Source organism: uncultured Sphingomonas sp. (assembly GCF_934560975.1).
Classification (GTDB): Bacteria; Pseudomonadota; Alphaproteobacteria; order Sphingomonadales; family Sphingomonadaceae; genus Sphingomonas_I.
Window position 1 is genome coordinate 1 of sequence record NZ_CAKTFO010000020.1, and the last position, 53,103, is coordinate 53,103.

A 53,103-nucleotide genomic window follows, 5' to 3' on the forward strand; every position below is an offset into this window, starting at 1 on the left:
GAGCAGGGGCAGGCCGCCGGCCAGCCGCGTACGGGCACGCCGCCGCCGCGCCGCTTCACGCCCGTCGTCACCAAGCGTCCGGAGCCGCCGCGCCCGGCGCAGCGCGACCGCAAGGGCGACGATCGTCGCCAGGCCGGCAAGCTGACCGTCACCCGCGCCTTGTCGGACGATGCCGGCGGCGCACGCGCCCGCAGCCTCGCCGCGCTGAAGCGTGCGCGGGAAAAGGACAAGCGCGCCCATCAGTCGGGCCCCGCCGCCAAGCAGGTGCGCGACGTGCAGGTGCCGGAGGCGATCACCGTCGCCGAACTGGCCAACCGCATGGCCGAGCGGACCGCCGACCTGGTCAAGACCCTGTTCAAGATGGGCACGCCGGTCACGTCCAACCAGACGATCGACCAGGATACGGCCGAGCTGCTGGTGACCGAGTTCGGCCACAACATCCGCCGCGTGTCCGAATCGGACGTGGATATCGTCACCGAGACCGATATCGACGCCGCCGAGACGCAGCAGGGCCGCCCCCCGGTGGTCACCATCATGGGCCACGTCGATCACGGCAAGACCAGCCTGCTGGACGCGCTGCGCGGTACGGACGTGGTCGCGGGCGAGGCCGGTGGCATCACCCAGCATATCGGCGCCTATCAGGTGACGCAGAAGGACGGGTCCAAGATCACGTTCCTCGACACGCCCGGCCACGAAGCGTTCAGTGAAATGCGCGCACGCGGCGCCGACGTGACCGACATCGTCGTGATCGTGGTCGCCGGTGACGACGGCATCCGTCCGCAGACGATCGAGGCGATCAACCACACCAAGGCGGCCGACAAGCCGATGATCGTCGCCATCAACAAGATGGACAAGCCCGGCTCCAACCCGCAGCGCGTCCGCGAAGCCCTGCTGCAATATGACGTCCAGGTCGAAAGCATGGGCGGCGACGTGCAGGAGGTCGAGGTCTCGGCCCTCGCCAAGACCGGCCTCGACGAGCTGATCGAGAAGATCCAGCTGCAGGCCGAGGTGATGGAATTGACCGCCAACCCCGATCGCGCGGCCGAGGCCGTGGTGATCGAGGCGCAGCTCGACAAGGGCCGCGGCCCGGTCGCGACCGTGATCGTGCGGCGCGGCACGCTGAAGACCGGCGACGTGTTCGTGGTCGGCGCGGAAAGCGGCAAGGTGCGTGCGCTGGTGGACGACAAGGGCAAGCAGGTGAAGACCGCCGGCCCGTCCGTGCCGGTGGAGATCCTCGGCATTTCCGGCGTTCCGTCGGCGGCCGACCAGCTGACCGTGGTGGAGAATGAGGCGCGCGCCCGCGAAGTCGCGGAATATCGTGCCGGCGTGATCCAGCAGAAGCGTACCACGGCGGCGCCCGCCAGCCTGGAATCGATGTTCTCGGCGCTGCGCGACAAGCAGGCGCAGCAATATCCGGTGGTGATCAAGGCCGATGCCCAGGGCTCGGTCGAGGCGATCATCGGTTCGCTCCAGAAGATCGGCAACGAGGACATCCAGGTCCGCATCCTGCATTCGGGCGTGGGCGGCATTACGGAGAGCGACGTGACGCTCGCGGCGGCAAGCCGTGCGCCGATCATCGGCTTCAACGTGCGCGCCAATGCCAAGGCGCGGGAAATCGCCACGCGGGACGGGGTCGCGCTCAAATATTATGACGTGATCTACGACCTGCTGGACGAGATCCGCGCGGCGATGGCGGGCCAGCTCGGTCCGGAATATTTCGAGACCGTGGTCGGCCGCGCCGAGGTTCGCGAGGTCTTCTCCGCCGGCAAGCACGGCAAGGCGGCGGGCCTGCTCGTCACCGAAGGCTATATCAAGAAGGATCTGCGCGCGCGCCTCACCCGCGACGATGTCATCATCTACAACGGCAAGATCGCTTCGCTGCGTCGCTTCAAGGACGACGTGGCGGAGGTTCGCGCCGGGCTGGAATGCGGCATCACCATCGACGGGTCGACCGACGTCAAGGCAGGCGACTTCCTGGAGACGTTCGAGGTCGAGGAACGCGCCCGGACGCTGTAAGGCCAGGTGGGCGAACCCACCCGGTCGTTATATCCACCGTCGCCCCTGCGCAGGCAGGGGCCCATGTCTCGGGCGGCGACCGATGCGCTCGTAACTGATAGACATGGGCTCCTGCCTACGCAGGAGCGACGTTTTGCTTTGAGGGCATAGCTCGATGCGCCACAACGAAACCCCCGAAGGCCGCTCGGTCCGCCTGCTGCGCGTGGGCGAGCAGGTGCGCCATGTGCTGGCCGACGTGCTGATGCGCGGCGACGTGCATGACGACGTGCTGGCATCGCACCATGTCTCCGTGACGGAAGTGCGGATGTCGCCCGACCTGAAGCACGCAACCGTGTTCGTGAAGCCCCTGCTCGGCAGCGACGAGGACAAGGTGCTGAAGGCGCTGCGCACCAACACCGCCTATTTCCAAAGCGAGGTCGCGCGGCGCGTGAACCTGAAATATGCCGCCAGGCTGAAATTCCTGGCGGATGAAAGCTTCGACGAAGGCGCGCGGATCGACGCCCTGCTCCGCTCGCCCGAGGTGGTGCGCGACCTGGACGCGGATGACTGATCTTGGCGCGGCGTTGGTCGATGACGACCTGCGGCTGGAGCCGCTGACCGCCGCGCATCGCCCCGCGCTGAAGGCCGCCTGCGCGGAGGATCGGGAGATCTGGCCGCTTTATTCCGTCTCCTGGGATCCCGACCATTTCGACGCGCAGTTCGATGCCTTGCTGGCGCGTCCGGCAAGCTATCCGTTCGCCATCGTCGATGGCGGCGCGCTGATCGGCATGACGGCTTATCTGGGCCACCTGCCCGGGCGGCAGACGGTGGAGATCGGCAACAGCTATATCGTGCCGGCGGCGCGCGGCACCGGCCTCAACCGCCGCATCAAGCGCCTGCTGCTCGACCGTGCCTTCGCACAGGATATCCGCCGGGTGGAGTTCCGGGTCGACATGCGGAACGCGCGGTCGCTGGCCGCCGTTGCCAGGCTCGGGGCACGGCGCGACGGCGTGTTGCGGGCGGAACGCGTCACCTGGACCGGCCATGTCCGCGACACCGCCTTGTTCTCGATCCTGGCGGGCGAGTGGCAGGGATGATCCCGCTGATCCTGCCCCTGATCGCCGCCTGCGCGCCGGTGAAGGCCCCGTCCGTGGCGGTGCCGCCGGCGGTGGTGCTCGGCCGGCCCTATGACGCCAACAATCCGTTCGCCCGCATGATCCGGGGCGAGCGGACCAGTCCGGTCGTCTATGAGGACAAGAGGCTGCTGGCCTTCATGGACTACGCCCCGGCATCGCCCGGCCATGTGCTGATCATCTCCAAGCGCAGCAAGGCGCGCAACCTGCTGGAGATGAACGACAGGGACCTGAAGCCGGCCGTGGCGCTGGCACGGCGGATCGGCCGGGCGGAGATGAGCGGGCTCGGCGCGGACGGCTTCACGGTGGAACAGAACAACGCCTACAGCCAGAGCGTGCCGCACCTGCATGTGCATGTGGTCCCGCGCTATCTGGGCTATCCGCGCTGCCCGCAGGGCGGGATGCGCCAGCCGGCGGCCGTGCTGGAACCGATCGCGGCGCGGCTGCGCACCGCCCTGGCCGACGACAAGGGATTGCCTGTGCCATCCAGACCAACGGACGATCTGCCGCCCCCGGCCCGGCCGGTCATCACCCCGGCGCAGGCGGTGGCGGGCGACACGCCGGCCGATCCGACTTTCCCCGCTGCCCTGGCCGCCTTTCAGCTGCCGAGCCACGGGGCGCGGATCAATGCGGTCTTCTACCTGGCCGCCGGTGCGGGTCCGCACCCGACCCTGCTGCTGCTCCACGGTTTTCCGGGCAACGAGCAGAATCTGGATCTCGCCCAGGCGGTGCGGCGGACGGGGTGGAATGTGCTGACATTGCACTATCGCGGTTCGTGGGGCAGCGAGGGGGCCTTCTCCTTCGCCCATGCGGCCGAGGATGCGGCCGCCGCGCTGGCCTTCCTGCATACGCCCGAGGCGGCGACGCGCTACCGGGTGGATGCCGGCCGCATCGTGGTGGCCGGGCACAGCATGGGCGGGATGATGGCGGCGCGCGTCGGGGCCGACGACAAAGCGGTGATCGGAACCGTGCTGATCGATGCGTGGGACATTGCCGGCACCGGCCGCGCCTTTGCCGATCCCAGGGCGAAGCAGGCGTTCGCCGAGGGCGAGTTGCGCGGCGACCTGCCGCCCTTGTCCGGCACCGGCGAGGCGGCGTTGCTGCGCGAGATCGAGCAGGCGCCGCCCACGCTCGACCTTGCCGCCACGGGCGCGCAGCTGGCCGATCGTCCGTTGCTGGTTATCTCCGCCGAACGCGGCCTGGGCACCTCCACGCTCGCGCCCGCAGAGGCCGCGCGGCGCGCCGGCGGCAAGGCGGTGACGACGCTGTCCATGCCGACCGACCACAGCTTTTCCGATCATCGCATCGCGCTGACCACGGCGGTGGTCGACTGGCTCCAGCAGCTGCCGCATTGATCCGATGAACGGCTGGCTGATCCTCGACAAGCCGCTCGGGCTTGGCTCCACGCAAGGGGTGAGCGCGGTCAAGCGCGCGCTCCGCACCGCCGGCCATGGCAAGGTCAAGGTGGGCCATGGCGGCACGCTCGACCCGCTGGCATCCGGCGTGCTGCCGATCGCGCTGGGCGAGGCGACCAAGCTCGCCGGGCGGATGCTGGACGCGGACAAGGCCTACGACTTCACCATCCGCTTCGGGATCGAGACCGCGACCCTGGACGCGGAGGGCGAGGCCGTGGCCAAGAGTGACGTCCGCCCGTCGCTTGCGGAGGTGGAGGCGGTGCTGCCGCGTTTCACCGGCCCGATCGAACAGGTGCCGCCGGCCTTTTCCGCGCTCAAGGTGGATGGCAAGCGCGCCTATGACCTGGCCCGCGCGGGCGAGGAGGTGGTGCTCGCGACTCGCGCGGTGACCATCCATGCGCTGACGATCGTCGGCGGCGGCGCGGACGAGGTGACGCTGTCCGCCCGCGTATCCAAGGGCACCTATATCCGCAGCCTGGCGCGCGACATCGCCTACGCGCTCGGCACGGTCGGCCATGTGGTCATGCTCCGCCGCACCAAGGCGGGGCCGTTCACGCTCGACCATGCGATAACAGTGGACAAATTGGACGAAGCGGCTAAGGCCGCGCGGCTGCAGGCGCTGCTCCTGCCGCTGACGGCAGGACTGGTCGACATCCCGGTCCTGGCCCTCACCCCCGATCAGGCGACCGCGCTCCAACAGGGCCGCACGCTGTTCGGGACCGCGGCGTCACCCGGTCTCAACCTCGCCATGCTTGGGGATCTCCCCATCGCTCTGGTCGAAGGGGGAGCCGAAACACGGGTGGTGCGCGGATTCAACCTGGTGTCGGAGTGAAACGACCATGACGATTACCGCCGAGCGCAAGACCGAAATCATCAAGGAGCATGCCCGTAGCGAAGGCGACAGCGGCTCTCCCGAGGTTCAGGTCGCGATCCTGACGGAGCGGATCACCAACCTGACCGAGCATTTCAAGACCCACGCGAAGGACAATCACTCGCGCCGTGGTCTGCTGATGATGGTGAACAACCGTCGCAGCCTGCTCGACTACCTGAAGAAGAAGGATGCGGACCGCTACAGCGCGCTGATCGCGAAGCTCGGCCTCCGCAAGTAAGCTGAAGGGCGCCTCCGGGCGCCCTTCTCGTATCTGCAAGCCAACGGGACGGAAGCAATTCGGCCGACGTCCAAGGGGCAAGAACAGTCCCGCACCGCCGCAGGCCGGACAGCCTGCACGAGAGGTCCCCGCCGCATCGGGCGGCGGGAGCAAGGAACCAAAATGTTCGATATCAAGAAGACGGAAATCGAGTGGGGCGGCAAGACGCTGACCCTCGAAACGGGCCGTGTCGCCCGCCAGGCCGACGGCGCGGTGCTCGCGACTTTGGGCGAGACGGTGGTGCTGTGCGCCGTGACCGCCGCCAAGACGGTGAAGGATGGGCAGGACTTCTTCCCGCTGACCGTCCACTATCAGGAGAAGTATAGCGCGGCCGGCCGCATCCCCGGCGGCTTCTTCAAGCGTGAGCGCGGCGCGACCGAAAAGGAAACGCTGACCAGCCGCCTGATCGACCGCCCGATCCGCCCCCTCTTCCCCGAGGGTTTCTACAACGAGATCAACGTCATCGCCCAGGTGCTGAGCTATGACGGCGAGAACGAGCCCGACATCCTGGCGATGGTCGCCGCGTCCGCCGCGCTCACCATTTCCGGCGTGCCGTTCCTCGGCCCGATCGGCGGCGCCCGCGTCGGCTATCAGGATGGCGAATATATCCTGAATCCGACGCTGGAGCAGGTGAAGGAAGGCGAACTCGACCTGGTCGTCGCGGCCACCGGCAATGCCGTGATGATGGTCGAATCCGAAGCCAAGGAGCTGTCGGAAGAGGTTATGCTGGGCGCGGTCGTGTTCGCGCACGACGCCTCGCGCAAGGTGATCGACGCGATCATCGACCTGGCGGAACAGGCCGCCAAGGAGCCGTGGGACCTGCCCGAGAATGACGACGCCGAGCTGAAGGCGCAGGTCAAGGGCATGATCGGCGCGGGCATCGCCAAGGCCTATCAGCTGACCAAGAAGGCCGAGCGCGTCGCCGCGATCACCGAGGCCAAGGCCGCGATGCACGAGCATTTCAAGGATGCCGATGCCGCGCTGCGCCTGCGCGCCAACAAGATGGGCAAGAAGGTCGAGGCCGACATCGTCCGCCAGGCGATCCTGAAGGACGGCCGCCGCATCGACGGCCGCACCACCACCCAGGTCCGCCCGATCGAGGCGATGGTCCACTTCCTGCCGCGCACCCATGGTTCGGCCCTGTTCACCCGCGGCGAGACGCAGGCGATCTGCTCCACCACGCTCGGCACCGCCGACGCGGAGCAGATGGTCGACGGCCTGACCGGCGTTCACTACGAACGCTTCATGCTCCACTACAATTTCCCGCCTTATTCGGTGGGCGAGGTCGGCCGCTTCGGCGCGCCGGGCCGTCGTGAAGTGGGCCATGGCAAGCTGGCGTGGCGCGCGCTGCACCCGGTGCTGCCGACCAAGGAAGAGTTCCCTTACACGATCCGCGTCCTGTCCGACATCACCGAGTCCAACGGCTCGTCGTCGATGGCGACGGTGTGCGGCGGCAGCCTGGCGATGATGGATGCGGGCGTGCCGCTGAAGCGTCCGGTGTCCGGCATCGCCATGGGCCTGATCCTGGAAGGCCAGGATTTCGCGATCATCAGCGACATTCTGGGCGACGAGGATCACCTGGGCGACATGGACTTCAAGGTGGCCGGAACGGAAGCGGGCATCACCTCGCTCCAGATGGACATCAAGGTGACCGGCATCACCGAGGAGATCATGAAGGCCGCGCTCGCCCAGGCGAAGGACGGTCGCGCCCACATCCTCGGCGAGATGAACAAGGCCCTGGGCGCGGTCGGCGAGCTGTCCGCCCACGCACCGCGCATCGAAACGATGCAGGTGCCCAAGGACAAGATCCGCGAAGTGATCGGCACCGGCGGCAAGGTGATCCGCGAGATCGTGGCCACCACCGGCGCCAAGGTCGACATCGAGGATGACGGCACGGTCAAGATCAGCTCGTCCGATCCGGCGCAGATCGAAGCCGCGCGCAAGTGGATCCAGGGCATCACCCAGGAAGCCGAAGTCGGCAAGATCTATGACGGCAAGGTCGTCAACATCGTCGATTTCGGCGCGTTCGTGAACTTCATGGGCGGCAAGGACGGCCTCGTCCACGTCTCCGAGATGAAGAATGAGCGCGTCGCCAAGCCGACCGACGTCGTGTCGGAAGGCCAGGAGGTGAAGGTCAAGGTCCTGGAAATCGACAATCGCGGCAAGGTCCGCCTGTCGATGCGCGTGGTCGACCAGGAAACCGGCGAAGAGCTGGAGGACACCCGTCCCGCCCGCGAACCGCGTGAACCGCGCGGCGAAGGCCGGGGCGAGCGCGGCGAAGGCCGTGGCGACCGCGAAGGTGGCGACCGTCCGCGCGGCGACCGCCGTCGTGAAGGTGGCCGTGGCGGCCGGGGTGAAGGTCGTGGCGGCGAAGGCCGGGGCGGCGAGCGCGGCGAAGGCCGGGGCGACCGTCCGCGTCGTGACCGTCCGGAAGGCGGCAATGGCGGCAACGATGACGGCCCCGCGCCGGAATTCGCGCCGGCCTTTTTGACCGGCGGCGACAAGGACTGATCGTCCAAACATCGCTGACACGGAAAGGGCGTCCCTACGCGGCGCCCTTTTTGTTTGCGCGGCGGATGTGGCGGCGGCGGTCCTGCCCGACCTCCTACCTTCTTGCGCAGCCCTGGAGCGGTTCGCGGGCAGGTCGCCTCCCGTGCCGTGCCGGAACGGTCAGCGGCGCGCGATGGGATCAGCCGGTGGCGGCCTCCCTCGCGCGCAGAAACGCGACCGCGTCCCCACGCAGCCGCGCCGCCGTCAGCACCCCGGTTTCGTAGGCGCCCGTATCCACCCCGATCCGCTCCGGGCGGACGACCGGCTCCGCATCGTCCCAGGTGTGGCCGTGGACGACCCGTTTGTGCGCCGGTCTGGCATGGTCGAGGAACCCCTTGCGGATCCACAACAGGTCGGCGGGGTCCTGCATGGCCATCTTCACGCGCGGGCGGATGCCGGCATGGACGAAGATGTGGCGCTCCGTCTCGTGATACAGGCGCAACCGCTGCACGAAGTCGAGGTGCGCGGCCGGCATCGCGTCGAGCAGGGCGTTGCGTAAGCCGACATGGTCCGCCCCCGGCCCGACATCGTCCGGCACGTCGATGCCGTAGGAGCGCAACGTCTCCGCCCCGCCGAAGCCGAGCCAGACATGGTAGCGTAGCGGATCGGCCAGATAATCGAGCATCACCTGCTCGTGATTGCCCTTCAGGAAGATGGTGGTGAGCGGGCTGTTGCGCTCCATCCACACCAAGGACGACAGCACGTCGGCGGAGGCGGGCCCGCGATCGACATAGTCGCCCAGAAAGACCAGTTCGGCGGGCGCACCGTCCGGCTGCGTGCCGAGATCGGCCACGATCTGCTGCAACAGATCGGTCAGCAACGCATAGCAGCCGTGAACGTCGCCCACCGCATAGTGGATGGCGTCCGCGGGACCGGGCGGCTGGGGCGGCACGTCATTCATCGTCATCGCGCCACTCCCCACGCGGCGCATTGTAAAGGCGGGTGGTCAGCCCATCCAGCGTGCGAATCACCGTCGCCGGATCGTCGTCCGACTGGCGCAGTGCGCGGCTCCATGCGCGCCGCACATCCCGCATCTCACCCACCGCGACGCCGCGCCGCTCGGCCACGTCATAGGCCTTGCGCAGGCGGTCGTCGGCGCCACGCAACTCGCGATACAGGCATCGTGCGCGGGTGCGCCGGTCGCGGCAGAAGGGCTGCGGGGCAAGCGCGCGGCGGGGGGCGGAGGTGCGCGGCCCGGTGGTCCGGGCTTGCTTGGCCGGCGCACGCTTTGCCGACGCCTGCTTCGCGCCGGTCGGCTTCGGCACCTCCGGCTTGCTGGCGGTGTGCCGCGTGGTCGCCGGCCCCTCCCCCATCGGCATGGTCGTGGCGCGCTCGGTCGGCTGAGCGCCCGGCGAAGATGGCCGATGTGCCTGCACAGCCTCAGGCGTCGCTGCGGGCGGAGCCTGCGGCCGGGGACTGGCGATCGGCGCCGGCCTGACCGCTGGTATGCGGTGCGTAGCCTGCGCCGGCGCGTCGGAATAAGCGGGCGGACGGACGGCCCACAGCACCAGCGCGATCCCCGCCGCCATCACAGCCAGCAGGCCCAGCAGCGCGGTCACGATCGGGCGGGACGAACCCAGGCGGGCGCGCTGTTCCCGCCGCGCGGCCGGGCCAGGCCCGCCATGGTCCTTGGCGGTGGCGGGAACCCCGTCGAAGATGCGCTCCATCTCCGCGCCGACCGCCGACTGGCTGCTGTCCTTGTTGTCCATCAACGCCCCCTTTCCATTCGGATCGGCTCAGCGCGCCGCCTCATCATCCTGGTCGGTCCGTGCATCCTGACCGTCCTTTCTGATGAAGCTCAGTTTCCCTTTTGGTTCCAGGATCGCCCACGCGACCTCGTCGATCCGAGCGATGCCGGCCATGCGCATCTCGCTCTCAACCTCCGCCACCGTCATCAGGTCGCGCCGCAGATTGTCGCGCAGCAGCGTGCCGTCGCGGATGATCACGCGCGGGCTGCCCTCCAGCATCTTTTCCGCGCGCGGGAAGAGGTAGGTGATCCAGGCCAGCACCAAGGACCAGAAGCCGAAGGTGAACACCGCCAGCATCGCCCCGCTGAGGCTGAAGTCGTTGTGGGTCACGCCCTGCTGGATCAGGTCGCCCATGACGATCAGAACCACCAGCTCGAACGGGGCCATCTCGCCCAGCTGGCGCTTTCCCAGCAGGCGGAGCAGGCAATACAGCACCGCGAACATGGCGGTGGCGCGCAGCACGATATCCATCAGGGACGCACCGTCATGCGGACCGGCAGGCGGACCAGCAGGATCTTGTCGTCATACACTTCGACCACCCCCGCGACATGGCCGAACAGGGCCGGATTGATCTGGAAATCGATCTTCAGTTCCAGCGGCTCGCCGGGCTCGCCCGCGCCATAATCGAAGCGGAAGCGCCCGTCCTCGAACGTCTCCTTGTCGGCCTGCGGAACCATGGAGTTCTGCGTTAGGTCACGCCACAGGCTTGGACTGACCGCCACCACCAGCTTGGCGATCCGGCGGCGCGGGGTGACGCGGATCCGGGTTTCGAAGAACTGGCCGTTGCGGATGACCACCGGAGTGTGGACGTCCAGCCGCACCGCGGCGCTGTCCGCCGTCAGCGTGGGCGAGCGCCCGCCGCCGAACCAGCCGATCAAGGCCAGCAGCATCACGGCGGTCAGGAACAGGAGCGGGAGCGGATTGGCGTGCGTCCGCCCGGGCGGACATTCGACGTGCGACCGGTCGATCCCCTGGGGATAGTCCGTCACCTGCATGGGGTCGGTCATGCCCGCCATTGCAGCCACCGATCGTGGCGGCCGTCAAGCATTGCCGCTCGCCAACATATCCCGGCCCCGGCAAAAACGGGGCAGACCGGGCGGCGCGGCTGGCATGGCGAGGGAAGAAAGTGGGGAGCTTCTGTTGCTCGGTGCCCCCCGTACCGCCGGTGTCCGATTCTGTTGCCCGGTTCGGCCCGAACCGCGTTCAAGCCTTGTAATCTAAGCCGTTAGGCCTTGATTACGCGGCAATCGCGAGCGCCTCGTTATCGTTGGCACTTGTGGTTTTGAGCCTTTTACAGGTTACTCAGCCCGGGCAAAAACAGAATGCTCGTACACACGTCGATCCTAGTTCGGCCCCGTCAAAGCCCGCCTTCTGCAAGACGGGAAATGGTGGAGCCGCCGGGTACCGCCCCCGGGTCCGCTGCGCCAAACACAATGCACTTTATCGCCATATCCGGCCGAAGCCGGCACGGAAGGATATAGGCGAGCCGCCCGGACTTGTGAAGGCTTGGCGATCGTGACGGCTTATTGGCCGTCCAGCGGCAAGCGGTTCGCCGCCGCGTCGGTGCCACGGGTGCGCAGTTCGTCGCGAATCTCGCGCAGCAGCGTGACTTCCGCCGTGTCCGGCCTGGGCGTCGCCTCTGCCGCCTGCTTTTCATGCTCCAGCGCGCGGAGCGCCTTGTTCACGGTGCGCAGCAGCAGGAAGATGATGAAGGCGACGATCAGGAAATTGACCACCTGCGTCAGGAACGCCCCATAGCCGAACAGCGGCACGCCCGCTTTCTTGAGGTCGGCATAGCTGGTCAGCGACCCCTGATAGCCGGCGGGAATCGCGCCCAGCCGGATGAACAGGCCCGAAAAATCAAGATTGCCGGCCAGCTTGCCGATCACGGGCATGATCACGTCGTCGGTCAGGCTGGTGACGATCCGGCCGAACGCCGCGCCGATGATAACCGCAACCGCCAGATCGAGCACGTTGCCGCGCGCGATGAATGCGCGAAATTCGCTGAACATATGTGCCCCTCCTGATGTTCGGCGCATTAGGCACGGGCTACGTCGGGGGATCAAGCCTCATCGGCCGGTCATTGCAGCTTGTGTATTGCCGTACTAAATCGCTTGCCGGACCCTTTGGGAGAATAGCTTCATGTCGCGCCTCACCCGTGTTTCGCCTGCCTTGCTCGCCCCCGTGGCCGCGCTTGCGCTGGGCGGCTGCGGCATCAACTCGATCCCCACGGCGGAGGAGAATGCCAAGGCCAAGTGGGCCGACGTGCAGAACCAGTATCAGCGCCGCGCCGACCTGATCCCTAACCTGGTCGCCACGGTGAAGGCCGCCGGCGCGCAGGAAAAGGACATCCTGACCCAGGTGACGCAGGCCCGCGCGTCGGCCAGCCAGGTGCAGGTCGCGCCCGAGGACCTGACCGATCCGGCCAAGATGCAGGCCTATCAGCGCGCACAGGGCGGCGTGACCATGTCGCTTCAGCGGCTGCAGGAAGCCTATCCGGAGCTGCGTTCGCAGGGCAATTACACCACGCTGATGAGCCAGCTTGAGGGCACGGAGAACCGCATCGGCGTCGCGCGCGGCGATTATAACGGGGCGGTGCAGCAGTATAACACGCTGATCCGCACCTTCCCCAATTCGATCGGGGCGAAGGTGTTCTACGGCGCCAAGCCGATGCAGACCTTCCAGGCGACCAGCCCCAATGCCGAGACCGCCCCGGCGGTGAATTTCGGCGGGTGACCATCGCCACGCGATCGGCCGCTTCGACCGTGACGAGAGGGTGGCTGGCGGCGCTGATCGCGCTGCTGGCCATCGTCTTCGCCGCGCCCGGACAGGCCCAGAGCTTTCCGGCGTTCAGCGGGCTGGTGGTGGATGCCGCCAACGTCCTGCCGGCCGATAGCAAGGCGGCGCTGACCGCCCGGCTGGAGGCGTTGCAGCAGCGGACCAAATACCAGCTGGTCGTCGCCACCATCCCCGACCTTCAGGGGCGCGACATCGCCGATTACGGCTATCGTCTGGGCCGTGCCTGGGGCGTGGGGCTGAAGGATGCCGACAATGGCGCGATCCTGATCGTCGCGCCCAGTGAAAGGCGCGTGCGGATCGAGGTCGGGCGCGGGGTGGAGCCGGTGCTGACCGACGCCTTGTCAAACGTCATCATCCAGCAGCGCGTCGTCCCCGCCTTCAAGGCCGGCGACATGGCCGGCGGGATCACGGCGGGCGCGGAGGCGATCGCGCAGCAGCTGAGCCTGCCGGACGATCAGGCGCGGGCCAAGGTGGCGGCGGCGGAAGCGGCCTATGACCGCACGCACCGGCGCCAGGCGGGCGGCGGCGGCTTTCCGGCCGGGATCGTGATCTGGGGCCTGATCCTCGGCTTCATCCTGCTCGGCATGATGCGTCGGCGCGGCGGCGGCGGCGCGCACCGCTATCGCGGCGGTGGCGGCGGCGACTGGCCGATCTGGCTGTGGGCGGCGAGCGAGATGATGAGCGACCGGCATCGCGGCGGCGGCTCCGGCTGGGGCGGCTTCGGCGGCGGTGGAGATGGCGGCGGCAGCGACGGCAGCTGGGGCGGCGGCGGCTTCACCGGCGGCGGCGGCGGCGATTTCGGGGGCGGTGGCGCCTCGGGGAGCTGGTGATGCGCATGACGCCCGAAGACCATGCCCGCGTCGCGACCGCGATCCGCGATGCCGAAAGCCGCACCGATGGCGAGGTGGCGGTGATCGTCGCCGCGTCGTCCGATGCTTACCACGACGTCGTGCTGCACTGGGCGTCGCTGCTCGCCTTGCTGCCGCTCGCGCTCGCCGCCGCCTGGCCGGAGCTGCTGGCGCGGGCCGCGTCGGCGTTCAGCCACTGGGAAGAGCCCTCGTTGCGGCTGATGCTGACCCTGCTGGTTGGCGTCACGATCCTGCTGTTCCTCGCCGGACGCTATGGCTTTGCCGTGCCGGCGGTGCGGATGGCGCTGACCCCCGACGCGACCAAGGTGCGTAGGGTGCGGCGCCGCGCGATCATGCTGTTCCGCACCGGCACCGAACAGCGCACGCTCACCAAGACGGGCGTGCTGCTCTACCTCAGCCTGGCCGAACATCATGCCGAGATCGTCGCCGACAGCGCGATCCACGGTCGCACCCCGCCGGACAGCTGGGGCAAGGCGATGGCAGCACTGATCGCGGGCCTCAAGGCCGGCCGCCCGGGCGAGGGCATCGCCCATGCGGTGGAGCGGATCGGCGTTGTGCTGGCGACCCATTTCCCCCACACCGGCACCGACCCCAACGAATTGCCGGATCGGATGATCGAACTGTGAGCACACCTTCCCAGGACACGCCGGAGATCGTCTGGCAGGGCAAGTTCATCACGGTGCGCAAGCGCGGGACGTGGGAATATGTCGGCCGCGCCCGCGCGATCGGCGCCGCCGTGATCATCGCGATCGTCGACGGCGACGTGCTGCTGGTGGAGCAATATCGCGTGCCGCTCGGCGGGCCGTCGCTGGAACTGCCCGCCGGCCTGGTGGGCGACACCAGTGACGGCGAGGAGATCGAAGTCGCCGCCGCGCGCGAGCTGGAGGAGGAAACCGGCTACCGGCCCGAGCGGATCGAGATCATCGGCAAGTTCGCTTCTTCCCCCGGCATGGTGTCGGAAACCTTCACTTTGGTGCGCGCGGTCGGCGTGACCAAGGTCGGCGATGGCGGCGGCGTGGAGGGCGAGAACATCATTGTCCATCGCGTGCCGCTGAAGGACATCAGCGCCTTTGTCGCCGCCAAGCGGGCGGAAGGCATGTTCATCGACGTGAAGCTGCTGACCCTGCTCGGCGCGGACCTGCTGGCGGGTTGAGGGTTTAAGCACCTCATGAGGGCGCCGCCCTCACGCAACCCTCTCCCTTAAGGAAGAGGGCTTTGCGGGCCGGCAGGCGTCGGCGCCTCGCATCCGGCTTGATGGGATCGCGGGCTGAAGCGCCCTCCGCTCTGCGCTCCCTCTCCTGGTGGGGAGAGGGCCGGGGTGAGGGGGACAATGGCCGAGATCGGAGCCACCCTCACCCAACCCCATCCCTCAAGGGAGTGGGCTGAGGAGGCGGGGGGCGAGCAGGGTCATCAGCGCCTCGCATCCCGCCTGATCCTCGGCATCGAAGCGGGCGGGTGACGGGCTGTCGAGGTCGAGCACGCCCAGCAGGCGCCCGTCCGCGACGATCGGCACCACCAGTTCGGACGCCGATGCCGCATCGCACGCGATGTGGCCGGGAAAGGCGTGGACGTCCTCCACCCGCTGGGTCTCACGGCTCACCGCCGCCGCGCCGCAGACGCCGGACCCGAACGGGATGCGGATGCACGCCGCCTTGCCCTGAAACGGCCCCAGCACCAGTTCGTCCGCGACATTGCGGTAGAAGCCGGCCCAGTTGAGGTCGGGCAGATATTCCCGGATCAGGGCCGCGGCATTGGCCATGTTGGCGACAGGATCGGGCTCACCCGCCGTCAGCCCGTCAAGCGCGGACAGCAGGTCGCGATAAAGCTCGGTCTTGCTGCCGGCCGAAATGTCGAACTGATACATGCGCCGCTCCGTGGAAGCCCGATGGGGATCATGCGGCTTACCTATGGGCAGGGTGCGCCCACGACAATGGCCGGGAACCACGCGGGCTGACATAGGTTTATTCTGGTGTGGGGGGTCCCGTTGCCCGGTGCGGGCTCCGGTCCCCGGCAACGGAGCGCCCCGTCATTTCGTGTTGATGGCGGGGCGCGACCCGTCAGGTCAGTGGTTTGGCCCAGATCCGGTCGTCGAACGCGACGTCGCCCACCATGAAGCGTTGTCCATGGCCGGTATCGGCAAAGCCCAGCCGCGCGTAGAAACGCTGTGCCGCGAGGTTGGCAGTGTAGACGCACAGCAGCAGCCGGGTGGCGCCGCGTGCCCGCGCCTCCCGCTCCAGCGCATCGACCAGCCGCGCGCCCCAGCCGCCTTTCTGCCAGGGACCGAGCAGATAGAGCCGCTTCAATTCCAGATCGTCCAGCCCGGTGGCGCAATCCACCTGCGGCGCGGCCATCATGGCATAGCCGACCGCCGTCTTCAGCTCCGTTTCCAGCAGCCACACCGCCGCGCCCGGATCGGCCAGCACCTTCCGGTAATAATCCTGCGAATGTTCGGCCGCGACATGCTGGACCAAAGCGTCGCCGGGATGATCGTGGGCGAAGGCGGTGAAGAAGGTCGCGCCGCCCAGCAGAGCGAGGCCGGCGGCATCCCCGGGTTCGGCCCGGCGCAAGGTGAGGTCAGTCATGCATATTCCGGTCCCAATGCCACATCCAGGTCGCGCGGGCGGACGAAGCGGACCAGTTCGCCCCCGCCGGGCGCCACCTCGTCCCACCGTTCCACGTCGAAGCGGATTTCGGCCATGCTGCCGGTGGGATATTTCGCCTCCACGTCGCGGCGCGTGCCGGACTGGTTGTCGGGCGTGAGCAGCAGCACCAGTTGCTCCAGCCCCGGATTATGCCCGACCAGCAGCAGGCTGGCCGCATCGTCCGGCGCGGCATGGATCGCGTCCAGCAGATCGTCGGCCGAGGCCAGATAGAGGCTGCGCCGCCAATCGGGCGAGAGCGCGCGACCATAACCTGCCTCCACCTCCTCCAGCGTCTCGGCGACGCGGACGGCGGGTGAGGCAATGACCGCGTCGAAGGACAGATCGGCATCGCGCATATGCCGCCCGATCACCTGCGCGGCGCGACGTCCCTTGGGATTGAGCGTGCGGTCGAAGTCACGCGCGTGTCCGAAGTCCTCGCCGGACTTGGCGTGGCGCAGCAGCGTCACCCTTTTCATGCTTGCTCCGGATCGGCCTCTCCGCCGACAGCTTGCCCCAAGAGCGGCGGCGAAGGAAGCCGCGATGCGACACGCCGCACCGCATCGTCCAGCGTCACCCGCCCCACGCGCACGCCGGGCGGAAACGCGTCAAGCAGTCGCGACGGCGCGGCGGCGGAGAGCAACACGAACGTGCCATGATCGTCGGCGCGGCGGATCAGCCGCCCGAACGCCTGCGCCAGCCGCGCGCGGACGATGCGGTCGTCATAGGCCGATCCGCCGCCCGCCGCCTTGCGGGTGGCATGGAGCGTGGTCGGCCGCGGCCATGGCACCCCTTCCATCACCACCAGCCGGAGCGAATCGCCGGGCACGTCCACCCCGTCGCGCAACGCATCCGTGCCGAGCAGGCTGGCGCGCGGATCGTCGCGGAAGATGTCGACCAGCGTACCGGTGTCGATCGGATCGACATGCTGGGCGTAGAGCGGCAGGCCGGCGCGGGCCAACCGGTCGGCGATGCGGGCATGGACGCCGCGCAGCCGCTGGATGGCGGTGAACAGGCCCAGCGCGCCGCCGCCCGACGCCTCGATCAGGCGGGCATAGGCGCCGGCCAGTGCCGCCGTGTCCCCGCGCTTGATGTCGGTGACGATCAGCACTTCCGCCTGGTCGACATAGTTGAACGGCGAGGATGCGGCGAACCGCATCGGCTGGCGATCGAGATGTACCGCGCCGCTGCGCGCCTCCGCCACATCCCACGCCTCGCTGCCGCGCAGGGTGGCGGAGGTGACGATCAGGCCATGGGCGGGCTTCAGCACCGTGTCCGCCAAGGGCCGCGTCGGATCGAGCCAGTGGCGGTGGAGGCCGATGTCATATTCGCGCCCCTCGACCCGATCGACCGCCAGCCAGTCGACATAATCGGGATCGACCGGGCCGCCGAGCCGGGTCAGCAACGCGATCCACCCGCCGATCATGGCGGTGCGATGCGCCAGGCCATAGATGGCGCCGTCCACCCGCGCGCGGGCGGCGGCGTCGAGCCAGTCGGGCGCATCCTCCAGCACCGCCTGCAACCGCGCGCGCAGCCGCGTCATCGGGCGGACCAGCCCTTCCAGGATCTCGGCAGCGGGCACGGCCGCCTCGATCAGCGCGGCGTCCAGTTCGGCGGCGGGCGTCTCAATCCCGTAGCCGGCGTCCGCCGCACTGGCGCGGGCATAGGTGGTGGAGCGCACCGCCGCCAGCAGATGCTCCATCGCCCCCAGCGGCAGTTCCTCTGCCAGCCGGCCGAGCCAGCCGTCCGCCGGCAGTTCGCGCGCGGCGGCGGACGCCTGCTCGATCGCGCGCGCGCCCTCCTCGTCATAGGAGGCGACGTCCAGCAAGCGGGCGGACAGGCCGCGCCGGCGGCCACGCGCCTTGCTTTCCGGGCCCAGGATCCAGCGGCGCAGCTCGATCGCCTCCTGCCCGGTCAAAGCGGCGGAGAAGGTCGAATCGGCGGCATCGAACAAATGATGCCCTTCGTCGAACACCACCCGCTGCAAGGCGCGACCTTCCAGGCGGCGCCGCTCCGCCACGATCATCACCAGGGCATGGTTGGCAATGACGAGGTCGGCTTCCTCCGACGCGCGCGCGGACCGTTCGATGAAGCATTTCCGGTAATGCGGGCAGCCGGCATAGACGCATTCGCCCCGCCGGTCGGTCAGCGCGGTGGAGCCCGCCCGCCGGAACAGGGTCGGCAGCCAGCCCGGCAGGTCGCCGCCGACCATGTCGCCGTCGCGCGTATAGGCCGCCCAGCGCGCCACCAATTGCGCCAGCACCGCCGCCCGGTTCTGGAACCCGCCTTGCAGCGCATCCTCAAGGTTCAGCAGGCAGAGATAGTTTTCCCGCCCCTTGCGCACCACCACCTTGCGCCGCCGCTCGGCATCGTCGGGAAAGATGCGCGCGCTTTCGGCGGCAAGCTGGCGCTGCAATGCTTTGGTATAGGTCGACACCCACACCGTGCCGCCCGCCTTGGCCGCATGGAGCGCGGCGGGCGCGAGGTAGCCGAGGGTCTTGCCGATGCCGGTTCCCGCCTCCGCCAGCAGCACATGCGGCCGCTCCGCCCCGTCCCGCGGATCGAAGGCGCGGGCGGCGGCGGCGGCATAAGCACGCTGCCCCTCGCGCGGCTCCGCCCCGTGCCCGACCAGGCGGGCGAGGTTGGCCAGCGTTTCCTCCTCCTCCAGCCGGTGCGGGCGCGGATCGGGGCGGGGCGCGGCATCCTCCCATTGCGGCAGGCGGGAAAACAGCCAGCGTTCCGCCTCCGCCGGCTTGGGGATGCGCGGCGCGACCAGCCCTGCCCACGGCCAGCGCAGCCGCCCGAGCGTCTGGGCGGAGGTCCACGCCCCCTCTCGCTCAACCCAGGCGGGATCGCCGAGCCGGTCGAGCAGGGCATGAGCGGCATGGCACAGGAACAGGGTCGCCGCCGCATCGTCCTCCGGCGGCTCCAGCCCCAAAGCGCGCGCGAGGCCCGCCGGGGTCGGCACCGCGAAGCGGGCGGGATGCACGAAGGCGTAGAGTTCGAGCAGGTCGAGGCCCGACACCTCGCTCAACCCCAATCGCGCCGCGACCAGGGGCGCGTTGAGGAGGATGGTGGGCGTCGCCGAAACCTGCGCCACCGCCTCGCCCCGGCCGAGCACGCGCAGCCCCTCGCCCGGCACGGCGAGCCAGATGCCGCCATGGGTCGCGTGCAAGGCGGGCAGCGGCGGCAGATCGTCCGGGTTCACCATCCGGCCAGCGCCTCCACGAAGCCGCGCGCATTGGGCAGGCGATCGAAATGGATGTTGCCGTCGATGTCGGCGGAGGGATCGCCGGGGATCAGCATCACCGCCGCATTGCCGTAGCCGCGCCGGTCCACCGCGCCGAGGATGCCGCCGACCACCCGCTCCCGCCCGATCTCCATCAGCGGGCTGCGCGTCCAGGGAAGGGTCCACAGGATGCGGCGATCGGTGACGGTCAGGCGCACGAACGGCGCGCGCAGCACCGCCATCACGAAACCGGGATAGCGGCGGAGCAGCAGCACGATCACGCCCGCCACCAGCCCCAGCAACAAGGCGGTAATCCCGAAGGAAAAGGCATAATCGCCGGTGCTGGCGGGGTAAGGCCACCAGATCGCCCACAGCAGGATGGTCAGCGTCCACCCCTGCAACGACGCGAACATCGCCACCGCCACCGCGCCCGAGGGCAAGGCGCGCAGGCCCGGCCGCGCGACATAAGCGGTACGCTCCGCCACCGCCTCCAGCCGCCGGATCAGGGGGACGGGCAGGTTATGCTCGGGCGGCAGGATGTCCATCGGCCAGCACTCCGAAAGCTCCATCGACTCGGAAACCGCTTTTCACGCGTCCGCGCCTTCCACTAAGGGCGTCTATTCACGCTATAAGATCATGGAACAAATGACAAACGCGCTTCGCGATGCCGCCCTCGCCTCCAAGGCATGGCCCTATGAAGAGGCGCGCAAGCTGCTCGCCCGCTACCCCGACGGCGTGCCCGCCAAGGGCCATGTGCTGTTCGAGACCGGCTATGGTCCGTCGGGCCTGCCGCATATCGGCACGTTCAACGAAGTGCTGCGCACCACCATGGTCCGCCGCGCGTTCGAGGCCCTGTCGGACGTGCCGACCCGGCTGGTTGCGTTCAGCGACGACATGGACGGGTTGCGCAAGGTGCCGGACAATGTCCCCAACGGGGACATGCTGCGCGCGCATCTCGGCAAGCCGCTCAGCCGCATCCCCGATCCGTTCGGCACGCACGAAAGCTTCGCACACCACAACAATGCGATGCTGCGCGACTTCCTCGACCGGTTCGGCTTCCAATACGAGTTCCTGTCGGCCAGCGACTATTATGCCGCCGGCCGCTTCGACGACGCGCTGCGCCAGGTGCTGCGCCACTATGACGCAATCATGGGCGTGATGCTGCCCACCCTGCGCGAGGAACGGCGCGCCACCTATTCGCCGGTGCTGCCGATCAGCCCCACGAGCGGCATCGTGCTGCAGGTGCCGATCGAGGTGGTGGACGCCGATGCCGGCCTGGTCCGGTTCGAGGATGAGGGCGAAACCATCACCCAATCGATCCTCGGCGGGCAGGCCAAGCTGCAATGGAAGGTCGACTGGGCGATGCGCTGGGTCGCGCTGGGCGTCGATTACGAGATGGCGGGCAAGGACCTGATCGATTCGGTCACCCAGTCCGGCAAGATCGCCCGCGTCCTGGGCGCCAGGCCGCCCGAGGGCTTCAATTACGAGATGTTCCTGGACGAGCATGGCGAGAAGATCTCCAAGTCCAAGGGCAACGGCCTCAGCCTCGACCAGTGGCTGACCTACGGGCCAAAGGAGAGCGTGGCATACTTCGCCTATCGCGAGCCCAAGCGCGCCAAGCAGCTGCATCTGGGCGTGATCCCGCGCGCGATCGACGATTATTGGAAGTCGGTGGCGGACTATCCGGCGCAGGGCCTGCCCCAGCAATTGGGCAATCCCGTCCACCATATCCACAATGGCGACGTGCCGACGGATTCGCTGCCGGTCACCTTCGGCCTGCTGCTCAACCTGGTCGGCGTGATCGGCGACGCGGACAAGAATGTGGTGTGGGATTACCTCCAGGCCTATCGCCCCGGCGTGACGCATCCCGCGCTGGATGGGCTGATCGGTCACGCCTTGGCCTATCATCGCGACGTGGTCGCCCCCACGCTCAAGCGGCGCGCGCCGACGGCGGAGGAGGCCGCCGCGCTGCGCGATCTCGACGGGCGGCTCGCCACGTTGGACGCGGACGATCTGGCGGCGGCTGCGCAGAACGAGGTCTATGAAGTCGGCAAGCTCCATTACGGGCAGGAACGGCTGCGCGACTGGTTCAAGGCACTGTACGAAACCCTGCTCGGGTCGGAACAGGGGCCGCGCATGGGCAGCTTCATCGCGCTCTATGGCCTGGCCAACAGCCGGGCGCTGATCGCGGACGCGCTGGGCAAGGTGGACCGCAGCGTCGAATAAAGGGATCGTTTCGGCCCCTTTGTGCGATTATCCCTTTCATGAGGCATTTCATCGTTCCGATCTGTGCGGCGTTGGTGGTGGCGGCAGCCCCGGCCCCGGCCCCGGCCCACGCCGCCACCCCGCGCGAAATCCTGACCCAGGCATCGTTCGGGACGACCGACAAGGCGCAGGCGCTGACCCTGGTGAAGCAGGCGCTGGCGCAGGCGGATGCCGAGTTGAAGGCCGACCCTGGGGATCGCGAAGCCGTGCTGCAACATGGCGTGGCGCTGGGCTATCGCGCGCGCCTGACCCGATCGCCGGCCGATGCCAAGGCGGCGCGGGCCCTGTTCGAGACGTATGCCGCCACCTCGCCGCGTGATCCGGAGGGGCAGTTGGCGCTCGCCACCTGGCACCTCGATACGGTGGAAGCGGGCTTCTTCGCCTTCACCATGCTGAAGGCGAAGAAGGAGGTGGGCCTGGCCGCGCTCAACCGGGCGGTGGCGCTGGGCGGCAATCGCGCTTTCTTCCCCGGCTTCGCGGCGTTGCTGCGGATCCGCCTGAACCCCAAGGATGTGGCGGGTGCGCGGCAACTGGCGGAACGCGCGCTGGCGGGATCGACCAACAGCGCGCTCGACCGGCTGGCGCGCCGTGACGCGGAGGCGGTGCTGGTCCCGCTCCGCAACAATGACGGCGCGGCCGCCGCCCAACTCGCGCGCAAGCTGCTGCCGTTCGGGCGGCTCGACTGACCGCATGGCAACGACACGGGGCCGGACGGTCACCCGCCCGGCCCCGGTTCCGGGGTGAAGCCGCCCGTTAGAAGAAGAAGCGGTCGTAGACCTGCATCACCCGGCCGTTGCGGGTGTTCACCAGCACCACGTCATTCCCGTACCGCACCCAGCGTTGCGGACCGCGGGCCGCCGGCAGGTGATAGCGATACGGATCGACCCAGTAACGCTGCCCGTAATAAGCGGGCTGGAAGCGGTAGCCGACCGTCACCGGCCGATAGCGGTAGTTGGCAGGCCCGGCATAGCGGCCCATGCGATAGGCGGACGGATTGCCGCGGCGATGATCGCGCCAGTCGTCGCGATACTCACGGCGCGCGTCGCGCAGGTCGCGCCGCGCGTCCCTGACGTCACCGCGATCGCCATAGCGCACCGCATGGTCGAGGTCGCGGCGCTGCTCATAGACGTCGCGGCGGTCGTGACGCAGTTCGCGCGTCTGCGCCTGGGCGATGGTCGGGACGACGGTTGCGGCCAGCAAGGCTGCGATGATCGCTTTACGCATGGTCATTACCTCTCGTGTCTTTCGAACCTTCCGGCGGACGGACCTGCGGGCCCTCCCGTCGACTATGTGTGTAGAAGTGATTCGCTGAACCGATGTGGAATCTGTTCGTCAGCTTTCCGAAAGAATAAGGCGACGTGTCTGTCCGAACCGCCGCCTCTTCGACTTTTTACCAGAAGAAGTCCTGGATCACGTCCACCACTTCGCCGCTCTGCACGTCCACCAGCAGCACGTCGTCATAATAACGGACCCAGCGATACGGGCCGGAAACGGGCGGCAGGCGATAGGCCCAGGGATCGGCCAGCCAGTAGCTCGGCGCGTAGAAGAAGGATTGCAGATAGGCGCCGCGCCCGAACGGCCGATAGCCATAGCCCCAGCTGCGCGGCGCGACGTAGCGGTGGCGGTACAGGTCGCGATGCGTGTCGCGCCAACCACGCCAGTCATAACGCCGGTCCGTGCGCCAGTCGTCGCGCAGGCCGAGTCGGCGGCCATCGTTCCAACGCCGGTCGTTGCCCCAACGCCGGTCACCATCCCAGCGACGATCCCCGTTCCAGCGACGCGCATCGTCCAGGCGACGTGCCTGCCACTGACGATCGTCACGGCCGCCGCGCTGAATCTCGCGATCGCGGTCCCAGCGGTTGGGCGAATCCCTTCGCCCGTTCCACTGGCGGTCGACCCGCTGCCGATCCGTGCCGAATCGCGGGGCTGCATCATCGGGGCGACCGAAGCGATCGCCACCATCGGCACGGGGCGGCATGTCGGGGCGGTCGGGCCTGTCCGGGCGGAAGGACGGGCGACCGGGATTGTCTCCGCCGCCAAAGCCGCCAGGCCGTTCGTTGCCGCGCCAGCGGGCACCGTCCGGGGACAAGCGGGCTCCTCCCATGTCCGGGCGCCGGAACTGGCCGCCTTCGGGGCGCTGCCATCGACCACCGCCGTCGGGCCGGCCTTCCCGCGCGACGCGGGCGCCCGACATGTCGCCCGTGGCCTGGGCGGACAGGCTCGCGGGAAGCGCCAACAGCCCCGCCGCCGCGATCAGCAATGCGGTACGCACTTTCTGCATACATCGTCTCCTGCCCGGGGCACGACAGCACCCCGGAATGATCCCCTGCTAGGCCTTGGGCGCTGATCGGCGGCTGAACCCGCCCGTCAGCATCCAGAAAGCTAACGCCCGGGCGGGGACAAAGCCGGCACGGCGGCGGCGGCATCCTCCGCATCGATGCCGGGCGGCGGGGCGGCGGTAATGGCCGGACCACCCCGCATCGCCGCCCCCGCGCGGTGAATCGCGCGGCGGACGCGGGGATAGGTGCCGCAACGGCACAGGTTGGTGATGGCCTCGTCGATCTGCGCATCGCTGGGCTCGGTCGTCCGGGCGAGCAACGCCGCCGCCGCCATGATCATGCCCGACTGGCAATAGCCGCATTGCGGTGCACCCTCCGCCACCCAGGCCTGCTGCACGGCGTGGCTGCGATCGGGCGAGAGCCCCTCGATCGTAGTCACGAAGCTGCCCTCGATCGCGCCGATCGGCACCTGGCAGGCGCGGCGCGGCACCCCATCGACATGGACGGTGCAGGCCCCGCATTGGCCCGCGCCACAGCCATATCTGGTGCCGGTCAGGTTGGACGCATCGCGCAGGGCCCAGAGCAAGGGCGTCTGCGGGTCCATGCGGTAATGGACAGGTTCGCCATTGACGGTGAAGCTGGTCATGCCGGGCCCGCCCTAAGCCGATGTGGAAGGATTGCAACGCGGATGGCGGCGGAGGGTTGAAGAATCGGCGGCGCGCTGTTAGGGGCGCCGCTTCACGACGTGGGCTTTGCCTGCGGCGACCCGGATACATTGCCAGGCCGGTGGACGCGCCGGCTACATGGAGACATGATTTTTTATGCAGATCATCGTTCGCGACAACAATGTCGACCAAGCCCTTCGCGCGCTCAAGAAGAAGCTGCAGCGTGAAGGCGTGTACCGCGAAATGAAGCTGCGTCGCCACTACGAGAAGCCGTCGGAAAAGCGTGCGCGCGAGCGTGCGGCCGCTGTCCGCCGCGCCCGCAAGCTGGAGCGCAAGCGCGCCGAGCGCGACCAGGCACGTTAAGGCCTGACGCGCCAGCATGTCGGAAGTCACCGCCGTTCCCCTGCGCCCCGTGGGCAAGAAGGGGCTGGCCGCTCTCTGGGCCGGCATCGCCTGCTTCGTCGTCGCCGGCGTCGGTGCGGCCTGGGCCACGGCGGAAAAGCCCGCTTTGTCGGCCATGGCGCCGCAGGACTTCCTGGCGGCCAACACCAAGCGCAACGGCGTGCACACCACCGGCTCCGGCTTGCAGTACAAGGTGCTGAAGGCCGGCAGCGGGCCGCATGTCACGATCAACGACATCGTCTCGGTCGAATATCGCGGCACCCTGGTTGATGGCACGCAGTTCGACGCGAGCCAGCCCGGTCAGCCGGTGCAGTTCCCGGTGGCGGGCGTCGTGCCCGGCTTCACCGAAGCATTGCTGCTGATGTCCAAGGGCGCCACATACCGCGTGTGGCTGCCGCCGCAGCTGGCCTATGGCGATCGTCAGGCAGGGCCGATCCCGCCCAATTCGGTGCTGGCGTTCGACATTACCCTGGACGATTTCGCGCCGATGCCGCCGCAGCCGGCCATGCCGCAAATGGGCCTGGGCCAGCAGCCGCAGGGCGATCCGACCCAAGGCGATCCGACCCAGCCGCAGATGTGATCGCGCGAACGCCGTGATAAAAAAGGGCCGCCGTGCGCGGCCCTTTTTTATGCCTGGCCCTCCCGCACGGCGCGCAGGGCCGCGGCGGCGACGAACGGAGCGGCGGCGACATAGAGCAGGGATGTCGCGCTCAACAGCTTCAACGCCCCCGCCCCGCTGCTCGCGCCGAAGATCAGCAGCGGCACCGACAGCGGCAGCATGACGATACCGGCCAATGCCCCCGCCCCGCGCAGCGACACGGTGAGGCATGCGGTGGTGAGCGCCAGCGCCGCCAGCCCGGGTGTCCCGAGCAGCAGGCCCGCCTCCACCCGCAGCAGGGCCGCACCATCCAGATCGAGCAAGGCCGCCGCCGGCAGTGCCGCCGCCATCAGCAACGGCCCGAAGCCCAGCCAGTGCGACAGCAAGCGGATGGCCGACACCGCCTCCATCGACCAACCGCGCACCCCCAGTTGGTCCAGCATTCCGCTGGCAAGGTCCGGCGCGATCAGGCGCTCGATCGGCAGCAGCGCGGCGAGCAGGGCGGCGGTCCACAACACCCCGCCCCCGATCCGCCCGAGCAACAGGTGATCGGACCCGACCGCGAACGGAAACAGGGTGGCGACCAGCAGGAAGAACAGGACCGGCAGCACCGCACCGGCGCCATATGCATGCCGGAGGTCGCGGCAGAGCAAGGCGATCACAGCGCCAGCGTCCGTGGCCGATCCATGCCCAAGGGCTGGTGACTCGCCGCCACCACGATCCCGCCGCCGGCGCGATGCCGGGCGATCACGTCGCCAAGCCGCGCGACCGATGCATCGTCCAGCCCATTGCCGGGCTCGTCCAGCAGCCAGATCGCGGCACGGCCCGCGATCTGGCGGGCGAGCGCCGCACGCTGGCGCTGCCCGGTCGACAATAGCCGGACCGGCACCTCCACCAGATGGTCCAGCCCCATGCCGGCAATCCCCCGCGCGGCATCGCCATCGTCGAGGCCAGCCCAGAAGCCGAGCGCCTGGCCCAGCGTCAGCTCCGGATCGAGTGCCGGCCGCTCGTCCTGCAGCGCGACCGTGCCCGCCGCCCTCACCTGTCCCGATGCGGGGCGCAGCAGGCCGGCCATGATCCGCAACAGGCTGGACTTGCCCGCCCCATTGGCGCCGGTCACCAGCAGCGCGTCGCCGGCCTCCAGCCTCAGCGACAATCCCGTGAACAGCAGCCGTTCGCCGCGCAGGCAGGCAATGTCCGCCAGCGTCAGTCCGGGCGGGATCAACCGGCGGCCTCTTCCAGTGCATGCATGTCCGCGTCGGACAGACCGAAATGGTGGCCGACCTCATGCACCAGCACATGCGTCACCAATGCCTCCAGCGTTTCCCCGCCGTCCGCCCATTCATCCAGCAGCGCGCGACGATAGAGATGGATCATGTCGGGCGGCGCGCCGCTGTCCGCCACCGATTTCTCCCCGATCGGCCGCCCGCGATACAAGCCGGACAAAGCGAACGGATCCTCCATCCCGAACACGGCCAGCGTTTCGTCGTCCGGAAACTCCTCGATCCGCAGCACAACGTCGGTCAGGTGGATGCGAAACGCGTCCGGCAACCGCGCGATCGCGGCCCGCGCCAGTGCCTCGATCGCGTCCGCATCGGGCGCCTTGCCCCAGCTCTGATCTGCCTGCATGACCCATGGCATAAGACGGCGTGTGCGCATATGCCAAGGGGGGAGGCTTGCATGGCGATCGAGGGCCTGAACGAGACGGAGCGCGCCGACGCGCTGGATGGCCTGCCCGACTGGGATTATGACGAGGGGCGCGACGCCATTTCGCGGCGCTTCGCCTTTGCCGACTTTTCGGAAGCGTTTGCGTTCATGACGCGGGTGGCGCTGCTGGCCGAGCGGGCGGATCATCATCCCGAATGGTCCAACGTCTGGAACCGGGTCGACATTCTGCTGACTACCCATGATTGCGGCGGCCTGTCGGCGCGGGACGTGGCGCTGGCGCAGGCGATCGACGCCTTTGTCGACTGACGCCGCGCCGCAGCTCTGCTTCGAGCAGGTGACGCGCCGCTACCATGGCGTGTCCGCGCTGGACGCGGTGTCGCTGACGGTGGAAGCGGGCAGCTTCATCGCGCTGGTCGGGCCATCGGGATCGGGCAAGTCCAGCCTGCTGCGCCTGGCCAACCGGCTGGACCGGCCGGACGAGGGCTGCGTCCTGCTGGACGGGCGCGACGTGGCGGGGATGGATGCCGTGCGCTTGCGGCGGCGGATCGGCTATGTGTTCCAGAATATCGGCCTGTTCCCGCACATGACCGTAGGTGAGAATGTGGCGATCAGCCCGCGCGTGGCGGGCGGGGCGGCGGTGGACGTCGCCGCCGCCCTGACAGAGGTCGCCCTGCCCCCTGATTTCGCCACGCGGTTGCCGGCGCAGCTTTCGGGCGGGCAGCAGCAGCGGGTCGGCATCGCCCGCGCGCTGGCAGGGGATGCGCGCCTGCTGCTGATGGACGAGCCGTTCGGCGCGCTCGATCCCGTCACCCGCGACCAATTGGGGCGGATCATCCGCCGGCTGCACGAACAACGCGGCCTGACCACCATCCTGGTCACACACGACATGGCGGAGGCGCTGCTGCTGGCGGATCGGGTGGTGGTGATGACGGCGGGGCGGATCGTGGCCGATGCGACCCCGCGCGAGATGGTGCGGGGACAGGCCGGTAGGGCGGCGGAGGCGCTGCTGGCCGTCCCGCGCGGCCAGGCGGCCCGGCTGGCGGAGTTAGGCCGGTGAACGAGGTGCTGCGCCAGTTGCCGCCGCTGATCGCCAGCCACCTGCTGCTCGCGGCGGCGGCGATGGTGCTGGCGCTTGCCATCGCCCTGCCGCTGGCGCTGGCGGCGGCACGACGGCCGACCCTGGCGCGGGTCACCTTGGGCTTTGCCGGCATCACCCAGACGATTCCGGGGCTGGCGCTGCTGGCATTGTTCTACCCGCTCCTGCTCGGCCTGTCGGCGCTGGTCGGGGGCGGCATCCCCGCTTTGGGCTTCCTGCCGGCGCTGCTGGCGCTGACACTCTATGCGCTGCTGCCGATCCTGCGGACGGCGATTGCCGGCCTGCGCGGGATCGATCCGGCGGTGATGCAGGCGGCGGACGCGATCGGGATGACGCCGCGCCAGCGCCTGCGGCTGGTGGAGGCGCCGCTGGCCGCGCCGGTGGCGATGGCCGGCATCCGCACCGCCGCCGTGTGGACCATCGGCACGGCCACTTTGGCGACCACGGTCGGCTATCCGACGCTGGGCAATCCGATCTTTGCCGGGTTGCAGATCGAACGGTGGGATCTGGTACTCGGCGGGTGCGTGGCGGCCGCCCTGCTCGCGCTGGCGGCGGAGGGCGCGCTGGGCCTGATCGAACGCGGCATGGTTCGGCGGGATCACCGCCGGATCGCCGCCGGGCTGGGGCTGATCGTGGCGGGACTGCTGCTGGCGCTTGCCCCGCTGGCCCGCGCACCGGCCAGGAGCGTGACGATCGGCGCCAAGAACTTTTCGGAGCAATATATCCTCGCCCGTCTGATCGGGCTGCGGCTGGAGCAAGCCGGCTACCAGGTGCGCTATCGCGAGGGGCTGGGATCGACGGTGGCGTTTCAGGCGCTCGGTCGCGGCGACATCGACGTCTATGTGGATTATGCCGGTACATTGTGGACCGGCGTCATGCATCGGCAGGACACAGCCCCGCGCGACGTCATGCTGGCCGGCATCGAAGCGTGGATGGCGCAGCGCCCGAAAACGGCGTTGATCGGCCCGCTCGGCTTCCAGAATGCCTATGCGCTGGCGATGCGCGGCGGCGGCGGCGGGGTTGCGACGATCGATGCGCTGGCCGCGCGTGCCGGCGCGCTGACGCTGGGCGCGGACCTGGAATTTCTGGACCGGCCGGAATGGCGGGCGCTGCAACGGCGCTACGGCCTCTCCTTTCGCGCCGGCCGCGCCTACAGCCCGACCTTCATGTATCGCGCGCTGGCGAGCGGACAGGTGGACGTGATCTCCGCTTTCTCCTCGGACGGGCGGATCGCCGCCGATCGGCTGACGGTGCTGGCGGACACGCGCGGCGCGATCCCGCGCTATGACGCCATTCTGCTGGTCTCGCCCGGCCATGCCCGCGACGAACGCATGACGCGCGCCCTGCGGCCGCTGGTGAACGCCATTCCGGTGGAGGCGATGCGACGCGCCAACCTGATGGTCGATCGCGACACGAACAAGGCCACGCCCGAAGCCGCCGCCCGCTGGCTGGACCGCGCGATCCGATCCCGGACCGCGCGGCCGTCATAAGCAGGCGGCGGTCTACGCCACCTGCGTCAGCACGAAGGCATAAGCCTCCGCGCGTTCGTGCAACGCCTCGAACCGGCCGGACTTGCCGCCATGGCCCGCGCCCATGTTGATTTTCAGCAGCAGCATGTTGTCGTCGGTCTTGGTCGCGCGCAACCGCGCCGCCCACTTGGCGGGTTCCCAATAGGTCACGCGCGGATCGTTGAGCCCGCCCGTGATCAGCATCGGCGGATAGGCCTGCCCCGTGACATTGTCGTAGGGGCTGTAGTCGCGGATCAGTTCAAAAGCGGCCTTGTCCGTGATCGGATTGCCCCATTCCGGCCACTCGCCGGGGGTGAGCGGCAGTTCCGCGTCGAGCATTGTATTGAGCACGTCCACGAACGGCACGTCCGCCACGACAGCGCCCCACAGCTCCGGATCGGTGTTGGCGACCACGCCCATCAGCTCCCCGCCGGCCGATCCGCCGTTGATCGCGATCCGGCCCGCACTGGTGAAGCCGGCCGCGATCAGGCCTTTGGCGGCATCGCTGAAGTCGCGGAACGTGTTCCAGCGCGCCTCCGCCTTGCCCTGCAGATACCAGTCATAGCCCAGATCGTCGCCACCCCGGATATGGGCGATGGCAAAGGCCCAGCCGCGATCCAGCAGGCTCATCCGCGCGGTGGAGAAGCTTGGCGGAATGGCGTGGCCGTAGGCGCCATAGGCATAGAGGAACAGCTTGCCCGACCCGTCGCGCGGGAAGCCGACCGGATAGACGACCGACACCGGCACCTTGGCCCCGTCTCGCGCCGTGACCGTCAGCCGCTCCGTCGCGTAACGGCCGGGGTCATAGCCGGACGGCACCTCCTGCACCTTCAGCGTGGTAAGGGCGAGGCTGTCGGGATCGCAGTCATAGACGGTGAGCGGCGTCACCATCGACGAATAGGTCAGGCGATAGGCCGGCGGGTCGAACTCCGGATTGCTGGACGCGGCCGCGCTGTAGCTCGCCTCCGGGAAGGCCACCCGGCGCTCGCCGCCGTCCCAGTCGCGCAGGATCACCTGGTCCAACCCATCCTCGCGCGCGGCGATCATCAGGTGGCGGGCGAAGGCGGCGATCCCGGTCAGGTAGACGCGGTCGGAGCCGGGCACCACCTCCTCCCACCGCTCCGGCGTGGCCGGGTCTGCACGGGCGATGCGGAAGTTCACGTGCGCGTCGTTGGTCAGGATCCACAGCGATCCATGGGCGGAATCGACGCTGTATTGCCGCTTTACCCGGCGCGGGCTGACCAGCATCGGTTCGGCCGAGGGATCGGCGGCGGGGACCAGCCGAACCTCGCTCGTCTGATTGTCGCCGGTCGCAATCTCGATCCACTGGCGATCGCGGGTGCCGCCCACGGCCACGCGGAAGCCCTCGTCCGCTTCCTCATACAGCACCGCATCTTCGCTTTGCCCCAGCCGGTGCAGCAGAGCGCGGTAGCTGCGCCAATTGTCGTTCACCTCCGTATAGGCGATCGCGTCCGACCCGGCGCTCCACGCCACCCCGCCATTGGCGACGGCGGTGACCGTCTCCACATCCTTGCCCGTCGCCAGATCGCGGATACGCAGGGTGTAGCGTTCGGCCCCGCTGTCGTCCGCGCTCCAGGCGAGCAGGCGCCCGTCCGGGCTGACGGCCACCGCGCCGACGCGGAAATACGCCTTGCCCTCGGCTTCCGCGGATTCGGCCAGGATCAGCTGGTCAGCGCCACCCGCCACCGGGCGACGCCACCATCTGGGATATTGCCCGCCTTCCTCGTAGGCCCACCAATAGAGCCAATCGCCGTCCTTTTGCGGGACGGAGGCGTCGTCCTGCTTCACCCGGCCCTTCATCTCTTCAAAGATGCTGTCCACCAGCGCATGGTGCGGCGCCATTTGCGCATCGAAAAAGGCGTTTTCCTCCCGCAGGTAGGACAGGATCGCCTCGTCCTTCACCTCCGGATAGCCTTGATCCTTCAGCCATGCCCAGGGATCCTCAATCGTCACCCCGTGATGGGTGAAGCTGTGCGGTCGGGTGGCGGCGACGGGCGGCAAGACGGGTTTGGTCATGCCCCCGATCTAGGGAGGCGAGTGCAGGGCCCGCAAGGGTGCGGCAACGTGCGCCCCGCCATCGCAGCCGGCGCCCTCCTCGCGCGTTGGGGAGCCATGGCGCACAAGAAACCCCATCTGCCGACCAAGATCTGCGCCGCATGTCAGCGGCCGTTCGCATGGCGCAAGAAGTGGCAGCGCGACTGGGAGCATGTGAAATATTGCTCCGACCGCTGCCGCGGCACGGGTGCGAAGACCGGTGACCAGCCGTCGCAAATCGGGCGGAACGCGTCTATCTAGCCGCCATGTCCAGCTATGCCGACCGCCTCCAGGCTCTGCGCGAAGAGCTTGCCCGCCGCCGCCTCGACGGCTTCGTCGTCCCGCTCACCGACGAACATATGTCCGAATATGTCGGCGCCTATGCCCAGCGGCTCGCCTGGCTGACCGGCTTCCAGGGTTCGGCCGGAAGCGCGGCGATCCTGCCTGCGGAAGCCGCGATCTTCGTCGACGGCCGCTACACGCTGCAGGTGCGCGAGCAGGTGTCCGCCGAGCAATGGAGCTACCTGTCGGTGCCGCAGACCAGCGTGGCCGCGTGGCTGGGGGAGCATGCCCCGACCGGTGCGCGGATCGGCTACGATCCCTGGCTCCACACCCGGTCCTGGGTGCGGCAGGCGACCAAGGCGCTGGAGGAGAAGGGCGCCGCCTTGGTGGCGGTGGAGACCAACCCGGTCGATACGGTCTGGCTCGACCGGCCGCAGCCGTCGACGGCCCGGCTGGTGGTGCATCCCGATCGCTTTTCGGGCCGGTCTTCGGCCGAGAAGCGGGCGGAAATGGCCGACTGGCTGGCGTCGAAAAAGGCCGATGCCGCCGTGCTGTCGGCGCTCGACTCGATCGCCTGGACCTTCAACCTGCGCGGCAGCGATGTCGAGCGGACCCCGGTCGCGCTGGCTTATGCGATCGTGAATGCAGACGGCACCGCCGACCTGTTCGTCGCGCCGGAGAAGATCGACGATGCCGTGGTCCAACATCTCGGCAATGCGGTCCGGCTTCATCCCCGTGCGGCATTCCCGGAACGTCTGGCCCGTTTGACCGGCAAGCGTGTTGTCGCCGATCCCGATCGTGCGGTTGCGGCGATCTTTTCGACCCTGGATCAGGCCGGCGCCACCGTGCTGCCGCTGCGCGATCCGGCGGTGCTGCCCAAGGCGATCAAGAACGAAGCGGAGATTGCCGGCCACGATGCGGCGCAGGTGCGCGACGGGGCGGCATTGACACGCTTCCTCCACTGGCTGTCGGTCGAGGCACCCAAGGGCGGCGTGGACGAACTGTCCGCCCAGGCGCGGTTGCAGGCGTTCCGGGAGGAGACCGGCGCGCTCAAGGACCTGTCGTTCGACACTATCTCTGGCGCGGGCCCCAACGGCGCCGTGGTCCATTACCGGGTGAGCGAGGAAACCAACCGCCCGTTGGAGAGGAACTCGCTCTATCTGGTCGATTCGGGCGGGCAATATCAGGACGGCACTACCGACGTGACCCGCACCGTCGCGGTCGGCACGCCCACGGCGGAGATGCGCGATCGTTTCACCCGCGTCCTCAAGGGGCATATCGCGCTGGCCCGCGCCGTCTTTCCCCAGGGCACGCGCGGCAGCCAGCTGGACACGCTGGCGCGGCAATATCTGTGGGCGGTGGGGCTGGATTATGCCCACGGCACCGGCCACGGCGTCGGCAGCTTCCTCAGCGTGCATGAAGGTCCGCAGCGGATCGCGCCGGGCGGCAGCGGCTTTGCCGGCGGGGACGAGCCGCTGGCGGCGGGCATGATCCTGTCCAACGAGCCGGGTTATTACAAGACGGGCGAGTACGGCATCCGGATCGAGAACCTGGTGCTGGTGGAGCCGCGTCAGGCGGCCGGCGCCGAAAAGCCGCTGCTGGGTTTCCGCACCCTCACCTTCGCGCCGATCGACCGCGCTCTGATCGACCTCGCTTTGCTGACGGCGGACGAGCGCGCCTGGATCGACGGCTATCACGCGGAGGTGCAGGCGATCGTCGGCCCGCAACTGGACGGCGCGGCGGCGGACTGGCTGAAGGATCAGACCGCGCCGCTCTGAACGCCGCGCCACGCCATCCCGCAGCCGTGGAGGCGGGGTGGCGAACGGCGCGCGCGATCAGGTGGATCGCGGCTTCGGGTTGCTATCGTCCTCCGACGTCGCGGGCGCGTCCTGCTCCCGCGCCTGGGCCTTTCGCCGCCGCAGATTGGCGCGCAACGCCTCGGCCAGCCGCGCCTGCCGGTCGGAATCATCTTTTGTCATAAGAGGTTTCTTGACGTGGCGCGATCCCTTGTCCATAGGCGCGCCTTCCCGAAGGGGACAGCACGCTGGTGTTGGCTGCCGTAGCTCAGTGGTAGAGCGCATCCTTGGTAAGGCTGAGGTCGTGAGTTCAATCCTCACCGGCAGCACCAGCATCTCATTAAGATATAAGCGAATTTTTCCCCGGTCGGGGACGCGAATTTGCGATTCGTAGGCCGCGGAAGCACCACGGAAGCAGACCGAGGGAAATTGTGGCGTATGACAGGCGAGGTTTGGCGCCCCTCCCAGCCTCGCCGGGGCACACTTCCGCCGACGAGTACGTGTTCGGAATGGGCCATCGATCCCCGACTCGGTTATGGCGTGCTTTGGTGGAGAACGGTCTGTCCGCTTTCGGGCCCTCAGACTGCGTGAAAGAACGTTTGTTCACATAGAAAGCGACAGCAGCAAACCGGCACGGCCGTGGCTCTAGTTCCTGAGCAAAGCCTGCTTCGGACCCGCCATCAGCAGGTCTTGGATCTGTGAGGCCGTCATTCGCTCACCATCGCTTCCAGTTCGGCTTCCCAGTTCGGTGCCGGGTTGAAGGCGGACACCTGTTCCGGAATGTGCATCGTGAAGGTCAGCCCCTGAGGCTGGACGAACGTTTGCGTGAGCAACTCTCTGCTAAGTGTGAGCATCGCCGGGTCCTGGATCCGATAGAGCCGCGGCAGAAACGTATGCGTGTAGCGGGTGCCGTAAGCGCTCCACTCCTGCATAGTCGCGTGGGAGTATCCGCTGCCAGACACGGCGCCAAAGAGTGACACACGGTACAGGAATTCGTCCGCCAGTTCGGGCCTTGCCGATGAACCCGACAGCAGGCTCACGATGCTGCTCACGATTGCGGGGAGGTTCTCACCCATGGCGTTCGACGCAGCGAGGCCGATGCTCATCAGGTGAAGGCTCTCAATCCCGCCCGATGGCAGTGTGGCGGGCTCGAGTTGGTGAAGGCCGCTGAATTCATGGATCGAGGCGACGGCCTGTGTGGTCTTCACCTCTACCGCGTGGTTGCCGATCCGAAAGTCGCGGCCCCCCTCCCTCCAGCCGTGCCAGTAGTCCAGGCGGCGAAGCATCTTCTCCGGCTCGCCTGCGCATGCGAGCAGGAGTTGGCGGAGCAGCGTCAGTTCGCCGAAGAGTCCGACGATCGACTCTTCTGAGAGCGCCCCTCGGCGGATCGCCATCTCGATGATTGGCTCGACGTCGGTGAAGGCCGGCTGGGCGCCGGTCGGCCCGGCGATGCCGGCGCGGAGCAGTTCTATCGCGATCAGCGCCGCGATGGACGCGAAGTGGGATGCCGCCGGAAGGACGATGCGGCTCGCGGAAAACGGGTCGCCGCCTTCCTCGGGCCGCCAGTCACCGTGCTGCACGTGCCGTCGGACGAGCGACGACGAGGCCCGAAGTTCGTCGCCCCGGATAAAGATCTCGTAGTCGCCGGAGGCGGTGCGGCCGATCGCCAGCGGCGTGGCCAGCCACCGGAGGTTCCGAGCGCGCCCGTCTGGTACCCTTAGCAATTCAAGGTCGTCGCGCAGCGTCTCGAAGTGGTTGTCGTTCATGTGCGCAGGGCCGCTATGTGATCGGGACCGCCGTGAGGCAGGCCGAGGCCGATCGCCAGCAGGTCTGTGGGCAAGTCCGGCGCGGATACGATATGCAGCAGCGCGAGGCCAGGATGCCCGCGTGGCCGCCAGTTGGCCCCGCCCTGGATGCTCGGCACGGGTGCCGTGCGGTGGTGATAGTAGTCGACGAGTTCGTCACCGAAGTAGGTGCCGCCGTATCCTCGCGTACCCCAAAGCGTCTGCAGTGCGCGGCCGTTCGGGGACCGCTCGCGTGTCACCGCCTTGATCCCCTTCGCCGCGAGGCGCGGATCGCGCGCCGCGTTCTGGCCGTGCCTGAACGCAAGGTAGAAGTCGGGGGTCGCTGAGCGGAGTGTGTCGGCGTAGTTCCACGGCACCTCCGGCCGATCCGTTGGATAAAAACCCGGAGCGGAATGGTCGCCGGTCAGGTGAGCCCAGAGCCGCAGGTAGGCCGCGATTGAATAGGGGCAGGACTGGGGTTCGGCGCCGTAGTCCTGAGGGTCGCGCATCGGCGGTGTGAAGAGTTGGTCGTCGATGCCGAGCAGTCGAGAGTAGTGGTCCCACCGCAGGCTGAGTTCGTTGCCGAGGTCGGGATCGTGATGGGTGAACCGCAACTCGTCGAGAATGGTCGCGAGCCGTTGCAGATCGACGGGCTCGGTTCGGATGATGCCGCGCTCTAGGCCATTGTCGTCCTTCAGCGGGACCCACTTCCCCTCGTCGAGCAAACGCGCCGCGACATCGATGTTGTGCCGCGCGAGCACGTCGTTCTCGGTCTCGACGAGGCGGATGGACGGTCTCGGCCCCGGGGATAGGGGGACCTTGCGCGCCTCGACCTTGCTCGTAGCGACAAACGAGGCCCCTTGCAGCACGAGCGCTGGCCCGGCCGCACCTCCGCCGGCGTCCATCGACGCGATGACCTCCGACTTCAGCGAATTGTCGTTCACATGGTAGCGCCTGAAGAGGTCGAGTTGGTCCTCGTAGGTGAACACCCGGCAGAACGGCAGGAAGCCGCCACGGTAGCCGAACCACCGCTGCATCTGCATCTGGGTGTCGGCAGCGGGTTCAGCGGCGCCGCGGAGGAAAAGGCTCGTCGTCAGCCCCTCCAGCGTCAGCCCTCGCGAGAGAACGTTGCCGGCCACGAATATGGATAGGCTGTCCGCAGGGACGTGGAACTCCCCGGCCTCGTCCTCCTCGACTTCAAAGCGCGGCCTGTCGTCCGACGCCGGGTCGCTATTGAGCACGCGGAGGCGCAGGTTCGGGAAGACCCTCTCGACAAGCGCGGAGCGAACCTCAGGCCATCTGGCGATCGAAATAGGGCGGTATGGCGCCTGCGGAAGTGTGGAGAGCGCGATGCGAGACGCCTCGAAGCGGCCGAGCCACGCGGACCAGTCGGGCTCCTCGAGATCGAGCCGGCGGGCCAGGCCTTCCGACGAGATATCGAGCCGCTCCGCCTTCTCGTCGTCGAGTTCCAACGCTGCTTCGGCACCAGGCTCCGACATCGAAAAGCGGACCACGTCGATCGCGGTGCTGAAGTGATCCTCCTTCCGGGCCGATGGGTGAATCAGCATCGTATGCGGACCGCGCGCAGCGACCTTCGCGTCCTGGGCCGACGAATAGGAACGACCGTGGTCGAACGCCGTCTCCCATCCGGGCTCGAGGCTCCTAAGTGCGGCGCCGACCATGTAGCATCGCAGAGCGTCAGACAGCATCGACCAGCGCAGGCCTTCGCGGCGCCCGGCCAGTTCTGCCTCGGTCTCGCCGGGACGCGGATCGGGGAACAGGGACGTGTGGCACAGTGCGCCTTGCCCCGCCTTCCGCAGCCTTTCGTAGAACATCTCGCCGCCGCAGTAGTAGGAGCGGATCCCCGCGGATTCGGCGTAGCTTACCGCCCGGGGCTTCACCGCGCCGGTTGTCCCGGGTGTGCGCAGTGCTGCGTTGAAGTCCCTCGGGCTCAGGGGGTTGTGCGTCGCTTGGAGAAAGTTGGCTTGAGGAGTCGCCGTGTAGGCGACGTAGGTTGCCAGCAGCGCCGGGTGACGCGTCGATGACTCGTCCGGATCGCCGCTCCACAACGCAGTAATCAGACGAGGCGTGAGCTTCTGGGAACGGTCGCTGTCGAGTACGCTCGCGTCGTCCGCCTCATCGTCGAGGAGGAGGATGGTGTATGGTTGCGAGCGGGCGTCGAGGAAGTCATTCGTGACGACGTCACCGAGGAAACGCCTCAGGGTTAGGAGATGGTCGTCCTCCTTGGGAACCACGCAGATGATGGGGCGGCCTGCCTTGAGGGCCTGCCGGGCCAGCGGCCTCTGCAGGTAGCGCGACGGATCGGCGCGCTGCTCGTGGAGGATGTCGGCGGGCTGGGGAAGGATCAGCCGTTCCGCTCGCCGGCGGTAGGCGTTGTCCGCGGTCGAACCGTCGAGTTGGGCCAGCAGTCGCTCGTAGGTCTGTAGCCAGAGGCTCACACGGGTGCCGGCGAGCAGCACTAGCAGGTCCACACCCGCGTCGAGGGCCATCGCGGCGACACCCAGCATGCTCGCGGTCTTCCCCGACTGGACGGAGCCGACCACCATGCCGGTTCGCACCCGCGTCTCCGGCCAGGAGGCGACGTCGAACCCTTCTTCGAGTTGTGGAAGGGCCTTGCCGACGATGTAGTGCGCGTCGTCCTCCAGGATCGTCAGTGCGGTCGCGGACAGTCGGCCTTCCACGCTGGCACGGTAGCGCGCCCACCAGGGAGCGCCGCCGATCGCGGCGGGCGATCTGTCTGGATCGACCACCGCCGCATCGCCGACCGGGACGATCGCGGCCGGGCCGAGGTTGGGCTCACCGGCGGTCATCTCAGTCGATCGTGATTTTGCGAATCTCGAGCAGCGCACCGATCGCGCTGTCGCCGTAGCGCTCGCGCACGGCCTCGTCGGCATCCGCAAGGCTGACGCCCAGCGTCTCGAGGATGCTGGTCGCGGAATTAGCGATGTGCGCCCATTGAGTCTTATTCTGCGTGCTGCTTGGTCCGACCATCTTGGCGGTCAGATCCCGTACCGCGTCGATTTCCTCGTCGAGCCTTGCCTCCTGGCCGGTGATGACGAGGACGAGGCAGGCGAGCAGGCTGGCGACGACGGGCAACTCCTCCCATCGCGACGCCATCTCGCTCTTGCCCTTCCGCCGGAACTTCGGGTGCCAGGCATCGGATGCCGCCTGTTGGAGATCAAGGGCGGCGATGAGGTCGTTTGCGAGGTTCTCCAGCGTACTCTTCGATCGGAACTGGGCCAGCCTGTTGCTGTCGATCGATCGGAGGAACTCGTCGATGTGGCTCGCGGTGGACGGCGTTCGGTAGGATTTGTCCGGGGCCTGCGCCGGCTTGAGGATGAGCGTGGCCACGGTCCACAATAGGACCTTCGTGCGCTTGAACCGCGTGATCCCGAACCCTAGCGCCTTGATGTTCTCGTGGGCCGTTGTGGGATCGACTCCGGCCTTCACCATCTCGGGCGCGATCTCGGGTTCGGGCCGGTCTCCGCCGACGAACAGCATCAGCCTTGATATCATCAGGTGGTTGAAGACGGCATTGCGGATCTCCTCCGCGTTCAGCTTCATCCCCTGCTGATTGTAGAGGCGGAACACCTTGTGGATGTCGCGGACCTGGGTGTCGCGGTAGATCAGCACCGGAATGAAGTAGTCGCATGCGCGTTCGAAAAGGTCGGCGACGGTGATCGTCTCGCCGGCGATGCGCACCGGCTTATCCTTAATGTCGCAGTAGTAGCGTCCCCCGAGCGGTTTAAGAGGGTCGAGTTCGTCGGCATACTTCTTCGTTTTGAAAGGGAGACACTTTTCTTTGATGTCCGTGGCGCGAAGGTTGTTGCGACGGGCGAACTGCGCGAAGTTCGTGTCGAAGACCGACCAATCCTTCATGCCCTTGGCATTCTCACGACCCTCGGGATGGGCACCCATGAAGCGGAGGATGGCCGTCACGCGCTGCTTACCGTCGACGATCTGGAAGCGCTGGCTGCTCGAGACCTTCGCGAGGATGATCGAGGGAAGCGGAATGCCACGAACGATCGACTCGATCAGCATCTGGGAGTCGGAATTAGACCACACGAAGTCGCGCTGGTACGTCGGGTTGAGATCGAGTTGATTCTGCAAGGCGCGGCCGGAGAGATCGTAAATGCGCCACTTGTCCACGGTGGCGTTGATCGACAGCGGCTCGGTCGCCGGCGCTTCGTTCCAGACATCCACCCACGCCTCGGTTGCTGCGGCGACCGAGAACTCGTCATCGAGCATCTGGAGGAAGTCGGCCCGGTTGCCGACCGCGCGGCTGAGGCGCTCCTCGAGAATCTGTGCCCCCATTTCGGTGAGCACGACGTGTCCGGCTTCGCTCTGGAAGCTGGCCTCCGCTTTCCCTGGCGACAGTTCGTCGAAGAGGCGGAGGGCGACGGCCTTCGGCGGATCCTTCTCTTCGAAGGTAGCATCGAGATTGAGCCAGGTGGCGACCTCGAGCACGCGGGAGAGCCACGCGCTCGACGCGAAATCGATCTCCGACGGGTCGAACGGGACGGGTGCTCGCCGACGTCCGTCCAGCTTGGGAAGAGCGCTCGATTGCGACAACTCCGACAGGAGCGTCGCAACTTGGTCGAAGTCTAGGTCTTCCAACGCTCAATCCCTCTCCTTGATGCCGCAGGCTCGGTGCGGACGCTCAGGCAGCCGCCTCGACCTGGGCGGATTGGCTCGCGAACGGAAGCCGCAATCTGATCGGCCTTGGCGCCTTCTGCTCCAGCAGCGCGGCTGCGACCGCGCCGATCACGTCGACGTTTACCGCGTTCCCGAGAGCCTTGAAGGCCGCGGTCTGCGTCTCCGGGAGATGCGTCAGGTCGCCCATGCTCTGAAGTCGCGCGCACTCGCGCATTGTCATGTAGCGCCCCTCCCAAGGGATGACCGGGACTTGGCTAGTCGTCAGTGCAACCAGCGAGGGCGCCGCCGTCGGACGCTTCGCCCGGATCCCGGAGGCGCGGAACTGGATGATGCACTGGCGGAGGTCCCGCGGGCCGTCTTTCCAATTCCACTCGAGCTTTTGGAAGCTCGGGGCGAAGCCGCGGATCGACGGGATCCAAGGGTCGATAACGGACTTGTGCCGTTGGTAGAACCGGCGGTTCTGCTCGATGAATTGGATCTTCCATTCCGGGAACCGCGGATTGCCGTCACGCGCGTAGGGCGGAAGCGCCTCGAGGACCTGTGCGTCGCTCATGCCGCGCAGCGGCTGGCCGAAGGAGCCGCGGAACGATCTGACCTCGGAGAGGCCGTGTCCGGTGGGGGTGCCGGTGCGTGCCGGGTAGGTCGCGCCGAACTCCATCGCCCAGATCGGGAAAGACGGGAGATCCACGTCCGTCGGCAGCGCGTCGAGCAGACGCTGCCACGTCTGGAGATAGGTGACGAACGCCGGCGGCAGCGCCTTCGCTTCCGGTGGGTTCTTGTCGAGTATCGAGCGAATGTCGACGGCGGCAGCGCCGTGGGTCGGCTCCGGCCACTCGAACCCGCCGAGGCTTCCGCGAGCGCCCACGATAATCGCCCGCTGGCGGAGTTGCGGCACTCCGAACATGTGCGGAGACATCAGGGCGGAGTCGATATCGTATCCCACGTTGCGGAGCCGCTGGCGCACCTTATGCCAAGTGTTGCCGTCGTCGTGCCGCATGATGTTCGGCACGTTCTCGATGATCAGGTAGCGGGGCTCGTGCCGCTCTAGGATCCTGATCATATAGTCGAAGAGGTCGCCCCACTGGGGGCAGTCGAAGCCGAGCTGGTCCCCGGCCTTCGAGAAGGGCTGGCACGGGAAGCCCGCGCAGAGGATGTCGTGCGCGGGAACGAGCGCGTGGGCCTCGCGGATGTCCCCGTGGGGAAGGATGCCGAAGTTCCGCTCGTATAGGCCGGCGAGGCTGGAGTTAAGCTCGGAGGCGAAAACGCACTCGTGTCCGAGGCGCTCGAGTGCCTGGTGGAATCCGCCGAGGCCGGCGAACAGGTCGATGAACCTCACGGGCGCCGGTCTAGCGGGAAGGTGAGCTGCCTCGCAGAATGCTGGTCGAGAAGGTTACGCACGGCAAGCCGCATCAGGTATTGGAGATTGACGGGTGGGGACACCGCTGAACCAAGGTTTTGAAGCGCGTCGTAGTCCGCCTGGTCAACTGATACGGTGAACCGCTTCTGATGCGTAAGTCGGGCCATGTCGATCGCGCCTCCCTGCACCACCATGCACCAGCCTTCACCAATTTGCACGGCGATATCTCACGAGCCTTGTCGCCAAGGGGCAGGTGCGCGCTGACGTGGATTGCGCCGCCTGGGCACGCTACGTCGAAACCCTCGTGCGGGGCATGTCCGTGCAGGCCAGGAACGGTGCTTCGGTGAAGACTGCTCACCACGGCGGAGATTGCTGTGCTGTTGCTGGACGCGCTCGCCGTTCGCGCATGATTGTCCCTGAAGAGCACCCATGGCGCACTCGCATGCTACGCTTCGTCGAAGCCCAATGAGCGATGCCGGCGCATCGGCGCTGCGGCCGCGTGGGGTGGAGCGATTTCGGGCGTCTTCCGTGCTTGATCGAGCCGGCTCAATGGAGGAGCCTTCGCGCATGACGTTCCTCCAAGCAGCAGCACCCCTATCCGAAGAAGTGCCGAAGCCGGAGGCCTGCCCTCTTCCGAGTGTGACCAGGCGCATCCTCGCCGCCAGCGAGGCGTCCGCAGCGATCAGGCGCGGGATCATCCGAGCCGCACGCGACTGCGAACTCTGGGGCGGCGACTGGCCAACCGACCGCGGATGCGAGAACCTCCTGCAGGTCCGGGCCGCGGAGGAGCTCCACGTCGCCCTCCGGCAGCATGGCCTCGGCTGGGTCACGCTAGAAGAGCCGGTAGCGAGCGTGAGCGGCGGAGGCACCAGGCGGCGCGGTCGCCGCTTCTCGGGCATGAGTGACCAGCAGAGGGCGGACCTCGCGATCTGGAGCAGGGCGGAGAACATCTACGCCATGGTCGAGTTGAAACGCGCCGAGGACGACCGGAGTTGGCGCGCCGACCTCGAGAAGCTGGCCAGGCTGGTCGCCACTTACGGTCGGCAGCACGGAAACCATCTCCGATACGGCGTCCTCGGCGTCTACATTTCTCGACCCACCGGTGAGTTGGTGCGCCTGCGCGGCGCCCGACTGAAGGCGCTCGCCGCGGAGACGGCCGCGCGCTTCGGACTGAGGCACAGGACGATCCTGGACGAGGCGGTGCACTGCTACCAGGGGGGCGAGGAGGACGGCTGGACGTGCGGCGCCGCGAGCGTCGAGCTCCGCGCGTGAGCGAGGGACCAGTGACCAGGGACGAGTTGCTCGGGATGGCCAGAGCCGCGCTGGGCGGGCTCGCGGCCGGCGCCGAGTTCCAGCTGTCCGATCTCATCCCGAAGGAGGTCTGGACGGCCGCGCCCAAGGGAGCGCGGCTGTCGGCCGGCATGGCCTTCAGGAGTGAGATGGACGTCGAGCCCGGCGTCGCGTGCCTCGGACGCGACGCGAAAAACCATCAGCGCTACCGGACGACGGCGTCGTGAGCCTCGAACTGGAGCCTCCTGCCTTCCCCGACGAGCGGCACGGCGGGGAGAGGCCCGCCGCGACGCAGCGGCCGGCGGACTACGTGCAGGCCATCTTCGACCGCGAGATGGGCGTCACCCTCAGCAACATGAAGGCGGGCTCGCCCCGGGACGAGGCGATGCGGCGCCTAACAGAGGAGGCGGCGAACCTCTACGCGAAGCGCGTCCTGCGGGAGCTGATCCAGAACGCCTTCGACGGGGCGGCCGGCGGCGAGGCGCGCATCCTCGTGCGGCTGGACCTGCGGCAGGGTGATGGGACCCTCTACGTCGCGAACAGCGGCCGCGGGTTCACGAGCGGGAACGTCGACGCGGTGTCGAGTCCGGCGATGAGCAACAAGACGCCCGGCAACTTTATCGGTCACAAGGGCCTCGGCTTCAGAAGCGTGGAGTTGCTCTCGGGCGAGGTCGAGATCCACTCCATGAGCGGATCCGGCGTCCTCGGAGCGGATCGCTTCGACGGCTTCTGCTTCCGCTTCGCGGACGAGAGTGACGAGCGCGAGTGGCTCGACCGCCGTAATGAATCGCAGCACGCGAGCAAGATCGTCGGGCGCGTGCACCGGCTGCAATTGCCGGTGCCAATCTGCGACGGGGCGCCCGAAGCCGCCTGGTTCGCGGGAGAGGGCTACGCAACGCTCATCCGGCTGCCGCTCCGCGACGCCTCGGCGGCGAAGGCGGCGGTGGACGAGATGGCGCTGCTGATGGACGCCAAGGCGCCGATCACGCTTTTCCTCGACCGCCTGTCCAGCCTCACGATCGAGCGGGTCGATCCGGACGGCTCCCGGCAGATCCGCACCCTTGTCAGGCGGACCAGGCCCGTCGAACTCGCCTTCTCCCGGCCGGGCGTGCTGGTCGAGGATGTCACCGCCGAAGGGCACCGCTTCCTGCTGGCACGCATGTCCGTGAACGACGCGGGCTTCCGCGCCAGCGTCGCCGAAGCGGTCGCGCTGCGCCATCCAGTGGCAAGATGGGGCGAGTGGAAGGGGACGCCCGAGGTCTCGATGGCGCTCCCGCTCACGGGCGACGCGCGTCGCGGCGTGTTCTACGCTTTCCTCCCCATGGACCGAGAGGCGCCGTTTAACGGCTGCGTCGATGCGCCCTTCTACCCCGACGCCGACCGGCGGGACCTCGACCTCGCCAATCCGCTGAATAGGTTCCTCCTGGACCAGGTGGCGGAACTCGGCCTGCTGGTCGCCGGCGCGCTGGCCGACGGGGGGGAGACGAGGGCGGAACTGGCGGCAGCTGCCGTGGACGCGGTCGCCTGGACGGACTGCGGCGACAGACTGCTGGAGGCGTGCGGCCGTCTGGACCTAGAGCCGGGCGGCATCCGCCTTCCGACGATGCGCCGCCGTGACTTGGAGGAGCGCTGGGCGCGGCTCGACCAAGTCTACGACTGGCCGGACGACGATTTCCAGCAGATCGACAGGGCCTGGATGGTCCGGACCTGCGATCTTCCGATGCTGCCCCGCCGGCTCGGCGAGCGCAGGGTGGAGGCCGTGGCCGCGCTCGCCGCGGCCGCGAACCTGACGCTCGAGGCCGATCCCTCGAGTTGGGCGGCATGGGCACCGGCGCTCGCAGCGGACCTCGCGAACCGGCGCAAGCTCGTGCGAAGCGACTGGGAGGCGTTCTACGCCGACTTGGCGCAGATGCCGGAGGTCCTCGAGCACCTGCAAGGGGCGGCGATCTTCCGGCTGGAGGACGGCTCATTGGAGGCCGCGAATCGCCGGGAAGGCGAGCGCGAGCGCGAACTCTTCATCAGTCCCTCGGCGGAGGGAGCCACGGGTCGCAGCCGTCGGCTCGGGTCCGCACCGCTGCCGCCAGAGAGCGTCGCGAGGAGGATGGTCTTCGCCGACCCGGGGCTCTCGTGGCCGCCGGCCATCGCCGCCGCATACATTAAGGCGGGGCTCGCGACCCGCTACGACCTACCGCGCGTGCTCGCGCGGCTCAAGCACCTCCTCGGCAGCCGGCCGCGTCAGGCGTCCGTGGTCGCGGCGCTCGGCTGGGCGTTCATCGCCTGGAGGGATCACCGCACGCCCGAGGTGGAGCAGGCCGTCAAGCTTGCGGGCCTGAGTGTGCCGTTGGCGGAGGGCGGCACCAAGCCCGCCCGCTCGGCCTACTTCAGCGCCGGCTGGCGCGACACCCGCGGCGAACTGCTAGCCGAGTTCCTAGCGCTGGCGCCCGACATGGTGCGCAGCGTCAAGCAACTTCGCGACGGTTTGCTGCCCGACTGGGAAGCATGGCCGCTGCGCGAACGCGGCTCGCTGGCGGACTGGGTTCAATTCCTGAAGCTGCTGGGCGTCCGCGACGGGCCGGGTGTCGTCTACCACTCGGCGGTGAGCAGGCCGATCTGGGAGTGGGTGCAGCTGCGCCACATCGACGAGGCCACTCTGCAGAACGAGGCGCGGATCGGCCCCAACTGGCGAGCGGCGCTGCGCACGGACGCGCCCTGGGCCGGGATCCGCTACCAGAGCCGGAACTACACAACCGGCGAGACCCTGTTCGTCTTGCCGGGTCAGGCCGAACACCCGACCCTCTCCGACGAGGCGAAGCTCGCCTATGCGAGGCTGCTTGTCGCGTTCCTGACGAGCCTCGCCCCCGGCGTCCTCCAGACCACGCTGACCCGCGTGGGCGGCAACTACGACTCGGTGATCTGGCCCAGCCCGGCAAAGGCCTTCCTGACGCACGGCGCCTGGCTGCCGGTCGGCAGCGACGACGACGTTTCCTGGCGGGCTCCGTCCGCCTGCTGGTATGCGCCCCGGGGCGAGCAGCTGCCGCGCTTCGTGCCGCGGATCTCGAGATGGGCGCGGGACGGGCTCGACTCGTCCAAGACCGCGCGCGAACTCGCTACCGGCAAGCTCGGCCTCAGGCTGTGGAACGAGCCGGCGAGCGCGCCGGCGCGGCTCGATCACCTGGGAGAGGCGCTCATCAAAGGCATATCGGAGGCAGACTACGACGCCTTCCGGAAGGCGCACCGGGAGGCATGGGAGGACTGGCACAGGCTGCAGCCGCGACCCGCGCTCCCCGCCGGAATAACGTTGGCGGTTCAGGGTGCGGGGCGTCTGGTGGCGCTGCCGGTGGCCGACGGCGACCCGCCAATCGTCTACATCGGCGATGGGTCGGACCCCGCCCGCGAGCAACTGGTCTCCGCACTCGAGCACCATTTGCTCTCCGTCCCGGCGGGAACCGCCACCGACGTCGCCGCGGCGTTGGGCAGGGCGCGGAAGGGCGCATTCATGCTGCTGCCAGAAGCCACGCTGGCTATCAGCGCGGACGGGGTGCCGATCTCGCCTACTGAGGCGGCACCAGCGCTTGTCCAGCCCGGATCAGAATGGCTCGCGGAGATCGCGGTGCTCGTCCTCGAATTTAACGACACGCTGTCGAGCCGCAACACGGCCCGCTCGCGCCGGGCTCTCTACGACGCCTTCAGCCGGCTGACGCTCCTGTTTGCGCGCGAGGTCACCGTCGAACTCAACGGGCGGAGCGGTCCGCTCCCGGCATCCCTCGACGGCGTCCTCGCGCTTCCTCACCCGGATTATCCCACGATCGTAGTCGAGGACGGGACCAGCCTCAACTGGTCGGTGCTCGCCCGCATCGCCCGCGCACTGCCGATCGCGCTTGGCCGGCCCTCCCTGTCGCTTCCCTTCAGGGTGACCTTTCTGGAACTCGAGCGGCGGATGGCCGGACGCGGCACCGGGCTTGAGCGGCCCAGCAACAACGACATAGCGCTAGCGCTCGGTCACCCGGTTGGCCGGATCCGGGAGGTCCAGCGATCTCTGCGCTCGTCCAACCGGACGCTCTTCGAACTCCTCGTCCCGGCGGTGCACGCGACCTTGGGCCCCGGCGCGGCCGAGGCGCTGCGACGCAAGGAGGACACGTCCATGGAGGACGGGGAAATCGAGACCTTACTGGTGAAGGCCGGCGCCGACGCGCAGACCGCCCGGCGGCTCGTCGCCGCGTCCCATTCGGCCGACAGCCTGGACGGACTGCGCCGCGACCTCGAGATCGACTTCGTCTCGTTCAATCGCTCGCTCGCCGACCTCGGGCCGCCATGGCAGGCGTTAAGGTTCGAGGAGCGGCTGCGTCAGCAGTTCGCGAAGTGGGTTGAGGCTAGTCGCGGCGCGCTCGAGCAGCAGGTCCGCGACCTGTTCGCGGGCGCCTACGACCGGAACGAGGACCTGACGACCTACAATGAGGCGAAAGCGCTCGGCTGGGCCCGGTTCGATCCCGCCTGGTTCGAAATGTTCGCGGATATCCCGCAGGACGTGGCCGCCGCGCACGTCGAGGAGCAGATCCGGGAACTCGCGGGAATCGGCGAGCCTGCGACTCTCAAGGACGTGGACGATCTCCGGCAACGAAACAGGGCGGTCCTGCAAGCGTCGCTCGAGCGGATCCGGCGAGTGGTCGCCGCATGGGCGGAGAAGGTGCCGGGACGACGGACGGTCGCCGAACTGTCGCTTCCGATCGAGCAGGTCGCCCGGCGCGTCGTGGCCGCCGGCGTGTTCGACTTCCGCGAGGTCGCCGAGGACGCAATGCCCGCGGCGCTCGCCCGCGCGAAGCTCTGGCCGGACGGGATGGACACCACGACCACGCTGGAGGACCTCGGCCTCGACGAGGCCGACCTCGACGCACGAAGGAAGGAGGAGGAGAAGGCGCGCCAGGACGACCTCAAGGAGAAGCGGACTATCACCTTCGGGACTATCGCAGTCGACGGCGGCGCACCCGGTCGCTTCCAGTCTGTCGCCGAGACCTTGGACAAGGCGCTCTCGTCAAAGGCATTCCAGACGAGGTCGGGCGTCGCGACACTACTCCCGATCGGGCCGGGCGGCGGCGGAGGCGGGGGAGGCGGCGGCTCCCGAAAGCCACCGGCACGAGACCCGGAGTATTCGTCCGAGGAGCAGCGAGTGCTGCTCGGGTTCGCAGGCGAGTTCGCCGCCTACCGGCACCTCAAGCGCACGATCCGCAACTTCTCCGACAGCCACTGGATATCATCGATGGGCCGCAGCTTCCTGGGCCTGCCCGCGACGGATGACCGCGACGGGTTCGACTTCCACGTGCCCCGGTCACGCGGACCCGACCTGTTCTTCGAGGTCAAGGCGCACACGGGAGATCCGGGGTATGTGGATCTCGAGAGGTCGCAGGTGGAGGCAGCCATCTCGATGGCCGACGGAACGAGCGGCATCTGGACGATGCTGTACGTCCCGTACGTCCGCAACCCAGACATGATCAGCGTCCAGGAGCTACTGAACCCCTATGCCGAGGAGGGGCGCCGCCTATACCGGCAGCGCGGCCGGGAGGCGGTCCGGCTAGAGATGCGACGTGAGTAGGCGGCATCGCTGGAGCGGCTGACGTCAACGGTCAGGAATAATATCCACCATGCCCGGCCCAACGAACGTCCAAATTCAGGATGCACCGAATTGCTCTTGAGCGTCCAGATGTGGGCAAACAGTAGGTATTTATCCGTCGCCGTTCGCCGTCTCAGCAACCTCGTCAGCGGGGTTCGGATGTAGAACTCCTCGCGCGATCGCCGCCTGTTTGATCCGCTTCGCCAGCGTCTTCTGCTTGCTACCGCCGAACCCAACGAAGCTCGCAAGCGCATGGGCGGGGTTGGCTCGAAGTCCTTGGTTTGCGGGCAGAGGATCCTCTTCACAGGGGATTCCGTGCGTCTGGAAATCGGCAACGCTGATCCCATACACCGCGACTGACGTATGACCGTTGCCGGTATACAGGTCGAACGCGGCACTAGCGGTCGTCAAGGCGCCGCGGTCCACGCTGAGCTTATCCTCGTCGGCTTCCTTGGGCCGGAAGTTGCTGCTGGAGGGTTCACCATCCTGCACCAAGTCCGGATGGATCTGGCGAAACATCACTTCCTCGCCGTTCGTGAGCTTCGCTCCCATCAGTGGCGAACCTTCGCGTCGAACGCCGCTAGGAGTTGCTCGCCCACATCCGCAAAGCTCTCCGGCTCTATCTCATCGTCACCGTTGACCTCTATACCGTAGAGTTCGACTGAGCCGTTTGCGGCGAACTCTAACGACATGTCCCACCCGCCAGCTTCGAGCTCGATGAGGACGCCAGCGCCTTCGTTCGGATAGATCCGCATTGCGCCAGCCAGCACGACGCGTGCGGTAATGAATTGGTGCGCGGAGCGCAGCGCCGTCTCATCGATGGCCGCGCCGTGTCCATCAAGCCAACCCTGTTTCAGGCGTCCAAGCTCTTCCAGGCGCTCGAAGGACCGAGTCATCCCTGCTTCGATGCTTGCGTCAACCACGGCAACGTCAAATACATCGAGAACATTGCGGATATGTTCACCGCGATCCATCTCGACCAACACATCATATTGGACTGCCTGATCGAGGCTGCCGTCAAAGTTCTGCTTGATCTCCTCTGGGTCTACTGGGATTGAAATGTCACCGCGCTCTGTGCGGATAATCACCTGACCGTAAACCGAATTAGATGCGAGCGTTCCTACACCAGTGAGGCGCACATTGTAGGTCTCGCGGACGGAGGTTATCAGCCGCTTGCGACGCTCGACATCAAGAAAAACGACGTTGCCGCCAGCCACTGGGGTTAACTCGATTTGTTCGTCGGCACGCAGACTCGCGCCAAACTTGTCGAGTGCTCGCAGCTTCTCAGGACTGAGGTCTGGGGCATCGTTTCCGGCGGCGACCCCCTCGAAGAGATCTACGATATCTGAATAGGACGCCTCGACGATCTCGGCGAGTTCGTCCTCAAATCCCGGGAGCGTCTGCTGCGCCACGTCTTGGCTCCAAACGAGGTTGGGCTGCGCACTTCCCTCCTCGATCTGGGTCAGGTCGAGGGTGAGACTCGCATCGAAGCCTTTGGGCACGCGCTGACGATCGGGATGACGCGCTCTCCACTCGTCCTTCGCGAAGGAGACGAGCAGATCACGAAAGGCCGGCAGATCGGACAGGACGTTCACAGGCAGCCGCGCGCCCGCGTAGCGGAGGCCGACGTACCGGAGTTTGAAGGTCTTATCTTCGGCCATGGTTTTCGTCGATGTATAGAGGTGGGGAGAGGTCGCCAACGGAAAAGCTATCCGAAGCCTGCTGAGCGCCGTCAGCCTTATGCGGAAAGCCGGCCCGGGAGCATGGAGGCAGCATCGGTGGCGATGCTCTCGAGTTTACCGGATCGCTCGCCACAAAGCGGTGCCCTGAGGCGACTCTGACATGTCTGAACGTTAACTCGGCCGAGATGAACGAATGGCCGAAGCTCGGGAGCGGCAAGGGGGCTGCGAATGACCGGGTGTGGGTCGAGCCCGCCGCTGGGATGTCGCAAATATGCTGACTTCTGAACGTCGCGTATGTCATGCCTTTCGCGACAGCGATGTCGCTGGAGTTCTGGTTGCAGCTCGGTGCCCCCCAAAGAGGAATCGAGCTGCTTAGCTCATATCGTCCGCTTATTGGGCGCTTAAGCCGTCGCGGACCGTTATTCGATAATGGACCGATCAATTAGCCCTCGCCGCCGACCTATCTCGGTTCTTCGCTCCTTCCTGGGCAGCGAGGCGTCAGGTGGCATTCTGCTGATGAGCGCTGCTGCGTTGGCGATGGCAATCGCCAACAGCCCGGTTGGCCCGTCCTACTTCCATGCGCTCCATCTCTACGTGGGGCCGCTTTCCGTTCTCCACTGGATCAACGATGCGCTGATGGCGGTCTTCTTCCTGCTGGTGGGTCTGGAGATCAAGCGCGAGTTCGTCGACGGCAACCTGTCGACCTGGGCGGATCGACGCCTGCCGATCATTGCGGCCGCAGCCGGCATGCTCGTTCCCGCCGTAGTCTACCTGGGGATCGCCGGCACCTCATCCACGCTGGCACGGGGCTGGGCTATCCCTGCGGCAACGGACATCGCGTTTGCCATCGGCGTGCTTGCCCTGCTGGGAAGCCGCGCTCCGGCCTCCCTGAAGCTGTTCCTCACAACCGTCGCGATCGTCGACGACATGGGAGCGGTCGCGATCATCGCGCTGGCCTACACGGCTCACATCAACGTCATGGCGCTGGCCGCAGCCGGCGTCATTCTGCTGCTGATGTTCGGGATGAACAGGGCGGGTGAGAAGCGTCTGTGGCTGTACCTGGTGCTCGCAACCGCGCTTTGGGTCGCCGTGCTTCTGTCAGGGGTTCACGCGACCATCGCCGGCGTGCTCGCCGCACTTGCGATCCCGATCACGCGCAGCCCCGGCACGCCGGACAGCATGGAGTCGCCCCTCCACCGGCTTGAACACGCGATCCAGCCGTGGGTGGCGTTCGGGATCGTGCCGATCTTCGGCTTCGCGAACGCCGGCGTAGCGCTGGGTGGCCTCGGCTGGGCCGAGGTGTTTGCGCCGTTGCCGATCGCCATCGCGGCCGGCCTCTTCCTGGGCAAGCAGATCGGCGTCTTCGCGAGCGTTCGCCTGGCCGTCGCTCTGGGGTTCGGCAGCCGCCCGCAGGGGGCCACCTGGCTCCAGGTCTACGGCGTCGCCATGCTTTGCGGCGTCGGCTTCACCATGAGCTTCTTCATCGGCGGGCTCGCGTTCTCCGATCCGTTGCTGGCATCGGAGGTGAAGATTGGCGTCCTAGGTGGTTCGATCCTGTCCGCGGTGCTTGGCTTCGTGCTGCTCCGGTTCGCGCCCGCGAGCTCCGCCGCGACGAGCCTGTCGCGTAAGTTCTGACTTCTGGACGTCGCGTATGTCGTTGCTTTTGCGACAGGGCTGGGCTGTCCCGCTTGGGATGGTGCAACGAGAAAGCCGACGCTGGACAGGGACATAGCTGCCGCCGGCAACGCTAGCAGAGGAGGCCATCGCTGGCCAACGGCCAAGATCGCCTATACCAGTCACAGGGCGGATCATGGGGGTGGGGATGTTGAAGCAAGGCACGCGCGTGCTGATCGTTGAGGACGATTATTTCATCGCCAGCGACCTGGCCGACGGCTTCGCGGAAGCAGGCTTTGTAATCGAAGGTCCCGTCCCGTCGCTTGCGGAAGCGCTCGCGGTGGCGGAGCGAGGGCAGGTCGGCGGAGCCTTACTGGACATCGATCTCAATGGCGAAAAGGTCTGGGAAGTGGCGGATGCGCTGATCGAACGCGGCATTCCGGTCGTGTTCGTGACCGGTTACGACCGGGAGAGCATCCCCGACAGGTATCTCGACGTGCCACTCTGTCTGAAGCCGATCGACACGGCGAAGGTCGTCGATGCGCTAGCGCGAGTCACCGGCCTCTAACAGCTGTTCGACGGCCTCGATGCGCAGCGGCTTCATGACAATGACCGCACGCTGCCATTCGTCGGGGATATCGGCCGAGTTGTAGCCGGTCGCGAAGAGGAACGGTATCGCTCTGGCTTCCAGAGCCTCGGCGATCGGGAAGCTCCTCTCCTGCCCGAGGTTCACGTCCAGCACTGCCGCATCGATCGCCTTGCTTTCGATCAGATGCAGTGCGTCACTTACGGACGGCACCGGTCCGACGACAGCCGCCCCGGCCCCTTCCAGCTCTTCCTGAACGTCCCGAGCGATCATATAGTCGTCTTCGACGACCAGGATGCTGCGGCCTTGCAACGACGCTGTACTCAAACGCTCAGTCCGGTCCTGCCATAGCCGTCGAGGCAGGAACGT

At 67.7% G+C, this 53,103-nt stretch carries 50 protein-coding genes, 1 tRNA gene and 1 other RNA gene; 26 read left to right on the top strand and 26 right to left on the bottom strand.

From position 1 onward, the window contains the following. The 7 genes from infB to pnp all read left to right on the top strand — a co-directional run. Window positions 1–2,016, top strand: a 2,016-nt coding sequence (infB, locus tag Q0D93_RS11870) for a translation initiation factor IF-2 (RefSeq protein WP_294394497.1), incomplete at its 5' end; no start/stop codon positions are given. 154 nt (window positions 2,017–2,170) lie between these two features. After that, window positions 2,171–2,566 (top strand): 30S ribosome-binding factor RbfA, encoded by a 396-nt coding sequence (rbfA, locus tag Q0D93_RS11875; RefSeq protein WP_294394501.1) that lies wholly within the window; start codon window positions 2,171–2,173, stop codon window positions 2,564–2,566. After that, on the top strand, window positions 2,559–3,092 hold the full coding sequence (locus Q0D93_RS11880) for a GNAT family protein (protein ID WP_294394503.1): 534 nt from the start codon (window positions 2,559–2,561) through the stop codon (window positions 3,090–3,092). The genes rbfA and Q0D93_RS11880 overlap by 8 nt, the downstream gene beginning before the upstream one ends. Continuing rightward, a complete protein-coding gene (locus Q0D93_RS11885; RefSeq protein WP_294394668.1) occupies window positions 3,089–4,483 on the top strand; it encodes an alpha/beta fold hydrolase in 1,395 nt (464 codons plus the stop codon). The genes Q0D93_RS11880 and Q0D93_RS11885 overlap by 4 nt, the downstream gene beginning before the upstream one ends. 4 nt (window positions 4,484–4,487) lie before the next feature. Continuing rightward, window positions 4,488–5,375, top strand: a complete 888-nt coding sequence (gene truB, locus Q0D93_RS11890) for a tRNA pseudouridine(55) synthase TruB (protein WP_294394506.1) — start codon at window positions 4,488–4,490, stop codon at window positions 5,373–5,375. Between the two features lie 7 nt (window positions 5,376–5,382). Then, the gene (gene rpsO, locus Q0D93_RS11895; RefSeq protein ID WP_294394509.1) at window positions 5,383–5,652 is read left to right on the top strand and encodes a 30S ribosomal protein S15; all 270 of its coding nucleotides are present in this window, start codon (window positions 5,383–5,385) and stop codon (window positions 5,650–5,652) included. A 162-nt stretch (window positions 5,653–5,814) separates the two neighbouring features. After that, a complete protein-coding gene (gene pnp, locus Q0D93_RS11900; protein ID WP_294394511.1) occupies window positions 5,815–8,202 on the top strand; it encodes a polyribonucleotide nucleotidyltransferase in 2,388 nt (795 codons plus the stop codon). Between the two features lie 178 nt (window positions 8,203–8,380). Here the strand turns inward: pnp and Q0D93_RS11905 are convergent, their stop codons facing one another. From Q0D93_RS11905 to mscL, 6 genes are all read right to left on the bottom strand, one after another. Beyond that, window positions 8,381–9,148, bottom strand: coding sequence for a metallophosphoesterase family protein (locus tag Q0D93_RS11905; RefSeq protein ID WP_294394514.1), 768 nt, complete (start codon window positions 9,146–9,148; stop codon window positions 8,381–8,383). Continuing rightward, on the bottom strand, window positions 9,135–9,950 hold the full coding sequence (locus Q0D93_RS11910; protein ID WP_294394519.1) for a hypothetical protein: 816 nt from the start codon (window positions 9,948–9,950) through the stop codon (window positions 9,135–9,137). Before Q0D93_RS11910 ends, Q0D93_RS11905 begins: the two co-directional genes overlap by 14 nt. A gap of 27 nt (window positions 9,951–9,977) precedes the next feature. Beyond that, a complete protein-coding gene (locus tag Q0D93_RS11915; protein ID WP_294394521.1) occupies window positions 9,978–10,460 on the bottom strand; it encodes a YetF domain-containing protein in 483 nt (160 codons plus the stop codon). Next, a complete protein-coding gene (locus Q0D93_RS11920) occupies window positions 10,460–10,996 on the bottom strand; it encodes a hypothetical protein (protein WP_294394523.1) in 537 nt (178 codons plus the stop codon). The genes Q0D93_RS11915 and Q0D93_RS11920 overlap by 1 nt, the downstream gene beginning before the upstream one ends. A 157-nt stretch (window positions 10,997–11,153) precedes the next feature. After that, window positions 11,154–11,496, bottom strand: a transfer-messenger RNA (tmRNA) gene (gene ssrA / locus Q0D93_RS11925). 16 nt (window positions 11,497–11,512) lie between these two features. Next, window positions 11,513–12,001 carry a large conductance mechanosensitive channel protein MscL gene (mscL, locus tag Q0D93_RS11930; protein ID WP_294394524.1) on the bottom strand — a complete coding sequence of 163 codons (489 nt, stop codon included), beginning with the start codon at window positions 11,999–12,001 and terminating at the stop codon, window positions 11,513–11,515. Between the two features lie 130 nt (window positions 12,002–12,131). On the opposite strand from mscL, the gene Q0D93_RS11935 reads away from it, so the two are divergent. Genes Q0D93_RS11935 through Q0D93_RS11950 form a run of 4 tightly spaced genes read left to right on the top strand, consistent with a single transcriptional unit; the run spans window position 12,132 to window position 14,810 of the window. After that, complete coding sequence (locus tag Q0D93_RS11935; RefSeq protein WP_294394527.1) at window positions 12,132–12,725, top strand: LemA family protein; 594 nt, start codon at window positions 12,132–12,134, stop codon at window positions 12,723–12,725. Then, window positions 12,722–13,618 carry a YgcG family protein gene (locus Q0D93_RS11940; protein WP_294394567.1) on the top strand — a complete coding sequence of 299 codons (897 nt, stop codon included), beginning with the start codon at window positions 12,722–12,724 and terminating at the stop codon, window positions 13,616–13,618. Before Q0D93_RS11935 ends, Q0D93_RS11940 begins: the two co-directional genes overlap by 4 nt. Beyond that, entirely contained in the window at window positions 13,618–14,283 is a 666-nt protein-coding gene (locus Q0D93_RS11945) for a hypothetical protein (RefSeq protein ID WP_294394570.1), read from the top strand. Before Q0D93_RS11940 ends, Q0D93_RS11945 begins: the two co-directional genes overlap by 1 nt. After that, entirely contained in the window at window positions 14,280–14,810 is a 531-nt protein-coding gene (locus Q0D93_RS11950; protein ID WP_294394572.1) for an NUDIX hydrolase, read from the top strand. Before Q0D93_RS11945 ends, Q0D93_RS11950 begins: the two co-directional genes overlap by 4 nt. A gap of 216 nt (window positions 14,811–15,026) precedes the next feature. On the opposite strand, the gene Q0D93_RS11955 is transcribed toward Q0D93_RS11950, so the two are convergent. The 5 genes from Q0D93_RS11955 to Q0D93_RS11975 all read right to left on the bottom strand — a co-directional run bounded on the left by Q0D93_RS11955 (window position 15,027) and on the right by Q0D93_RS11975 (window position 20,094). Next, entirely contained in the window at window positions 15,027–15,521 is a 495-nt protein-coding gene (locus tag Q0D93_RS11955) for a GAF domain-containing protein (RefSeq protein ID WP_294394576.1), read from the bottom strand. A gap of 193 nt (window positions 15,522–15,714) precedes the next feature. Next, window positions 15,715–16,239 (bottom strand): GNAT family N-acetyltransferase, encoded by a 525-nt coding sequence (locus Q0D93_RS11960; RefSeq protein ID WP_294394578.1) that lies wholly within the window; start codon window positions 16,237–16,239, stop codon window positions 15,715–15,717. Continuing rightward, a complete protein-coding gene (locus Q0D93_RS11965) occupies window positions 16,236–16,775 on the bottom strand; it encodes a histidine phosphatase family protein (protein ID WP_294394583.1) in 540 nt (179 codons plus the stop codon). Before Q0D93_RS11965 ends, Q0D93_RS11960 begins: the two co-directional genes overlap by 4 nt. Next, window positions 16,772–19,507, bottom strand: a complete 2,736-nt coding sequence (locus Q0D93_RS11970) for an ATP-dependent DNA helicase (protein ID WP_294394585.1) — start codon at window positions 19,505–19,507, stop codon at window positions 16,772–16,774. The genes Q0D93_RS11965 and Q0D93_RS11970 overlap by 4 nt, the downstream gene beginning before the upstream one ends. Next, on the bottom strand, window positions 19,501–20,094 hold the full coding sequence (locus Q0D93_RS11975) for a hypothetical protein (RefSeq protein ID WP_294394588.1): 594 nt from the start codon (window positions 20,092–20,094) through the stop codon (window positions 19,501–19,503). The genes Q0D93_RS11970 and Q0D93_RS11975 overlap by 7 nt, the downstream gene beginning before the upstream one ends. A gap of 76 nt (window positions 20,095–20,170) precedes the next feature. Between Q0D93_RS11975 and Q0D93_RS11980 the strand changes: the two genes are divergently transcribed. Both Q0D93_RS11980 and Q0D93_RS11985 read left to right on the top strand, forming a co-directional pair. Beyond that, window positions 20,171–21,751, top strand: coding sequence for a lysine--tRNA ligase (locus Q0D93_RS11980; RefSeq protein ID WP_294394591.1), 1,581 nt, complete (start codon window positions 20,171–20,173; stop codon window positions 21,749–21,751). Window positions 21,752–21,789: 38 nt separating this feature from the next. Next, window positions 21,790–22,476, top strand: a complete 687-nt coding sequence (locus Q0D93_RS11985; protein ID WP_294394594.1) for a hypothetical protein — start codon at window positions 21,790–21,792, stop codon at window positions 22,474–22,476. Window positions 22,477–22,543: 67 nt separating this feature from the next. On the opposite strand, the gene Q0D93_RS11990 is transcribed toward Q0D93_RS11985, so the two are convergent. From Q0D93_RS11990 to Q0D93_RS12000, 3 genes are all read right to left on the bottom strand, one after another. Then, window positions 22,544–23,014 carry an RcnB family protein gene (locus Q0D93_RS11990; RefSeq protein ID WP_294394597.1) on the bottom strand — a complete coding sequence of 157 codons (471 nt, stop codon included), beginning with the start codon at window positions 23,012–23,014 and terminating at the stop codon, window positions 22,544–22,546. A 166-nt stretch (window positions 23,015–23,180) separates the two neighbouring features. Next, on the bottom strand, window positions 23,181–24,071 hold the full coding sequence (locus Q0D93_RS11995; RefSeq protein WP_294394598.1) for an RcnB family protein: 891 nt from the start codon (window positions 24,069–24,071) through the stop codon (window positions 23,181–23,183). A gap of 101 nt (window positions 24,072–24,172) precedes the next feature. Then, on the bottom strand, window positions 24,173–24,715 hold the full coding sequence (locus Q0D93_RS12000) for a (2Fe-2S)-binding protein (RefSeq protein ID WP_294394601.1): 543 nt from the start codon (window positions 24,713–24,715) through the stop codon (window positions 24,173–24,175). A gap of 175 nt (window positions 24,716–24,890) precedes the next feature. Here Q0D93_RS12000 and rpsU point away from each other — a divergent pair, with 175 nt between their 5' ends. After that, window positions 24,891–25,097 carry a 30S ribosomal protein S21 gene (gene rpsU / locus Q0D93_RS12005; RefSeq protein ID WP_294394604.1) on the top strand — a complete coding sequence of 69 codons (207 nt, stop codon included), beginning with the start codon at window positions 24,891–24,893 and terminating at the stop codon, window positions 25,095–25,097. A gap of 16 nt (window positions 25,098–25,113) precedes the next feature. After that, on the top strand, window positions 25,114–25,716 hold the full coding sequence (locus Q0D93_RS12010) for an FKBP-type peptidyl-prolyl cis-trans isomerase (RefSeq protein ID WP_294394605.1): 603 nt from the start codon (window positions 25,114–25,116) through the stop codon (window positions 25,714–25,716). Between the two features lie 47 nt (window positions 25,717–25,763). Here the strand turns inward: Q0D93_RS12010 and Q0D93_RS12015 are convergent, their stop codons facing one another. The 3 genes from Q0D93_RS12015 to Q0D93_RS12025 are packed head-to-tail and all read right to left on the bottom strand — an operon-like array spanning window position 25,764 to window position 27,363. Continuing rightward, window positions 25,764–26,396, bottom strand: coding sequence for a heme exporter protein CcmB (locus tag Q0D93_RS12015; RefSeq protein ID WP_294394609.1), 633 nt, complete (start codon window positions 26,394–26,396; stop codon window positions 25,764–25,766). Beyond that, window positions 26,393–26,956: a heme ABC exporter ATP-binding protein CcmA gene (gene ccmA / locus Q0D93_RS12020; RefSeq protein ID WP_294394671.1), complete on the bottom strand. Its 564-nt coding sequence runs from the start codon at window positions 26,954–26,956 to the stop codon at window positions 26,393–26,395. The genes Q0D93_RS12015 and ccmA overlap by 4 nt, the downstream gene beginning before the upstream one ends. Continuing rightward, entirely contained in the window at window positions 26,956–27,363 is a 408-nt protein-coding gene (locus Q0D93_RS12025; protein ID WP_294394611.1) for a metallopeptidase family protein, read from the bottom strand. The genes ccmA and Q0D93_RS12025 overlap by 1 nt, the downstream gene beginning before the upstream one ends. Window positions 27,364–27,414: 51 nt before the next feature. Between Q0D93_RS12025 and Q0D93_RS12030 the strand changes: the two genes are divergently transcribed. Genes Q0D93_RS12030 through Q0D93_RS12040 form a run of 3 tightly spaced genes read left to right on the top strand, consistent with a single transcriptional unit; the run spans window position 27,415 to window position 29,988 of the window. Beyond that, window positions 27,415–27,708, top strand: a complete 294-nt coding sequence (locus tag Q0D93_RS12030; protein ID WP_294394617.1) for a 4a-hydroxytetrahydrobiopterin dehydratase — start codon at window positions 27,415–27,417, stop codon at window positions 27,706–27,708. Beyond that, the gene (locus Q0D93_RS12035; RefSeq protein WP_294394619.1) at window positions 27,698–28,459 is read left to right on the top strand and encodes an ATP-binding cassette domain-containing protein; all 762 of its coding nucleotides are present in this window, start codon (window positions 27,698–27,700) and stop codon (window positions 28,457–28,459) included. The genes Q0D93_RS12030 and Q0D93_RS12035 overlap by 11 nt, the downstream gene beginning before the upstream one ends. Continuing rightward, the gene (locus Q0D93_RS12040) at window positions 28,456–29,988 is read left to right on the top strand and encodes a glycine betaine ABC transporter substrate-binding protein (RefSeq protein WP_294394622.1); all 1,533 of its coding nucleotides are present in this window, start codon (window positions 28,456–28,458) and stop codon (window positions 29,986–29,988) included. Before Q0D93_RS12035 ends, Q0D93_RS12040 begins: the two co-directional genes overlap by 4 nt. A gap of 12 nt (window positions 29,989–30,000) precedes the next feature. Here Q0D93_RS12040 and Q0D93_RS12045 read toward each other — a convergent pair whose 3' ends face one another. Next, entirely contained in the window at window positions 30,001–32,043 is a 2,043-nt protein-coding gene (locus Q0D93_RS12045) for a S9 family peptidase (protein WP_294394625.1), read from the bottom strand. Window positions 32,044–32,139: 96 nt separating this feature from the next. Between Q0D93_RS12045 and Q0D93_RS12050 the strand changes: the two genes are divergently transcribed. Next, complete coding sequence (locus tag Q0D93_RS12050) at window positions 32,140–32,322, top strand: DUF2256 domain-containing protein (protein WP_294394674.1); 183 nt, start codon at window positions 32,140–32,142, stop codon at window positions 32,320–32,322. Between the two features lie 5 nt (window positions 32,323–32,327). Further along, a complete protein-coding gene (locus tag Q0D93_RS12055; RefSeq protein WP_294394628.1) occupies window positions 32,328–34,121 on the top strand; it encodes an aminopeptidase P family protein in 1,794 nt (597 codons plus the stop codon). 57 nt (window positions 34,122–34,178) lie between these two features. On the opposite strand, the gene Q0D93_RS12060 is transcribed toward Q0D93_RS12055, so the two are convergent. Then, on the bottom strand, window positions 34,179–34,322 hold the full coding sequence (locus Q0D93_RS12060; RefSeq protein ID WP_294394631.1) for a hypothetical protein: 144 nt from the start codon (window positions 34,320–34,322) through the stop codon (window positions 34,179–34,181). A gap of 74 nt (window positions 34,323–34,396) precedes the next feature. On the opposite strand from Q0D93_RS12060, the gene Q0D93_RS12065 reads away from it, so the two are divergent. Continuing rightward, a tRNA-Thr gene (locus tag Q0D93_RS12065) sits at window positions 34,397–34,471 on the top strand. A gap of 375 nt (window positions 34,472–34,846) precedes the next feature. On the opposite strand, the gene Q0D93_RS12070 is transcribed toward Q0D93_RS12065, so the two are convergent. The 4 genes from Q0D93_RS12070 to dcm are packed head-to-tail and all read right to left on the bottom strand — an operon-like array spanning window position 34,847 to window position 41,936. Then, window positions 34,847–35,905 carry a PD-(D/E)XK motif protein gene (locus tag Q0D93_RS12070; RefSeq protein ID WP_294394635.1) on the bottom strand — a complete coding sequence of 353 codons (1,059 nt, stop codon included), beginning with the start codon at window positions 35,903–35,905 and terminating at the stop codon, window positions 34,847–34,849. Further along, complete coding sequence (locus tag Q0D93_RS12075) at window positions 35,902–38,754, bottom strand: Z1 domain-containing protein (protein WP_294394638.1); 2,853 nt, start codon at window positions 38,752–38,754, stop codon at window positions 35,902–35,904. The genes Q0D93_RS12070 and Q0D93_RS12075 overlap by 4 nt, the downstream gene beginning before the upstream one ends. Window position 38,755: 1 nt before the next feature. Then, window positions 38,756–40,561 carry a DUF262 domain-containing protein gene (locus Q0D93_RS12080; protein WP_294394640.1) on the bottom strand — a complete coding sequence of 602 codons (1,806 nt, stop codon included), beginning with the start codon at window positions 40,559–40,561 and terminating at the stop codon, window positions 38,756–38,758. Window positions 40,562–40,604: 43 nt separating this feature from the next. Next, a complete protein-coding gene (gene dcm, locus Q0D93_RS12085) occupies window positions 40,605–41,936 on the bottom strand; it encodes a DNA (cytosine-5-)-methyltransferase (RefSeq protein WP_294394642.1) in 1,332 nt (443 codons plus the stop codon). A gap of 588 nt (window positions 41,937–42,524) precedes the next feature. Between dcm and Q0D93_RS12090 the strand changes: the two genes are divergently transcribed. The 3 genes from Q0D93_RS12090 to Q0D93_RS12100 are packed head-to-tail and all read left to right on the top strand — an operon-like array spanning window position 42,525 to window position 48,834. Next, a complete protein-coding gene (locus Q0D93_RS12090) occupies window positions 42,525–43,229 on the top strand; it encodes a hypothetical protein (protein ID WP_294394646.1) in 705 nt (234 codons plus the stop codon). A gap of 11 nt (window positions 43,230–43,240) precedes the next feature. Beyond that, complete coding sequence (locus tag Q0D93_RS12095; protein WP_294394649.1) at window positions 43,241–43,474, top strand: DUF1413 domain-containing protein; 234 nt, start codon at window positions 43,241–43,243, stop codon at window positions 43,472–43,474. Then, entirely contained in the window at window positions 43,471–48,834 is a 5,364-nt protein-coding gene (locus Q0D93_RS12100) for an ATP-binding protein (RefSeq protein WP_294394651.1), read from the top strand. The genes Q0D93_RS12095 and Q0D93_RS12100 overlap by 4 nt, the downstream gene beginning before the upstream one ends. A gap of 129 nt (window positions 48,835–48,963) precedes the next feature. Here Q0D93_RS12100 and Q0D93_RS12105 read toward each other — a convergent pair whose 3' ends face one another. Both Q0D93_RS12105 and Q0D93_RS12110 read right to left on the bottom strand, forming a co-directional pair. Next, the gene (locus Q0D93_RS12105) at window positions 48,964–49,404 is read right to left on the bottom strand and encodes a hypothetical protein (RefSeq protein WP_294394655.1); all 441 of its coding nucleotides are present in this window, start codon (window positions 49,402–49,404) and stop codon (window positions 48,964–48,966) included. Next, on the bottom strand, window positions 49,404–50,513 hold the full coding sequence (locus tag Q0D93_RS12110; RefSeq protein WP_294394656.1) for a hypothetical protein: 1,110 nt from the start codon (window positions 50,511–50,513) through the stop codon (window positions 49,404–49,406). Before Q0D93_RS12110 ends, Q0D93_RS12105 begins: the two co-directional genes overlap by 1 nt. 450 nt (window positions 50,514–50,963) lie before the next feature. Here Q0D93_RS12110 and nhaA point away from each other — a divergent pair, with 450 nt between their 5' ends. Both nhaA and Q0D93_RS12120 read left to right on the top strand, forming a co-directional pair. Next, entirely contained in the window at window positions 50,964–52,169 is a 1,206-nt protein-coding gene (nhaA, locus tag Q0D93_RS12115; RefSeq protein WP_294394659.1) for a Na+/H+ antiporter NhaA, read from the top strand. A gap of 208 nt (window positions 52,170–52,377) precedes the next feature. Continuing rightward, window positions 52,378–52,716 carry a response regulator gene (locus Q0D93_RS12120; protein WP_294394663.1) on the top strand — a complete coding sequence of 113 codons (339 nt, stop codon included), beginning with the start codon at window positions 52,378–52,380 and terminating at the stop codon, window positions 52,714–52,716. On the opposite strand, the gene Q0D93_RS12125 is transcribed toward Q0D93_RS12120, so the two are convergent. Further along, window positions 52,693–53,103, bottom strand: a 411-nt coding sequence (locus Q0D93_RS12125) for a response regulator (RefSeq protein ID WP_294394666.1), incomplete at its 5' end; no start/stop codon positions are given. The genes Q0D93_RS12120 and Q0D93_RS12125 overlap by 24 nt on opposite strands.

Excerpts from the sequence above, each read along its gene's own strand:
- rbfA (WP_294394501.1), top strand. The coding sequence starts at position 2,171 with ATGCGCCACAACGAAACCCCCGAAGGCCGCTCGGTCCGCCTGCTGCGC.
- Q0D93_RS11880 (WP_294394503.1), top strand. The coding sequence starts at position 2,559 with ATGACTGATCTTGGCGCGGCGTTGGTCGATGACGACCTGCGGCTGGAG.
- Q0D93_RS11885 (WP_294394668.1), top strand. The coding sequence starts at position 3,089 with ATGATCCCGCTGATCCTGCCCCTGATCGCCGCCTGCGCGCCGGTGAAG.
- truB (WP_294394506.1), top strand. The coding sequence starts at position 4,488 with ATGAACGGCTGGCTGATCCTCGACAAGCCGCTCGGGCTTGGCTCCACG.
- rpsO (WP_294394509.1), top strand. The coding sequence starts at position 5,383 with ATGACGATTACCGCCGAGCGCAAGACCGAAATCATCAAGGAGCATGCC.
- pnp (WP_294394511.1), top strand. The coding sequence starts at position 5,815 with ATGTTCGATATCAAGAAGACGGAAATCGAGTGGGGCGGCAAGACGCTG.
- Q0D93_RS11905 (WP_294394514.1), bottom strand. The coding sequence starts at position 9,148 with ATGACGATGAATGACGTGCCGCCCCAGCCGCCCGGTCCCGCGGACGCC.
- Q0D93_RS11910 (WP_294394519.1), bottom strand. The coding sequence starts at position 9,950 with ATGGACAACAAGGACAGCAGCCAGTCGGCGGTCGGCGCGGAGATGGAG.
- Q0D93_RS11915 (WP_294394521.1), bottom strand. The coding sequence starts at position 10,460 with ATGGATATCGTGCTGCGCGCCACCGCCATGTTCGCGGTGCTGTATTGC.
- Q0D93_RS11920 (WP_294394523.1), bottom strand. The coding sequence starts at position 10,996 with ATGACCGACCCCATGCAGGTGACGGACTATCCCCAGGGGATCGACCGG.
- mscL (WP_294394524.1), bottom strand. The coding sequence starts at position 12,001 with ATGTTCAGCGAATTTCGCGCATTCATCGCGCGCGGCAACGTGCTCGAT.
- Q0D93_RS11935 (WP_294394527.1), top strand. The coding sequence starts at position 12,132 with ATGTCGCGCCTCACCCGTGTTTCGCCTGCCTTGCTCGCCCCCGTGGCC.
- Q0D93_RS11945 (WP_294394570.1), top strand. The coding sequence starts at position 13,618 with ATGCGCATGACGCCCGAAGACCATGCCCGCGTCGCGACCGCGATCCGC.
- Q0D93_RS11955 (WP_294394576.1), bottom strand. The coding sequence starts at position 15,521 with ATGTATCAGTTCGACATTTCGGCCGGCAGCAAGACCGAGCTTTATCGC.
- Q0D93_RS11960 (WP_294394578.1), bottom strand. The coding sequence starts at position 16,239 with ATGACTGACCTCACCTTGCGCCGGGCCGAACCCGGGGATGCCGCCGGC.
- Q0D93_RS11965 (WP_294394583.1), bottom strand. The coding sequence starts at position 16,775 with ATGAAAAGGGTGACGCTGCTGCGCCACGCCAAGTCCGGCGAGGACTTC.
- Q0D93_RS11970 (WP_294394585.1), bottom strand. The coding sequence starts at position 19,507 with ATGGTGAACCCGGACGATCTGCCGCCGCTGCCCGCCTTGCACGCGACC.
- Q0D93_RS11975 (WP_294394588.1), bottom strand. The coding sequence starts at position 20,094 with ATGGAGCTTTCGGAGTGCTGGCCGATGGACATCCTGCCGCCCGAGCAT.
- Q0D93_RS11980 (WP_294394591.1), top strand. The coding sequence starts at position 20,171 with ATGACAAACGCGCTTCGCGATGCCGCCCTCGCCTCCAAGGCATGGCCC.
- Q0D93_RS11985 (WP_294394594.1), top strand. The coding sequence starts at position 21,790 with ATGAGGCATTTCATCGTTCCGATCTGTGCGGCGTTGGTGGTGGCGGCA.
- Q0D93_RS11990 (WP_294394597.1), bottom strand. The coding sequence starts at position 23,014 with ATGCGTAAAGCGATCATCGCAGCCTTGCTGGCCGCAACCGTCGTCCCG.
- Q0D93_RS11995 (WP_294394598.1), bottom strand. The coding sequence starts at position 24,071 with ATGCAGAAAGTGCGTACCGCATTGCTGATCGCGGCGGCGGGGCTGTTG.
- Q0D93_RS12000 (WP_294394601.1), bottom strand. The coding sequence starts at position 24,715 with ATGACCAGCTTCACCGTCAATGGCGAACCTGTCCATTACCGCATGGAC.
- rpsU (WP_294394604.1), top strand. The coding sequence starts at position 24,891 with ATGCAGATCATCGTTCGCGACAACAATGTCGACCAAGCCCTTCGCGCG.
- Q0D93_RS12010 (WP_294394605.1), top strand. The coding sequence starts at position 25,114 with ATGTCGGAAGTCACCGCCGTTCCCCTGCGCCCCGTGGGCAAGAAGGGG.
- Q0D93_RS12025 (WP_294394611.1), bottom strand. The coding sequence starts at position 27,363 with ATGCAGGCAGATCAGAGCTGGGGCAAGGCGCCCGATGCGGACGCGATC.
- Q0D93_RS12030 (WP_294394617.1), top strand. The coding sequence starts at position 27,415 with ATGGCGATCGAGGGCCTGAACGAGACGGAGCGCGCCGACGCGCTGGAT.
- Q0D93_RS12045 (WP_294394625.1), bottom strand. The coding sequence starts at position 32,043 with ATGACCAAACCCGTCTTGCCGCCCGTCGCCGCCACCCGACCGCACAGC.
- Q0D93_RS12050 (WP_294394674.1), top strand. The coding sequence starts at position 32,140 with ATGGCGCACAAGAAACCCCATCTGCCGACCAAGATCTGCGCCGCATGT.
- Q0D93_RS12055 (WP_294394628.1), top strand. The coding sequence starts at position 32,328 with ATGTCCAGCTATGCCGACCGCCTCCAGGCTCTGCGCGAAGAGCTTGCC.
- Q0D93_RS12060 (WP_294394631.1), bottom strand. The coding sequence starts at position 34,322 with ATGACAAAAGATGATTCCGACCGGCAGGCGCGGCTGGCCGAGGCGTTG.
- Q0D93_RS12070 (WP_294394635.1), bottom strand. The coding sequence starts at position 35,905 with ATGAACGACAACCACTTCGAGACGCTGCGCGACGACCTTGAATTGCTA.
- Q0D93_RS12075 (WP_294394638.1), bottom strand. The coding sequence starts at position 38,754 with ATGACCGCCGGTGAGCCCAACCTCGGCCCGGCCGCGATCGTCCCGGTC.
- Q0D93_RS12090 (WP_294394646.1), top strand. The coding sequence starts at position 42,525 with ATGACGTTCCTCCAAGCAGCAGCACCCCTATCCGAAGAAGTGCCGAAG.
- Q0D93_RS12105 (WP_294394655.1), bottom strand. The coding sequence starts at position 49,404 with ATGGGAGCGAAGCTCACGAACGGCGAGGAAGTGATGTTTCGCCAGATC.
- Q0D93_RS12110 (WP_294394656.1), bottom strand. The coding sequence starts at position 50,513 with ATGGCCGAAGATAAGACCTTCAAACTCCGGTACGTCGGCCTCCGCTAC.
- nhaA (WP_294394659.1), top strand. The coding sequence starts at position 50,964 with ATGGACCGATCAATTAGCCCTCGCCGCCGACCTATCTCGGTTCTTCGC.